This window comes from Desulforhopalus singaporensis, assembly GCF_900104445.1.
Classification (GTDB): domain Bacteria; phylum Desulfobacterota; class Desulfobulbia; order Desulfobulbales; family Desulfocapsaceae; genus Desulforhopalus_A; species Desulforhopalus_A singaporensis.
In genome coordinates, this window is the sequence record NZ_FNJI01000012.1 from 57,672 (window position 1) to 114,449 (window position 56,778).

General features: G+C 50.6%; 56 protein-coding genes (2 of these 56 running past the window's edge). 25 read left to right on the plus strand and 31 right to left on the minus strand.

From position 1 onward, the window contains the following. Positions 1-513, minus strand: partial view of a GTP 3',8-cyclase MoaA gene (moaA, locus tag BLQ17_RS09965; RefSeq protein WP_245695088.1) — the start only. Its footprint begins 543 nt before the window's first position; the window shows 513 of its 1,056 coding nt (coding positions 1-513); its start codon is at positions 511-513; the stop codon falls past the left edge of the window. Positions 514-645: 132 nt separating this feature from the next. On the opposite strand from moaA, the gene tsaD reads away from it, so the two are divergent. From tsaD to rsmA, 3 genes are read left to right on the plus strand one after another with little or no spacing between them, the layout of a single operon-like run. Further along, complete coding sequence (gene tsaD / locus BLQ17_RS09970; protein ID WP_092222391.1) at positions 646-1,647, plus strand: tRNA (adenosine(37)-N6)-threonylcarbamoyltransferase complex transferase subunit TsaD; 1,002 nt, start codon at positions 646-648, stop codon at positions 1,645-1,647. Positions 1,648-1,652: 5 nt separating this feature from the next. Further along, positions 1,653-2,162 carry a DUF2062 domain-containing protein gene (locus BLQ17_RS09975; protein WP_092222393.1) on the plus strand — a complete coding sequence of 170 codons (510 nt, stop codon included), beginning with the start codon at positions 1,653-1,655 and terminating at the stop codon, positions 2,160-2,162. A 33-nt stretch (positions 2,163-2,195) separates the two neighbouring features. Further along, complete coding sequence (gene rsmA, locus BLQ17_RS09980) at positions 2,196-3,089, plus strand: 16S rRNA (adenine(1518)-N(6)/adenine(1519)-N(6))-dimethyltransferase RsmA (RefSeq protein WP_092222395.1); 894 nt, start codon at positions 2,196-2,198, stop codon at positions 3,087-3,089. A 21-nt stretch (positions 3,090-3,110) separates the two neighbouring features. On the opposite strand, the gene BLQ17_RS09985 is transcribed toward rsmA, so the two are convergent. After that, positions 3,111-4,205 (minus strand): tRNA-queuosine alpha-mannosyltransferase domain-containing protein, encoded by a 1,095-nt coding sequence (locus BLQ17_RS09985; protein WP_092222396.1) that lies wholly within the window; start codon positions 4,203-4,205, stop codon positions 3,111-3,113. A 24-nt stretch (positions 4,206-4,229) separates the two neighbouring features. Here BLQ17_RS09985 and BLQ17_RS09990 point away from each other — a divergent pair, with 24 nt between their 5' ends. Both BLQ17_RS09990 and BLQ17_RS09995 read left to right on the plus strand, forming a co-directional pair. Further along, on the plus strand, positions 4,230-4,475 hold the full coding sequence (locus tag BLQ17_RS09990) for a hypothetical protein (protein ID WP_092222398.1): 246 nt from the start codon (positions 4,230-4,232) through the stop codon (positions 4,473-4,475). After that, positions 4,472-4,936 carry a YchJ family protein gene (locus BLQ17_RS09995; protein ID WP_092222400.1) on the plus strand — a complete coding sequence of 155 codons (465 nt, stop codon included), beginning with the start codon at positions 4,472-4,474 and terminating at the stop codon, positions 4,934-4,936. Before BLQ17_RS09990 ends, BLQ17_RS09995 begins: the two co-directional genes overlap by 4 nt. A 45-nt stretch (positions 4,937-4,981) precedes the next feature. Here BLQ17_RS09995 and coaBC read toward each other — a convergent pair whose 3' ends face one another. The 10 genes from coaBC to ileS all read right to left on the minus strand — a co-directional run bounded on the left by coaBC (position 4,982) and on the right by ileS (position 17,473). Then, complete coding sequence (coaBC, locus tag BLQ17_RS10000; RefSeq protein ID WP_092222402.1) at positions 4,982-6,187, minus strand: bifunctional phosphopantothenoylcysteine decarboxylase/phosphopantothenate--cysteine ligase CoaBC; 1,206 nt, start codon at positions 6,185-6,187, stop codon at positions 4,982-4,984. 33 nt (positions 6,188-6,220) lie between these two features. After that, the gene (locus BLQ17_RS10005; RefSeq protein ID WP_176761169.1) at positions 6,221-7,594 is read right to left on the minus strand and encodes a sugar transferase; all 1,374 of its coding nucleotides are present in this window, start codon (positions 7,592-7,594) and stop codon (positions 6,221-6,223) included. 99 nt (positions 7,595-7,693) lie between these two features. Further along, the gene (locus BLQ17_RS10010) at positions 7,694-8,662 is read right to left on the minus strand and encodes a glycosyltransferase family 2 protein (protein ID WP_092222406.1); all 969 of its coding nucleotides are present in this window, start codon (positions 8,660-8,662) and stop codon (positions 7,694-7,696) included. Between the two features lie 37 nt (positions 8,663-8,699). Continuing rightward, positions 8,700-9,539, minus strand: a complete 840-nt coding sequence (locus tag BLQ17_RS10015) for a glycosyltransferase family 2 protein (protein WP_092222408.1) — start codon at positions 9,537-9,539, stop codon at positions 8,700-8,702. A 44-nt stretch (positions 9,540-9,583) separates the two neighbouring features. After that, positions 9,584-10,624: a glycosyltransferase family 2 protein gene (locus tag BLQ17_RS10020; protein ID WP_092222410.1), complete on the minus strand. Its 1,041-nt coding sequence runs from the start codon at positions 10,622-10,624 to the stop codon at positions 9,584-9,586. Continuing rightward, complete coding sequence (locus tag BLQ17_RS10025) at positions 10,624-11,610, minus strand: glycosyltransferase family 2 protein (RefSeq protein WP_092222412.1); 987 nt, start codon at positions 11,608-11,610, stop codon at positions 10,624-10,626. Before BLQ17_RS10025 ends, BLQ17_RS10020 begins: the two co-directional genes overlap by 1 nt. A gap of 54 nt (positions 11,611-11,664) precedes the next feature. Next, positions 11,665-12,735: a lysylphosphatidylglycerol synthase transmembrane domain-containing protein gene (locus tag BLQ17_RS10030; protein ID WP_092222414.1), complete on the minus strand. Its 1,071-nt coding sequence runs from the start codon at positions 12,733-12,735 to the stop codon at positions 11,665-11,667. A 495-nt stretch (positions 12,736-13,230) separates the two neighbouring features. Continuing rightward, positions 13,231-14,175, minus strand: coding sequence for an ACP S-malonyltransferase (gene fabD, locus BLQ17_RS10035; RefSeq protein WP_092222416.1), 945 nt, complete (start codon positions 14,173-14,175; stop codon positions 13,231-13,233). Further along, on the minus strand, positions 14,172-14,657 hold the full coding sequence (gene lspA, locus BLQ17_RS10040; protein ID WP_245695089.1) for a signal peptidase II: 486 nt from the start codon (positions 14,655-14,657) through the stop codon (positions 14,172-14,174). The genes fabD and lspA overlap by 4 nt, the downstream gene beginning before the upstream one ends. Before the next feature lie 2 nt (positions 14,658-14,659). Further along, on the minus strand, positions 14,660-17,473 hold the full coding sequence (gene ileS, locus BLQ17_RS10045; protein WP_092222420.1) for an isoleucine--tRNA ligase: 2,814 nt from the start codon (positions 17,471-17,473) through the stop codon (positions 14,660-14,662). Between the two features lie 446 nt (positions 17,474-17,919). Between ileS and ftsE the strand changes: the two genes are divergently transcribed. The 4 genes from ftsE (at position 17,920) to BLQ17_RS10070 (ending at position 22,244) form a co-directional block, all read left to right on the plus strand. Then, a complete protein-coding gene (gene ftsE, locus BLQ17_RS10055; protein WP_245695090.1) occupies positions 17,920-18,630 on the plus strand; it encodes a cell division ATP-binding protein FtsE in 711 nt (236 codons plus the stop codon). After that, a complete protein-coding gene (gene ftsX, locus BLQ17_RS10060) occupies positions 18,627-19,514 on the plus strand; it encodes a permease-like cell division protein FtsX (RefSeq protein ID WP_092222424.1) in 888 nt (295 codons plus the stop codon). Before ftsE ends, ftsX begins: the two co-directional genes overlap by 4 nt. Positions 19,515-19,526: 12 nt before the next feature. After that, positions 19,527-20,783, plus strand: coding sequence for a murein hydrolase activator EnvC family protein (locus BLQ17_RS10065; RefSeq protein WP_092222427.1), 1,257 nt, complete (start codon positions 19,527-19,529; stop codon positions 20,781-20,783). Positions 20,784-20,933: 150 nt separating this feature from the next. Beyond that, positions 20,934-22,244, plus strand: coding sequence for a S41 family peptidase (locus tag BLQ17_RS10070; protein WP_092222429.1), 1,311 nt, complete (start codon positions 20,934-20,936; stop codon positions 22,242-22,244). Between the two features lie 142 nt (positions 22,245-22,386). Here the strand turns inward: BLQ17_RS10070 and era are convergent, their stop codons facing one another. Beyond that, complete coding sequence (era, locus tag BLQ17_RS10075) at positions 22,387-23,304, minus strand: GTPase Era (RefSeq protein WP_092222431.1); 918 nt, start codon at positions 23,302-23,304, stop codon at positions 22,387-22,389. A gap of 265 nt (positions 23,305-23,569) precedes the next feature. Between era and BLQ17_RS10080 the strand changes: the two genes are divergently transcribed. After that, positions 23,570-25,573 carry a ribonuclease catalytic domain-containing protein gene (locus BLQ17_RS10080; RefSeq protein ID WP_176761170.1) on the plus strand — a complete coding sequence of 668 codons (2,004 nt, stop codon included), beginning with the start codon at positions 23,570-23,572 and terminating at the stop codon, positions 25,571-25,573. Positions 25,574-25,579: 6 nt separating this feature from the next. Here BLQ17_RS10080 and BLQ17_RS10085 read toward each other — a convergent pair whose 3' ends face one another. After that, positions 25,580-25,777: a hypothetical protein gene (locus BLQ17_RS10085; RefSeq protein ID WP_092222433.1), complete on the minus strand. Its 198-nt coding sequence runs from the start codon at positions 25,775-25,777 to the stop codon at positions 25,580-25,582. 198 nt (positions 25,778-25,975) lie between these two features. Here BLQ17_RS10085 and BLQ17_RS10090 point away from each other — a divergent pair, with 198 nt between their 5' ends. From BLQ17_RS10090 to BLQ17_RS10105, 4 genes are all read left to right on the plus strand, one after another. Beyond that, entirely contained in the window at positions 25,976-26,938 is a 963-nt protein-coding gene (locus BLQ17_RS10090; protein WP_092222434.1) for a helix-turn-helix transcriptional regulator, read from the plus strand. A 36-nt stretch (positions 26,939-26,974) separates the two neighbouring features. After that, positions 26,975-27,415, plus strand: coding sequence for a hypothetical protein (locus BLQ17_RS10095; RefSeq protein ID WP_092222436.1), 441 nt, complete (start codon positions 26,975-26,977; stop codon positions 27,413-27,415). A gap of 254 nt (positions 27,416-27,669) precedes the next feature. Next, complete coding sequence (locus BLQ17_RS22570; protein ID WP_176761171.1) at positions 27,670-28,086, plus strand: glycine zipper family protein; 417 nt, start codon at positions 27,670-27,672, stop codon at positions 28,084-28,086. 126 nt (positions 28,087-28,212) lie between these two features. After that, positions 28,213-29,652, plus strand: a complete 1,440-nt coding sequence (locus BLQ17_RS10105) for a DNA integrity scanning protein DisA nucleotide-binding domain protein (protein WP_092222437.1) — start codon at positions 28,213-28,215, stop codon at positions 29,650-29,652. 56 nt (positions 29,653-29,708) lie between these two features. Here the strand turns inward: BLQ17_RS10105 and BLQ17_RS10110 are convergent, their stop codons facing one another. Both BLQ17_RS10110 and rpmB read right to left on the minus strand, forming a co-directional pair. After that, complete coding sequence (locus BLQ17_RS10110; RefSeq protein ID WP_092222439.1) at positions 29,709-29,963, minus strand: hypothetical protein; 255 nt, start codon at positions 29,961-29,963, stop codon at positions 29,709-29,711. 117 nt (positions 29,964-30,080) lie between these two features. Continuing rightward, positions 30,081-30,275: a 50S ribosomal protein L28 gene (gene rpmB / locus BLQ17_RS10115; protein WP_092222441.1), complete on the minus strand. Its 195-nt coding sequence runs from the start codon at positions 30,273-30,275 to the stop codon at positions 30,081-30,083. 450 nt (positions 30,276-30,725) lie between these two features. On the opposite strand from rpmB, the gene resB reads away from it, so the two are divergent. The 3 genes from resB to BLQ17_RS10130 all read left to right on the plus strand — a co-directional run bounded on the left by resB (position 30,726) and on the right by BLQ17_RS10130 (position 33,560). Continuing rightward, positions 30,726-32,057, plus strand: coding sequence for a cytochrome c biogenesis protein ResB (gene resB / locus BLQ17_RS10120; RefSeq protein ID WP_092222443.1), 1,332 nt, complete (start codon positions 30,726-30,728; stop codon positions 32,055-32,057). 82 nt (positions 32,058-32,139) lie between these two features. Beyond that, positions 32,140-32,982, plus strand: a complete 843-nt coding sequence (gene ccsB, locus BLQ17_RS10125) for a c-type cytochrome biogenesis protein CcsB (RefSeq protein ID WP_092222445.1) — start codon at positions 32,140-32,142, stop codon at positions 32,980-32,982. Positions 32,983-33,134: 152 nt separating this feature from the next. Next, a complete protein-coding gene (locus BLQ17_RS10130) occupies positions 33,135-33,560 on the plus strand; it encodes a cytochrome c3 family protein (RefSeq protein WP_092222447.1) in 426 nt (141 codons plus the stop codon). A gap of 105 nt (positions 33,561-33,665) precedes the next feature. Here the strand turns inward: BLQ17_RS10130 and glyS are convergent, their stop codons facing one another. The 9 genes from glyS to BLQ17_RS10175 all read right to left on the minus strand — a co-directional run bounded on the left by glyS (position 33,666) and on the right by BLQ17_RS10175 (position 41,724). Then, positions 33,666-35,738, minus strand: coding sequence for a glycine--tRNA ligase subunit beta (glyS, locus tag BLQ17_RS10135; RefSeq protein WP_092222449.1), 2,073 nt, complete (start codon positions 35,736-35,738; stop codon positions 33,666-33,668). Between the two features lie 68 nt (positions 35,739-35,806). Next, the gene (locus BLQ17_RS10140) at positions 35,807-36,532 is read right to left on the minus strand and encodes a GTP cyclohydrolase I FolE2 (RefSeq protein ID WP_092222451.1); all 726 of its coding nucleotides are present in this window, start codon (positions 36,530-36,532) and stop codon (positions 35,807-35,809) included. Positions 36,533-36,595: 63 nt separating this feature from the next. After that, positions 36,596-36,955, minus strand: a complete 360-nt coding sequence (locus tag BLQ17_RS10145; protein ID WP_092222453.1) for a response regulator — start codon at positions 36,953-36,955, stop codon at positions 36,596-36,598. A gap of 21 nt (positions 36,956-36,976) precedes the next feature. Continuing rightward, a complete protein-coding gene (gene galT, locus BLQ17_RS10150; RefSeq protein ID WP_092222455.1) occupies positions 36,977-37,975 on the minus strand; it encodes a galactose-1-phosphate uridylyltransferase in 999 nt (332 codons plus the stop codon). 5 nt (positions 37,976-37,980) lie between these two features. Further along, positions 37,981-38,343, minus strand: coding sequence for an RNA polymerase-binding protein DksA (gene dksA / locus BLQ17_RS10155; RefSeq protein WP_092222457.1), 363 nt, complete (start codon positions 38,341-38,343; stop codon positions 37,981-37,983). 55 nt (positions 38,344-38,398) lie between these two features. Then, on the minus strand, positions 38,399-38,899 hold the full coding sequence (gene moaC, locus BLQ17_RS10160; protein WP_092222529.1) for a cyclic pyranopterin monophosphate synthase MoaC: 501 nt from the start codon (positions 38,897-38,899) through the stop codon (positions 38,399-38,401). A gap of 29 nt (positions 38,900-38,928) precedes the next feature. Continuing rightward, a complete protein-coding gene (gene dnaJ, locus BLQ17_RS10165) occupies positions 38,929-40,056 on the minus strand; it encodes a molecular chaperone DnaJ (protein WP_092222459.1) in 1,128 nt (375 codons plus the stop codon). Between the two features lie 19 nt (positions 40,057-40,075). After that, on the minus strand, positions 40,076-40,345 hold the full coding sequence (gene rpoZ, locus BLQ17_RS10170; protein WP_092222461.1) for a DNA-directed RNA polymerase subunit omega: 270 nt from the start codon (positions 40,343-40,345) through the stop codon (positions 40,076-40,078). Positions 40,346-40,425: 80 nt separating this feature from the next. Then, entirely contained in the window at positions 40,426-41,724 is a 1,299-nt protein-coding gene (locus tag BLQ17_RS10175; RefSeq protein WP_092222463.1) for an adenylosuccinate synthase, read from the minus strand. 389 nt (positions 41,725-42,113) lie between these two features. Here BLQ17_RS10175 and BLQ17_RS10180 point away from each other — a divergent pair, with 389 nt between their 5' ends. Together BLQ17_RS10180 and tatC are read left to right on the plus strand one after the other, a co-directional pair. Next, positions 42,114-42,584 (plus strand): twin-arginine translocase TatA/TatE family subunit, encoded by a 471-nt coding sequence (locus BLQ17_RS10180; RefSeq protein ID WP_092222465.1) that lies wholly within the window; start codon positions 42,114-42,116, stop codon positions 42,582-42,584. After that, positions 42,581-43,339, plus strand: coding sequence for a twin-arginine translocase subunit TatC (tatC, locus tag BLQ17_RS10185; RefSeq protein WP_092222467.1), 759 nt, complete (start codon positions 42,581-42,583; stop codon positions 43,337-43,339). Before BLQ17_RS10180 ends, tatC begins: the two co-directional genes overlap by 4 nt. 9 nt (positions 43,340-43,348) lie before the next feature. Here the strand turns inward: tatC and BLQ17_RS10190 are convergent, their stop codons facing one another. Together BLQ17_RS10190 and BLQ17_RS10195 are read right to left on the minus strand one after the other, a co-directional pair. Next, positions 43,349-44,389, minus strand: a complete 1,041-nt coding sequence (locus BLQ17_RS10190) for a radical SAM protein (protein WP_092222469.1) — start codon at positions 44,387-44,389, stop codon at positions 43,349-43,351. 20 nt (positions 44,390-44,409) lie between these two features. Further along, positions 44,410-44,919: a nucleoside deaminase gene (locus tag BLQ17_RS10195; RefSeq protein WP_092222471.1), complete on the minus strand. Its 510-nt coding sequence runs from the start codon at positions 44,917-44,919 to the stop codon at positions 44,410-44,412. Between the two features lie 127 nt (positions 44,920-45,046). On the opposite strand from BLQ17_RS10195, the gene BLQ17_RS10200 reads away from it, so the two are divergent. Further along, positions 45,047-45,394, plus strand: a complete 348-nt coding sequence (locus BLQ17_RS10200; RefSeq protein WP_092222473.1) for a hypothetical protein — start codon at positions 45,047-45,049, stop codon at positions 45,392-45,394. Between the two features lie 9 nt (positions 45,395-45,403). Here BLQ17_RS10200 and BLQ17_RS10205 read toward each other — a convergent pair whose 3' ends face one another. From BLQ17_RS10205 to BLQ17_RS10220, 4 genes are all read right to left on the minus strand, one after another. Continuing rightward, entirely contained in the window at positions 45,404-45,895 is a 492-nt protein-coding gene (locus BLQ17_RS10205; RefSeq protein WP_092222475.1) for an FmdB family zinc ribbon protein, read from the minus strand. A gap of 51 nt (positions 45,896-45,946) precedes the next feature. Beyond that, a complete protein-coding gene (gene aroB / locus BLQ17_RS10210) occupies positions 45,947-47,020 on the minus strand; it encodes a 3-dehydroquinate synthase (protein WP_092222477.1) in 1,074 nt (357 codons plus the stop codon). A 174-nt stretch (positions 47,021-47,194) separates the two neighbouring features. Then, on the minus strand, positions 47,195-48,472 hold the full coding sequence (gene sat, locus BLQ17_RS10215) for a sulfate adenylyltransferase (RefSeq protein ID WP_092222479.1): 1,278 nt from the start codon (positions 48,470-48,472) through the stop codon (positions 47,195-47,197). A gap of 173 nt (positions 48,473-48,645) precedes the next feature. Further along, positions 48,646-49,113 (minus strand): GspH/FimT family pseudopilin, encoded by a 468-nt coding sequence (locus tag BLQ17_RS10220; protein ID WP_092222481.1) that lies wholly within the window; start codon positions 49,111-49,113, stop codon positions 48,646-48,648. 321 nt (positions 49,114-49,434) lie between these two features. Here BLQ17_RS10220 and BLQ17_RS10225 point away from each other — a divergent pair, with 321 nt between their 5' ends. The 5 genes in view from BLQ17_RS10225 to BLQ17_RS10245 are tightly spaced (at most 50 nt apart) and all read left to right on the plus strand, a layout consistent with a single transcriptional unit that may run on beyond the window. Beyond that, the gene (locus BLQ17_RS10225) at positions 49,435-49,992 is read left to right on the plus strand and encodes a GspH/FimT family pseudopilin (protein WP_092222483.1); all 558 of its coding nucleotides are present in this window, start codon (positions 49,435-49,437) and stop codon (positions 49,990-49,992) included. Between the two features lie 6 nt (positions 49,993-49,998). Next, positions 49,999-50,706, plus strand: coding sequence for a prepilin-type N-terminal cleavage/methylation domain-containing protein (locus BLQ17_RS10230; RefSeq protein ID WP_092222485.1), 708 nt, complete (start codon positions 49,999-50,001; stop codon positions 50,704-50,706). Next, positions 50,696-51,148 carry a prepilin-type N-terminal cleavage/methylation domain-containing protein gene (locus BLQ17_RS10235; RefSeq protein ID WP_092222487.1) on the plus strand — a complete coding sequence of 151 codons (453 nt, stop codon included), beginning with the start codon at positions 50,696-50,698 and terminating at the stop codon, positions 51,146-51,148. The genes BLQ17_RS10230 and BLQ17_RS10235 overlap by 11 nt, the downstream gene beginning before the upstream one ends. A gap of 19 nt (positions 51,149-51,167) precedes the next feature. Further along, positions 51,168-51,794 carry a PilX N-terminal domain-containing pilus assembly protein gene (locus BLQ17_RS10240; RefSeq protein WP_092222489.1) on the plus strand — a complete coding sequence of 209 codons (627 nt, stop codon included), beginning with the start codon at positions 51,168-51,170 and terminating at the stop codon, positions 51,792-51,794. A 50-nt stretch (positions 51,795-51,844) separates the two neighbouring features. Next, positions 51,845-56,778, plus strand: partial view of a pilus assembly protein gene (locus BLQ17_RS10245; RefSeq protein ID WP_092222491.1) — the 5' portion only. The gene runs 658 nt beyond the window's last position; 4,934 of the gene's 5,592 nt are visible here — the first part of the coding sequence; the start codon lies at positions 51,845-51,847; its stop codon lies off the right edge, out of view.

Here is a 56,778-nt window from a genome sequence, read left to right on the forward strand (position 1 = left end):
TTTAAAACCGAGATCAAGCGCTTTCTGCAGTCCTGCCCACACCTGGCGGAATCGATCGCGGCCAGTTATTTTCTTAAACTTATCCGGGTCGAGGGTATCAAGAGAGACGTTGATATACCTGACTCCGCTGCGATACAGGTCTTCGGCATACTCTTTTAAAAGGACGCCGTTGGTGGTCAGCCTTATCTGATCAAGCCCCTCGATCCTCGACAGTTCTTCGATAAATTGGACAACCCCCTTGCGGACAAGCGGTTCCCCGCCGGTAAGACGCAGTTTATTCATGCCAAGAGAGACGGTCAGCCGGACCACGCGCAGCAGCTCCTCGTAAGTCAACAGGTCGCTGTGTTGCAGAAAATCACCTGTTTTCACGTGCTTTTCCACATCCTGGTCTTCAGAGGGCATGCAGTACATGCAGCGCAGATTGCATCTGTCGGTCAGGGACAGGCGAAGATAGGATATGGTCCGGGAAAACTGGTCGACAATAGGCGAAATAGATTGTATTTTTTCTTTCACAGTAGGCTTTTTCAGTAAATGATTCATTGCAGATGAGTCCGATCCACGATACTCACCCGTTCTTCCGACTCGCAACAAGCCAGCACCACACTATTAACACAATAGTAATTTCACTCAACAAGAAAAGAGTTCATGTACATTTTAGGTATTGAAAGCTCCTGTGACGACACTGCGGCGGCAGTCCTCAAAAATGACACAGTGGTTGCCAATGTCCTCACCAGCCAGGATGCCGTTCATACAAAATTCGGGGGAGTCGTTCCCGAGCTTGCATCAAGAAAACATCTTGAATCGATACATCCCGTCGTGGAAAAGGCCCTTGAAAATGCACGGATAAAGCTGACCGACGTCGACCTGATCGCCGTCACCAGAGGGCCGGGGCTTCTCGGCTCGCTACTCGTCGGCTTTTCCTACGCGAAAGCCCTGGCCCACGTCACCCGGATCCCGCTTGTGGGGGTTGATCATATGGCAGGACACATCCTGTCGATATTTCTGAGCGCAAACCGTCCCCGTTTTCCCTACATTGCCCTTATCGTATCGGGGGGAACCTCGGCGATATATCTTGCCGAGAGTTTTACCTCCTTCACCTGTCTTGGAAGGACCAGGGACGACGCCGCAGGCGAAGCTTTTGACAAAGTGGCCAAACTGCTCGGACTACCCTATCCCGGTGGTCCTCATGTCTCGAAAAAGGCTGGCTCAGGAGATCCTTCGGCCATCAAATTTCCACGTTCATGGCTGGAAGACGACTCCCTTGACTTCAGTTTCAGCGGCCTGAAAACCGCAGTACTCAATTATGTCAACAAGGTCAAGCGACAGGGCCAGGACCTCAACCTGGAAAATATCTGCGCCTCATTCCAGGAGGCGGTGGTGGATGTGCTGGTGAGTAAAACAATTTTTGCAGCCAGACAGTATAACACCCCGCGTATCGTCATCGGCGGCGGGGTGTCAGCAAACGGCAGGCTGCGTGAGAGCTTCACCCACCGTTGTGACCTGGAGGATCTTGAATTTTTCGCACCGGATCTTAACTTTTGTACTGACAATGGTGCGATGATCGGCTTTGCCGGCCGACACGTTTATGAACAAAGCGGCAAAATGGAACTTGACCTGGACGCTTATTCACGATCACCGCTGGGATAACTGTAATGATGAGTGCGCGTAACAGCAGACTATACCGGACCCTGAAATATTTTTACCTGAAGTTTATTCGCTTAAAGGGAAGTCCTAAAGTTCTCGCCGGAGGCACCGCCATAGGTGTATTGGTGGGACTCTCACCTACGGTTCCCCTGCATACTCCGCTCATCCTCGTTTTGACCGTGCTGACGAAGACCTCCTCGGTCGCGGCCATCCTCGTCAGCCTGGTGGTTTTCAACCCGGTGACAATATTTCCCATATATTACTGCTCGATCGCCATAGGCAACCTTGTCACGCCATATAAAGTCAATTACGCCACGCTGGAGATTATTCGGACACTGCACAGCGAAGGGCTCGGCCTGACCGGTCTTCTGCACGAGCTTGCAAGTCTTGGTTTTGAGACCCTGGTGGTACTGGTCGTGGGAGGTTTTATTTTTTCTTTACCTTTTGCGGTTCTGAGCTATTATTGCTCCCTGTCCTATTTTCACAACAGTAAAGCCTTACCTAAAAAACGCGGATAGCCGCAATAAACCAGCCGCCTGCCGGGAATTATCATGTCAAGATACGGCCGTTTTGCCCACGATGCCCTGAAAAACAACCAGCTCACCCCCAAAAAAAGATTTGGGCAGAACTTTCTCGTTCACCGCGAGACAGCCGAGGCGATTGTGCGCGCAGGAAAAGTCACAGCCAGCGACACCATAGTGGAGGTGGGGGTGGGACTTGGCGCCCTGACGCTGCCGCTCGCAGCTGCCGCAAATCACGTATACGGCTATGAAATAGACAGCGGTATCGTCCGCTTCCACGAACAGCAAAAAGACCTGCCGGAAAATGTTACCCTGATCCACCAGGACATACTCAAGGCCGATTTCAACGAAATTGTTCAAAAGTGCGGAGCCGGACTAAAAATTCTCGCCAACCTCCCCTACTCTATCTCCAACCCCTTTATTTTCAAGCTGATCGACAACGCCCACCTCATTAAGTCGGCGACAATCATGCTGCAGAAGGAAGTCGCCGACCGGCTGAGCGCTGAGGTTAACACCAAAGATTATGGTGTTCCGACAATTCTTCTGGCAAGCGTAGCCACAGTCGACAGAAAACTCACCCTCAAGCCCGCGGAATTTCACCCCAGGCCGAAGGTCGATTCGGTGGTTATCACCATCGATTTCACCGGCGGCCCGAAACAGACCGGGCCTTATGATTATACGCTGTTCAAGCATATCGTCAGGTCGACGTTCAACCAGAGACGAAAGACGGTTATCAACACCCTGAGCCGGGCAAATCTTTTTGGAGTCACCCACAAGGAAGACAAGAAGACGAACAAGGAGCTGGCCCATCGCGCCCTGACAGATGCGGGAATCGCACCATCCGCCCGCCCCGAAACACTACTCTTCAGTGATTTTGTAAGACTTGCCGTCTGCGTTGAGAAGTTACAGAAAGAAGCGAAATAAAAAATAAACCGTCATTCAGGATCAGTCCACACCCATCCATGACCGGTAGTCTTTTCGCAGCGCGTTCCAGCCGAATTGTTCGGTCATTTCCCTCGATTCTTTCTGTGAAATGAGAAGGTTGTCGTTGAGGATTTTTTCAAGCTCGGACTCAAGCGTACCCTCCTTGTAGAGGAATTTGTTGTCAAACAGCTCCGGATAGGACAATCTCTGCGGCAACAACGGCCTGCACCCCGCCCGGACGGCCTCGATTACCGAAATTCCGTAAAATTCATGCAGGGAGGTTGAAACCACAACCGTTCCCCGGGATAGAAGTCCGACATATTCATCATAGGAAGGTACAAACCCGCAATGTATCAGCTCCCTGCAGAAAGTTTTTTTTGCCCCTGTAAAACATGGCGGCAGGGAGGTAAAAGACTGTCCAAGGAGGATCAGTTCAAACTTGACGTTTTTTAACTGCAGCCTTGTCAGTACGGAAAAAAACTCATCGGGGTTCTTGTCATGCTCCCAGCGATGGTTCCATACGACCACCGGAGTTGTGCGTTGGGCCTTGTGGTGTTTGGCACATCGGTCAAGTGCGTCAAGATCTATCCCGGGGTAGAGTACCACCGCTTTTCCTTTCAACCTGTCAAGAGTGTTGACCAACCGTATATCCGATACCTTCCTGATGATTTTTTCACATCCATGAAAAAAAGAATCCCGGTTGAAGGTGGAATTAAACGCGATCCGGTCCGCGGCAAGAGCGGAGTTGAAATTGATCGAGGCGAACTGGAAAAATGACGGATCCTCAACCTGCGCCGGATAAGCAAATTGATTTTCGTGAAAATAGAGCAACACGGTCGTATTCGGGTTCCATCCGGCAACTTTTGCGCAGAGAGCGTTGAAGACCGCGACATCCATGAAGGTTGAACAGAGTACAGTATCGAAATAACGGTCTTCCTGGTCAAGCTTTTCCAGCTGCTCGACAGCCCACTGCGCCCCGAGCTGCATTCTCATCTTCCATTTTCTTGCCGGCAGAGTAAAAAAACAATAATTGCCTGTTATATGATTGCTCAGTCCCTTGAGAAATTGTTTGTGCGAACCGCCGTAATAGGGTTCGATTACAAGTGTTCTTTTCATGAAATTTTCGGGTAATATGGTTTTATGACTGCAGCATCGGCCAACACCAGGCCTATTGTCATTTCAAGTCTTTTCTCCGACGAGTTGAACAATGTTTTTGCCATCGGCGCCATTGATCCTGTAAAAGTGTTTGATCACCATCTTGAGCATTTCGAAACAATTCCCGGCAGCCGGGCAACCAGACGTCCGGGGAGTTGGAGAAGCCAGGATAATTACCCCTGTTTCGCGGAAAATTTACCCGCCAAAAAAACCAGAAACAACCTGTCATGATAACAAAAAACTCCTGTCCCTGCGGCAGCACCAGAACATTTTCCGATTGTTGCGCACCGATCCTGCAGGACCCGGCCCTGGCGTCAACTGCGGAAATGCTCATGCGATCGCGCTATACCGCGTTCGTCCAAAAAAATACCACCCATATCCTCGCCACCTGGCACAGCCGACTCAGACCACCATCCGTCGACTTTGACCACAAGATAAAATGGACTGGCCTTGCCATTCACGAGGTAACCGGAGGAACCGCCAGCGACATCACGGGCGTGGTTGAATTTACCGCGACATACATTGAAGGCGATCACCTCTGCCGTCTTACCGAACGAAGCGACTTTGAGAAAAAAGACGGCTTGTGGTTCTACGCCGGGGGAAAAACAGAGCTGCATCGACAAAAGATTGCCCGCAACAGTTCCTGCCCCTGCGGATCAGGAAAAAAAGCCAAGAGATGCTGTCTGTGCTGACGGTAGTCGTTCACTGCTTTTAGGCCTCGTGCTGCACACCGCCTTTTATCGGTCTTTTAGCAGCGTGAGGATTCGGTCAAGAATAAGGTCGGCGGTATGCAGCTTGGTGGTGTGTGGAAGCTGGGTATACCCCTGATTATCGAGGAGTACCACCTGGTTTGTATCGACTTCAAACCCGGTCTGGGGTTTGCTGATATCGTTGATGGCGATAAGATCGAGGTTCTTGGCGATAAGCTTTTTCTTTCCCTCCTCGTGAAGATTCCGGCTTTCCGCGGCAAATCCGACCAGGACCTGGTCCGGGCTTTTCCGGGTGCCCAGGCTCTTCAGGATATCCGTGGTGGAAACCAGTCTTAAAGACGACTCGACACTACCCTTTTTCACCTTGTGCTCATAAACCTTTTCCGGTCTGTAATCGGCAACCGCCGCAGCCTTGATGATCACCTGGCTCTGTTGAGCCTGGGCCACGACCGCCTCGTACATTTCCTGGGCGCTCTGCACACTTATCTTTTTTACGCCCGGCGGAGTCTCAAGGGTTGTCGGACCGGAGACCAGAACCACCTCGGCACCTCTTCTGGCACCGCATCTGGCCAGGCAGTAACCCATTTTCCCCGATGACCGGTTGCTTAAAAACCTTGCCGGATCAATCGCTTCCCGGGTCGGACCTGCGGTGACCACCATACGGACACCACCAAAATCCTGCGGAGCAAGACTCTGGGCGAGGATTTCCCTGGCATAGTCCCACTCAACCAGACGGCCTTGCCCTTCCTCCTTGCAGGCCATCGTACCGCAGTCCGGCTCAATGACCCGGTAGCCCATCTCCCGCAATTTCGCTATGTTGTTGCGGGTCGCCGGATGAGCGTACATGCGGCTGTTCATTGCCGGAAAGACCACCACCGCGCAGCGTGCGGCAAGAACCGAGGTGGTCAGCAGGTTGTCGCAGATCCCTGCGGCCAGCTTGGCAATCGTGTTGGCGCTCGCCGGGGCTATGACCAACAGGTCGGCTTCCCGGCCAAGGGAAATATGGTGCATGCTCTCAGCACTCCCCTGGGCAAACATATCACAGTGCACATCAAGGCCTGACAGCGCGGAAAACGTGAGGGGAGTAATAAAACGCTTTGCCGCCTCCGTCATCACCACCGACACCTGCGCCTCTTCCTTTGCAAGATCGCTCACCCACCCTGCCACCTTGAAGGAGGCTATTGAGCCCGTAACCCCTATAACAATGTTTTTCCCGGCAAACAGTGATGCCATTGAAACCACCTCGCAACCTGCACAATTTATAAATTAATAAGCCCCGTTGCCCTTTACCATGCAATAGACCGTCTTGATTATTATCTTGATATCGGTCCACAGCGAATAGTTCAGAATATACCAGTCGTCCATCTGTACCCTCTCCCCGTAGTCTTCGACGTTGGACCTGCGTCCCACCTGCCAGGGACCGGTTATTCCCGGTTTCATCGAGCAGTATCTTCCGGCGCTCTCCTTGTAGTATCCGTTCAGTTCATTGTCGACAATGGGCCTTGCGCCGACGACACTCATGTCGCCGCGCAGGACATTGAGAAATTGCGGCAACTCGTCCAGGCTGGTCCTGCGCAGGATTTTGCCTATCCCAGTCACCCTCGGGTCGCTTTTCAGTTTATAGCTCTGTTGCCATTCCCGGCGCATCTCTTCATCGGTTGCCAGGATCTTCTGCAGCTCCCTGTCGGCACCGACACGCATGGTTCTGAACTTCAGGCAGTTAAATTTTTTTCCGGCGGCGGTTATTCTCTGGTGTTTGTAGAAAACGGGTCCGCCATCGCTTAGTTTCACCAGCAGGGCGATGACAAGGGTCACCGGCAGGGTTGCAACCAGCGCCATCAGTGAAAATACCACGTCGAAGCTTCTCTTCCATTCGGTATTGGGGTTGAAATTGAGGATCAGCATACTTCCCAGCGACTGGATTTCGGCGTGGTGCAGGCCGTAGAGATACAGATCCGGGATCAGGAAGATTCTGGCGCCAAGGGATCTGCACTCGCGAAGAATTTTAAAAATCTTCTTCTCAGCTCTCATCGGCAGTGCGATGTAGATATAATCTATCTCGTGAACCTTGAGATATTCATTGATCGAACCGATGTTACCGAGCAGCGGTTTTCCCTCTACTTCGGTGATGATATGCTCGTCCACCTTGTCATCGAAAAAACCCATCACCTTTATTCCGGCCCACGGCATGGTCTCGACTTCTCTGACCAGATTGACCCCAAGTTCCCCGGCACCGACCACGATCGCCCGGCGGACGTTCTTTCCTTTGCTCCGTAACAGCCGCAAAATCTTGCGGGCACCTATATGCAGCAAAAAGATGAGTATCGGGGTGGTGATCGACCAAACGAGGATGACCAGCCTGGAATAGGCAACCGATATTTTAAAGATGAAGAAATAAAAGAGCAGCAGTCCGATCACCGTCCCCCACGCCTTCAAGATGACGAGGAATTCGCGAAAGAACTTCCACCCCCTCCATGAACGATACAACTGAAAAGACTGAAAACTGACAAAGGTGAGTACGAAAGTGATAACCACAAGCCTGGTATAGTACTCATTCCATGGTACCCTGTACCATACCACAACGGTCCACAGATAGCCGATACAGAGAAAGCAGTCGAAAAGATGAAGCAGTCTTGCCATAAGAGAGCTCTGCTCTCTTAGATTCATCGATAACATAATATTCAGACACTGTCTTTTTTACAGTGATGCAAACCCAAAAATATATAGAAAAGAAGTATGCTACACCCTTCTGTTTCGTCCTTTTTCCCACCACGCCCTGTTCATGCTCAGCTGCGGCCGCAGCCATGGGGGAAGTCTCCGGTGGTGCCTGCCGAGCTTATAGCCCATCAACTTGGAGCAGTTGCGGCAAAGCCAGTCGCCCAGAAGCAGGTAGTGGTTGCCGCTGAAGATTTCAGCCAGAGCCGACCTGACATACCGGTCGCCCTCTTTTTCCGCCCGGCCGAATGTATCCGGCAGCCACTTCTGCTCGCTGTGCAGTACCCCTATGTCAAAAGATCTCCTGAACTCCTCGGCCAGACTGTAATTGTGACTGTGATACACTGCGGCATCAGCCCGATACGACACGCAATAGCCACTCAGCAGCAGTCTTCCAAGAGTACAGGTATCCTCGCCAAAAATCAAACCGTTCTTAAAATAGTCCACCTCCGCAAGACACTCTTTTTTGTAGGCGGCAAAAGAATTTGAGATAAAAGCGGTTTTCAACCCATAGCTTTTTCTGTCATCAAAGCACCGGACATAAGAGTTTTCGGGATAGTTGAACCTTCTGAGATGCGCCGCTGCAAAGGTTGCGTCTCTTGCAGGCAACTGTCTGCCGAAACAGCAGGCAATTTTGGGATCGTTCATCAAGGGGACAAGGATGTTGCGCAGCGAATCGTCGGTTGCCAGAATCGCATCCTGGGTGAGAAACACCACCATTTTGCCCTTTGCCCTTTTGACTAAAAAACTCCTGGTGCCGCCGTGGTCAAACTTTTCCCTGGCGATGGTGACAAAGGTCGCCTGGTGGTGTCTGCAGATCTTTTCAGTGTCGTCATCGGAGCTTGAGTCACACACCAGTATCTCCCGTGGCCGGACACTCTGCATTTTCAGAGCCTGAAAAAAATCTGGCAGTGTTTTTCCACCATTGAGTGTGGGGACCACCACGGTCACGTCCCATTGCCCATCGGTTGGCTGGCTGATCGAAGACGACACTTTTTCCCTGTTAAACCTGTTGTAAAAAAGAGACGGACTACAGTCTAAAGAAGCGGACCAGTCCGTATTTCACACCTGCCCATAATATATAGGGCGACAGATGTTTGCGGTAGAGCAGTATCTCATTTTTCGCCGACATAAGCCTTAGTGAAAAATTCACCTCTTTTCTCCTCTTCTGCCAGCCGCGACAGTGAAAAGCAATCAGTTCCGGGTTATAAAGAAGTTTCCAGCCGTTCTTTCTCAGCCTTATGCTCAGCTCGATATCTTCCTTATAGAGAAAAAAATCTTCATCAAAAAACTTTTCCCCCGTTTTTTTTATGCATGCCCCGCGACAGCAGAAAAGCGCTCCGCACACCGCAGGCACTGCTTCGCAGCCGTCGTATTGTCCCTGATCCTCCTCCCCCTGGCCCCGGTCGTACCACCTGCCGTACCATGCTCGAAATACACCGGTGGAGTCGATTTTGCCAGTACCCCGCCGCTCTTTGAAATCAAACCCGAGCAACTTGCCGGAAATGACCCCTACGCTAGCGTCACCACCACACTGGTCGACAACAAGCGACAGCCAGTTTTCACTGATAAAGGTATCCGGGTTCATGAACAGGACCAGATCGTCATCGGCCAACCCGCCAAGATCGAGTTCGGCCAGGCCGCGGTTGTTTCCGGCCCCAAAACCGATATTATCCGTTTTGATAACGCGAACGGGAAACCGGTATCGCATATCGGCGGCGACATCTACATACGCGGCGTCTTCCGACCCGCAGTCGACCACGATTACGTCGGTGACCGCGACCGCGGCCCCGTTGAGGTAACCAAGACAGGCGGGCAGCAGTTCACCCGAGTTGTGGGTTACGACGATGACATAAATCTTTTTTGTCATGGATACGACCAATAAATTCTTCCGGGCGACCTTTTTTCACACCGTTACAAAAAGATCCTGCTATACAGGTCAAGCAGCAGGTTTCCCTGTCCCTTGCTTTTTCTTCGCGACCTTATGGAATCGATCGCGTCCCGCTCCGCCCGGCGGATCTTACCGGCCATCTCCTTCATCCTGACACGCTTCAGCCCTCTGTTGGCTGCCCTGTTTTTTCGATATGAAGCCGGGAACATGCCAATTCCCTGGACCAGACCTTTTACGTAGGGGCCGATCATCCCCTTTTTCACACAGAAGAGCAGCCAGGCCACCTGGTACACCGCTATGGCCGGCAAAAATCTTGCCGCCAGGTATAGCGGATAATTTTTCACCAGGAGGATGATGTTGTTTCGCGTCGAAAGACGTATGGTCACGGAATTGATCTTCGATCCTGAGGTTGCACTGCCGATATGATAGACCTTCGCTTTGCTCAGGTACATGCATTTAAGTCCGAGCTTGCAGGCACGCAGGTTGAGGTCCACGTCTTCGAGGTATGCAAAAAAATCCTGATCGAACAGTCCTGTCCGTTCAAAGAAAGCGCTGCTGTACATTGCCGCACCGCCGCAGGCGCCGAACACCTCCCGATCCTGTTGATACCTGTCACAGTCCCGCTCAAGGGTTCCCAGACGATACCCTACGCCCGCTCGCAGGTATGCGTCCCCAGCCCCGTCAAGCAGCTCGCGGTGATGGAAGTTAATCATCTTCAGCGCGAAAAACTGATACTCGGGGTAACGCTTAATCCCTGCAACAAGGTTTTCAACACAATCCGGCTCAACCTCCATGTCGTTGTTCAGCAGCAGGATCCAGGGGGCATCGGTCTGCCGAATCCCCTTGTTAACGGCAACACTGAACCCGCTGTTGTAGGAAAAACGGATCAGCTTAACCCAGGGAAACTCTTTTGCAACCATGGCAACGGATCCATCCTCGGAACCGTTGTCGACCACGGTTACGGAAAAATCGGTAAAGCTCTGGCTGCCGAGCGAACGAAGACAGTGTTCCAGCATCTCAGCCCCGTTCCAGTTCGGGATTACAACCTCCAGCAACGTTGACATCAGCAGACTTCTTTCACGCTTTGGCTGCTGTTTTCGGCGTGTTCATTTTTCCGGTAGACTTTTTTGACGAAATAGACAGGTTTCTGCTGGGATTCATGGTAGGTCCTGGCCTGCAGCTCAGCAATCAGCCCAAGCGATACAAACTGGATACCGATAAACATTAGCAGTACCGCCAAAAACAGCAGCGGCCTGTCGGAAAGAGGGACCCCCATAAACTGACGCTGAAAGGTCATGATCAGGGCTATAAGAAACCCGAGGCCACCGGAAACAACGCCCATCAGTCCAAAAATCTGAATCGGCCTCGTTGCATAGCTGAGCAGGAACTTCACCGTGAGCAGGTCCAGGATAACGCGTATTGTTCTTGAAATCCCGTATTTCGAGGTGCCGAATCTGCGCGGTCGGTGATTCACCTTCACCTCGGTAAAATCAATCCCCATCCCGCTTGCTATGGCGGGAATAAACCGGTGCATTTCGCCATACAGCTTCACATTTTTTATGACCTCCTTGCGGAAGGCCTTGAGAGTGCAGCCGTAGTCGTGAAGACGTACCCCGGTCGTTTTGGAAATGATTTTATTGGCGATTATGGAAGGCAGCCGCCTGCTGACAAACTTGTCCTTCCGATCAAAACGCCACCCGGTCACCACGTCGTTTCCTTCATCGATCTTTTCAAGCAGCATTGGGATATCGTGCGGGTCGTTCTGCAGGTCGGCGTCCATGGTAATGATCACATCGCCGCTGGCGTAATCGAAACCGGCCGCCATGGCCGCGGTCTGGCCGAAATTTTTCCTGAAATTGACCACCACCACCTTCTCGTCCTTTTCCTGGATTTCACGCAGCAGCGCAAGGCTTTTATCACTACTTCCGTCGTCTATGAACAAAAGTTCATAGTCGTGATCCATGTCACCAAAAACTTCATCAAGCTCCCGGTAGAGAAGAGGAATATTATCTTCTTCATTGAGAAGCGGTATAACAACTGAGATTAACAAAATGGTCTCTCCGTATAATGGGTTATGTGTGCTGGATCCGCCAGAGAGAATCTGTCAGATTCCAAATGTTTTTTTCAGTTCCAGCCGGTTTTTTTGTTTATATACCAGATAGGTACCATAACCAGCAACTCCAACGGCAAGCATCTTCAATCTGAGCAGCAGCCCCATGGCGAAAGCCTCCGCTCCGCCCACCCCTACCAGGAAAAAATAGAAGACAAAAACTGATTCAAAATATCCGAGGTTGCCAAGCAGGGTGACCGGGATATGGGCGACCAGCATGATTGCCGGGACAATAGCGCATATTTTTATAAAATCAACGTGTACGCCAAACGCGAGAAAACAAACATATACGTTCACCCATGTCAACGCATAAAAAAGCAGGGTGAGGCCGATAAGCCGGTTCACAAACGATCTGTCAGTCTTGACCGCTTCAACCGCAATCTGCATCTCCTCCCTCAGTCTTTTCAGCCGCGCAATGACGACAGTGTAGATTTTTTCAAGGCCAAGGCCGATCCTTTCAACAACACCAAGGCCGGTCTTTCTGCCAATCCACTTACACAGGCCGAGAATATTTTCAACCACGAGGTTGGGCAGGTAGAAAGGTCTCTTGGCACGCCAGACCCAGATGGTGATGAAGGCAAACCCGACACTGCACAAGGCCGGCACAAAAATATAAGGATTTTTGTACAGGTACGGCTGGGCCAGGGGAGCTACCGTAACAAACATAAAGAGAAAGAAGATGCCGGAAAACCTTTCAACGAACACGCTAACTGCTGCATAGGACTGATTTTCGATGAGTTTTCCGGCGTAATAGGACCGGACCACGTCCCCGCCGACGGTCGACGGCAGTATATTGGAGAAAAAATAGCCGATCAGATAAATTTTAAAAAGCTGACAAAAACCTATATCGGGCTTTTTCAACGCAAGCACCAGTCGCCATTTGACACAACTGGCCGCCACCATTATCAGGGTCACCGCAAAGCTTACCACGAAAAAGAACCAGTCGACCTGTTGAAAAATTTCCACCAGTTCGTTTTTTTTTACAAACGAGAGAAGAACCGAGAAAAAAGCCAGGCTGAGCACGACTTTTATCAACATTTTAAAAGGCTTGGCAAATTTTCTCATAACAAGTTCCCTACCTGTTTCCGATCAACACCGATCGCTTTTTGCAGGTTGCGACCAGTGGTCCCTTCTGCTGCATCATTTTGCCAGCAACGATTGCAGAGACCACTTTTTTTCACTAAAAAAGGCGGCAACCGACCCGACAAGGCCGATTCATCCGCACAGATACCAGCTGTACTGCCCTTTGCCCAGTATAACTTCTCCCTCACCGGACAGAACCAGAGTCATTTTCCTTACAGGTTCCCACTCTCATCTGGTCGCAATCTCCATCAACGCGGCACCATCACTTCCAAACTTTGGCACCATGTTCATGTCTTTTACTATTCACAACAGGGCGGGTATTCCGCCACGGGGTGTACCAGGAGCCAGGGAGTGGGTTTTTCCTTGGGCTCTGTTTCTCCAGGCGGGGTGATATTGGAAAAATCGGAGCCAGACCACGGGCTGCGGCAAAAATTTCCCGCTGCAACAACTACGCCAGGTGCAGCGGGAACGGCTTATTTACCCAAGTGTTTCAATGCACTTGGTCAAGGTTTCCGGGGTGTCAAACTGCAGCGACGTCACATTGGCACCCTTTGGTGCTATTTTCCGCATCATTCCCTTCAGCACGGTTTTGGGGCCGATCTCTATAAAGGTGTCGACCCCACTCTCCATCATGGAGCTGATAATTTCGTACCAGCGGACCTTGGAAGCGATCTGCTTGGCCATACGCTCCTTCATCACTTCCGGTTCACTCTCCGTTTTGGCAGAAACATTGAAATAGACCGGAACAGAAGGTGCGGAGAAGGTGATATCGGCAAGAAACCGGGTAAAATCGGGTACCGCCTGCGCCACAAGCGGACTATGGTTCGCCACGCTTACGTTCAGGGGTATAACCTTGGCTCCGGCTTCTTCGGCAAGTTTGGTTACGCCGTCAAGCCCCTCCATGGTACCCGAGACCACAATCTGTTCCGGGGTGTTGTGGTTGGCAACGGTCACCACCCCTGGTCCGTCGTAAGCGGCGATAAGCTGGTCGACCTTTTCGATATTCAGGCCAAGCAGGGCTCTCATGCCACCGGGGTTTTTGTCACCCTCACGCTCCATCAGGGCACCCCTCTTGGCTACCAGCCTGATCGCATCTTCGGCACTGATCACCCCTGCGCCGTAAAGCGCTGAGTACTCGCCGAGGCTGTGACCGGCAAAGCAGCTCACGTCAAACCTGCCTGCGGTCTCCTGCAGAAACGCCTGCCAGCAGATCAGGTTGGCGACGGTTATTGCCGGCTGCAGAGTAGCAGCTCTGGTTAGCTTTTCCATGGGCCCTTCGTCGGAGATCTGTCCCAGATTGATGTCACAGACCTTCTCCGCCAATGTCATAAGAGCGTCACACTGACTGTATTGTTTTCTGAATTCCTGCCCCATGCCCAGGTATTGCGACCCCTGTCCGGGAAAAAGTACGGCTATCTTCATATTCGTCCACTTTGATTTTGTTTTTTTTCTTCAATAAAACTTAAAACTATAAAACTGCCTGCACCGATGCAGATAGCTGAGTCAGCAATATTAAACGCCGGCCAGTGATATCCGCCCAGATAAAAATCGAGAAAATCGATAACTTCACCATAAACCAGCCGATCGACGATATTGCCTGCGGCTCCTCCGGCAATGCAGCCCAGCGGCAGGACATATTGCGGGCTCTGTGACCGGATCCTGAAAACGGCAACGGTAATTCCAACTATTGCCGCCACCCCCACAGCAAGGAAAAAGTAGTGCTTGAAAGGTGATTGATAATCGGCCAGCAGACTGAATGCGGCTCCGGGGTTGGTCACGTAAACCAGGTTGAAAAAGCCCGGGATAACTTCCAGCGTTTCATACAGACTGAGCAGCCTGGTGACCAGCAGCTTGGTTATCTGGTCGACCAGGACTACTCCTGAAAAGATTGCAAAATAGTTCAATGCTACAGCCCCATCTCCGCAATAACCGATCCGCAGCGGTCGCAGATTTCCGGGTGCGCATCTATCCGCCCTACCGTTTCCGATCGGGTCCAGCACCGGGAGCATTTCTCTCCTGAAGCCCCCTTGACCTGAATCACAAACCCCTCCAGTTCCACACTTTCGTAGCGGATACCGTCCTGGGATTGTTGTTCGCCAAGTTCTTCCATCTCGGAAATTATGGAAATTTCCTTTACCGTTCGCCACTCCTGTTTCACAAACCGCTCCAGCTCTCCTTCTGCCCTGAGCAGCACCCTGGCCTCAAGAGAGTGACCGATTACTTTTTCTTTTCTTGCTATCTCAAGGGCTTTGGTAATTTCCGAACGAACCTTGATAAGTTTCTCCCACTTAGCCATCATGGCATCATCGCAGTCAATGTCCTTTGGTGACGGAAAATCCCTGAAAAAGATCGATTCCTCAAGAGAATCCTGGTCTTTGCGGCCATACAGCGAATCAAACGCTTCTGCCGAGGTGAAACAGAGTATCGGGCTCATCAGCAAAAGCAGGCCGTCGAGAATGTCGAACAGCACCGTCTGCGCCGCCCGCCGTGGTTCGGAGTCGGTCCCCGACGTATACAGCCTGTCCTTTAAGATATCGAGGTAGAACGAACTCATGGTCGTTCCGCAGAAATAGTTCAACGCCTGGTAGATTGCGTGAAACTCATATTTTCCGTAGGCGTCGGAAACCTTGTGCCTCAGCTGCTCGAATTTTGCAAGCGCCCATAGGTCCAGTTCCGGCATCCTGGATGTTTCCACCCGATGTTTCTGCGGGTCGAAGTCGTGGAGGTTGCCCAGAAAGTATCTTATGGTATTGCGGATTTTTCGATAGGAGTCAGATACCTGCTTGAGAATTTCATCGGACACCTTGATATCGTCACGATAGTCCTCGCTGGCAACCCATAAACGAAGAATTTCGGCACCGTATTTCTCTATCACCTCGGAGGGAACCACCACGTTGCCGACCGATTTCGACATCTTCTTGCCCTGTCCGTCAACCACATATCCGTGGGTAAGAACACCGTTAAAAGGCGCTCTTTCGCGAGTCCCGGTGGAGGCCAGCAATGAGCTCTGGAACCATCCCCGATGCTGGTCGCTCCCCTCAAGATAAAGATCGGCAGGGGAATCCAGTTCCTCTCGCACCTCACAGACCGCGGCATGGCTAACCCCGGAGTCGAACCATACATCCAGGATATCCTGTTCCTGGACGAAATTGGTACCGCCGCAGCTGGAACAGGACAGGTTTTCCGGCAGAAAATCCTCAACGCCATGGCTGTACCAGGCATCGGCACCTTCCTTGTTGAACAGTTCATCGATTCTGTCAACCAGGGCCTGGTCCCTGACAACCTCGCCACAATCCTTGCAGCTGACCACTGTCAGGGGAACACCCCAGCTTCTCTGCCGCGAAAGACACCAGTCAGGACGCGATTCGACCATCGAGTAGATGCGCTGCATTCCCCACCCCGGGGTCCAGGTTACATTTTTGATTTCAGCGAGGGCTTTTTCCCGCAGCCCGTTGTTCTGCATCGAGATAAACCACTGGGGAGTGGCGCGGTACATGACCGGTTTCTTACAGCGCCAGCAGTGGGGATAGCTGTGATTGATGGCCGATTCACTTACCAGTGCGCCCGATTCATCCATATCCCGGTTGATCTTTTTATTAACCTCCGGCACCTTCTCTCCTGCATACTTGCCGGCTTCAGCGGTATACATTCCCTCTCCATCCACCGGGGAGAGAATATCGAGACCGTACCTGAGCCCGGTCTGGTAGTCGTCGGCACCGTGTCCGGGAGCTGTATGAACGCATCCGGTACCGGCATCGGCGGTAACATAGTCAGCCAGCACCAGCAGAGACTGCCTCTGCATAAACGGATGCAGACATTTTCGCTTTTCAAATTTTTTGGCGCCAAACGTCGCCGCCACCTCATAGTCGGTACGGCCCGTTTCGGCCATCACCTTTTCAACCAGATCCTGGGCGATAATCCAGGTTTCGCCCCCGGTCTTGACAGCCGCGTAAGTAAATTCCGGATGCAGGGCCACGGCCAGGTTGGCCGGCAGCGTCCACGGTGTCGTGGTCCAGATTATGAAAGATACATCATCGCCCGCCAGAGCCGGGTCAATATCGGAAAAATCGCCGTCGGTCCTAAACTTTACATAGATCGATGGCGAGCTGTGGTCGTGATATTCAACTTCAGCCTCGGCCAGGGCCGTGGTACAGGTGGAGCACCAATACACCGGTTTCCTGTTTTTTACCACCGAACCGGAAAGCAGGAATTTATTGAACTCCCTGGCGATAGTCGCTTCGTACCCGTAGTTGATGGTCAGGTAGGGATTGTCCCAGTCGCCGAGCACCCCGAGTCTTTTAAACTGTTCTTTCTGGATCTTGATCCACTTATTGGCATATTTACGGCAGGCCGCCCTTTTTGAAAGGGTCGGGATAGTCCTTTTCTTCTCGCCGAGCTCCTTGTCCACATTGTGTTCTATCGGCAGTCCGTGACAGTCCCACCCGGGGATGTACGGGGCATTGAACCCGGCCATCCTTTTGGACCGGAGTATGATATCCTTGAGAATTTTATTGAACGCCGTTCCCAGATGAATATTTCCGTTGGCATACGGAGGCCCGTCATGAAGCACATAGAGCGGTTTTTCCGCAGATTTTTCCTGTATTTTTTTATATAAATCCGCCTTGTCCCATTGTTTGAGAACCATCGGCTCTTTCTGGGCAAGATTGGCTTTCATCTTAAACCCGGTTTGGGGCAGATTAAGGGTGTCCCTGTAATCCATGATCGTCTCCTTGGCTATTTGACCGGGTAAAGAGTGATGCGCGATAGACCAAACTACCCGAATTATCTGGAGTAACTTCCTTTGCAAGACCTATTAAAGTAAAACACAAAAGAATAACAACTGCGTGTCAAGTTGCAAGCCAATTTTGCAGTGCAACGACAATGTCCCATATTTAACTGCCTCAGCATAGCTGAGAAAGGTTCTGGCCGGCTGGTCCGCCTGGGCCTCGCTGCGCTATTTTCTTTGCGCTTTCCTGTCTGAGAATTTGCGTTTCGTTGTTGAATACTATATATTTTTTTATTCTGAGCATAAGCAGCAGCACAAAGGTGACCGCTCTTGGCGCAAAACCGCCCGGGATGCTGCTGCCCGACCACTGCGACGAGGATACCCATAACATTTACCGTAGACGTTTTTGTAATCAAGAGCTGCACCACAATGTAACGCGTATGAACAAAAAATCAGTCAGCAGACAGCAGGAGGCGATGATCGAAATGATCAAGGTTTCCAAATATTATCCGGTAAATGTCGTCGCTTTGCAGGATGTTTCCGTTTCTATTTCCACCGGGGAACTTTTCTTTATCATCGGCAAGAGCGGAGCGGGAAAAACCACGCTACTCAAGCTTGTCAGCTCCATGGAACTTCCTTCCAACGGGTTGATAGAAATCGCCGGAAAACCGACAAGCAAGCTCAAAGGTGTGAAACTTGCCAGGTTGAGGCAGAGAATCGGGGTGGCATATCAGGACTTCAAGCTGCTGGCCGACAGGACAGCCGCTGAAAACATCGCCATCTCCATGGAGGTTTCGTACAAGAAACCGCAGATTATCAGGAAAAGAGTCAGGGAACTCCTGGAGCAGCTCGATCTCACCGACAAGCACGGCACCATAACCGGGGAGCTGTCCCGCGGCGAACAACAGCGCGTTGCCCTGGCACGGGCCATTGCCAATTCACCGACAATGATTCTCGTCGATGAACCTACCGGCAACCTGGATGCTGCGACCACGGAAAGGGTTATGAATCTTCTGCATAAATGCAACAAATCCGGGGCTACCATAGTTATCGCCACCCACGATGAAACCATCTACAAAAACTCGCCACACCGGGTCATGGAACTCAAGCACGGAGCTGTCCACTCGCTCACGGGAGGGCTTTTAATATGAGCTTCTGGTTCACAGTGATACGACAGGTGGGACGCAACCTGCGCCAGACCTGGGGGTCCCAGCTCATGACGCTCTTTACCGTGACCCTGTCGGTGCTGATTTTTGCTTTTTTCTACCTGATCTACTCCAATATGCTTCATTTTGGCGACAAACTCGGCGACGATCTGCGCCTTATAGTCTATCTGGAAGAGGAACCGGGGCCTGAGCTGCAGCAACAGCTCAGAAAGAAAATCGAACAGTTCGACCAGGTCGAGTCCATACGTTTTGTCTCGCGAATCGACGCCTACGAACGATTTGCCGAACAACTGGGGGACAACAGGGGAGTACTCGATGATATGCCGAAAGATTTTCTGCCGCCGTCGATCGAGGTAATTCCCCTGAAAACCCTGAGCAGTCTCAACCAGGTGAAGCTGTTCTCGTCATATCTGAGAAAACTTGCCGGGGCAACCAAGGTACAGTACGGCCAGGAATGGGTGGAAAGATTCTACAATTTTACCAGGCTGATATCAATAATCGTGGCGCTCAGCGGAATTTTACTCATAATGACTACCATCTTCATGGTTGCCTACACCATCCGCCTCACTATTCTCGGCAGACAGGACGAGCTGGAACTTCTCAAGCTCGTCGGCGCCACCAACAATTACATCAGGACTCCTTTTTTCCTTGAAGGACTGCTTCAGGGAGTGCTGGGGTCGACCTTTGGTATCGCCTCACTCTACATTCTCTTTCAGTGGATACAGAATCATTTTTCCGGACCGGGATTTCTCAACATGTTTGAGTTTTCCTTTTTTTCTCCCAGTGTCAGCCTGGCAATCATTTGCGTCTCGGTACTCCTGTGCACCTTGGGAAGTTATTCGACCATGCATAAATTCCTCCGAATCTAGAGCTATCGGCCCATGACCCCCTTGAACCTGAAAGCTGCCGGCCCGCTCCCTGTCGCAGGTACCATTTCGCAAGATGGAGGCGGCGCCAGCCGCAGGATCCCCGTCCGCCTTAACCGGTTGCTGCTGGCTCTTCTTTTTGTGGCGGCAACCTGCCACTGGTCCGGTGCCGAACAGGACGAGGTGGCCAGGGTACGGTCCAATGTACAACGGCTGCAGGAAAGCATCAGCCGCCAGGAGCAAAAAATTTCTGAAAGCCGCCAGGAAGAACAGTCCATACTCGCTGAGCTCGAGCGACTCGAACAGCAGATTTCCGGCCAGCAGGAAAAACTCGACGCCATAAAGCTGAAAGTGCTGCGTCAGGAGCTGTTGATCGAGGATCAGCAGGGGAAGCTCTACATTATAAAGGCCCAGAAAGACACAGTGGAAAAACATCTCCAGAAGAGGATCACCGCCTATTACACAATGGGTGATATCGGGATTCTCAACGTGAGTTTTTCAACCAGAAGCCTCCCGGAGCTCCTCTCGTTTCGCGAAGCATTCGATCATCTTATCAACTACGACAGGGAAGTGCTGGTAAAATACAAGAAGACCATGGACCAGCAGCAGCGCGCCAAACAGGCCCTTGAGCTTGAAAAAGAGGTGCTGGAAGATTTTCTCAGCCAGGCCAGGCAGGAAAAGGACAACCTCGAACAGTCCAAGGTCCGCAAAAGCGACCTTCTGGTACGGGTCCGCACCCAGGAAAAACTCCACCAGCAGGCGGTTGATGAGCTCAACGAAGCGTCCAGGTCCCTGGTCGACTCCATCGTTGCCATCAAGAACCAGCATGAAATCCTGGAACAAGGATTTATCGCCAACAAGGGCAGCCTGTCACCCCCGGCAAACGGCGTCATCGTCACGATTTTCGGCCAGAAAATAGAGGATAAATTCGGAATAACAGGCACTTCTTCAGGGATAGAGATAAGGGTGCCGGACTCCACCCCGGTGGTTTCGGTCAGTGAAGGAGAGGTTATTTTTTCAGATTATTTAAGGGGGTATGGCAATACCGTAATCATCCATCACGGATACCAATATTATACGGTAACTTCACGTCTGGAAAAACTTGGTGTCAGCAAGGGCATAAAAGTAGCCGCCCATGAAAAAATCGGCATAGCCGGAGACACCGCGACCCTTTTTAACCGAGGGATCTATTTTGAGATACGCCATGGCCGACAATCCCTTGATCCGCTGTTGTGGCTTAACCCGGACAAGATGGTTCTGTCCCAACGATAGAATTGTCACCTGTTATTTTTGTCGCAAAGAACAGTGATGGGTGCCCATGGAAACCCCATTGACGACAGGCGCTGCCACCCGCAGCAGACGCAATTGCTCAACCATAGCCGTTAGGACAACAACTCAACCAATTCAACCCCATTGCCAGTCATGACATCAATAACCGTTTTTTCCCGCAGCTGCTGTGCTCTCCTGACATTTTTCCTGCTCCTCCAAGCTCCGGCTTACGCCGATACCGACCAGGAACAGCAGAGCACCACGTACAGGCAGCTCGAAATTTTCTCCAACGTTCTCAGCATTCTGCAACAGAACTACGTTGACGAGATAGACACCAAGGAAGCGCTCAACGGTGCCATAAAAGGGTTGCTGCTCTCTCTTGATCCGCACTCATCCTACCTGCCGCCGGAAGACTTCAGGGAACTCCAGGAAGAAACCAGCGGATCCTTTTCGGGCATCGGCATTGAAGTGACCATTAAAAACGAACTTCTCACCATTGTCAGTCCCATTGCCGACACCCCTGCAGACCGCGCCGGGCTGCAGGCCAATGATGTCATATTGGAAATAGACGGTGAAAAAACTAAAAATATGGGGTCTTTTGAAGCGATTAAAAAACTAAGGGGTCCGACAGGATCGAAAGTAACTCTTGCCGTACACCGGCAGGAATGGGAAGAGGCCAAGACGTTCACCTTGACCAGGGAGCTGATCTCCATTCAATCGGTTAAAAGTGAATTTCTCGCTCCGGGATTCGGCTATATCAGGATAACAAATTTTCAGAGCCACACCGCCGGAGACTTCAAGGTCAAGCTCAACGAACTTAACGATGAGCAAAAAGTCAAAGGACTGATAGTTGATCTCCGCAACAATCCCGGCGGGCTGCTCGACCAGGCGGTTGCCGTTGCCGACGTTTTTCTCTCGTCAGGGAATATCGTGTACACCAGGGGCAGGCGGGCCGACCAGGACAACACCTACACTGCCCACAGTCAGCCAAACGATGTCCGGATGCCGCTGGTTGTCCTGGTCAACGAAGGTTCGGCCAGCGCCTCTGAAATTGTCGCGGGAGCGGTCCAGGCCCAGAAACGCGGGATAATAGTCGGAATGAGAACGTTCGGCAAGGGGTCGGTTCAAACAGTCATACCTCTGCCCGACGGCGCAGGGTTGAGAATGACCACGGCAACCTACTTTACCCCCGATAATCGTTCCATCCAGGCAAGAGGAATTGTTCCCGATGTTGAAGTTCCCCTCGCACCCTGCATTGAGCAACCGGATCAGAATTCCCACAAAATATTGAAAGAAGCTGACCTGGACGGCCACCTCCCTGCCAACATATCTCCCACCGAGGGTGGAGACGAGACGCCCCCCCCTGCCCTTTCACCAAAACTTGCAGAGGACAATCAGCTTCGCACGGCATACAATATTTTAAAAAGTATCGACCTCTATGCAACCTTCGGCAAGAAACAGTAAAACAACCGGTTGGTGCTAACAAAAAACGCTGCACAGCGGGAGTCTCTACCCGCTGTGCAGCGTTTTTTATTTTGACATTACAATACCTGTTCCGGCCTGAGATCCCTTTTTGCCGCAGCCGCTAAAGGACCAGGCCGGGCTGTCACATTCCCAACTCCTTTAAAAAGCGCTCATCCTGCGACCAGTTTTTTTTCACCTTCACCCACAATTTCAATAACACTTTTGTGCCGATCAAGGCTTCAATGTCTTTTCTCGCGGCGATGCCGATCGATTTCAGTTTCTTCCCGCCCTTTCCTATCACGATTCCTTTCTGGGAATTTTTTTCCAGAACCACGGCTGCGTGGATGGTAACGAGTTTTTTATCAGTGTCCTCCTTGAACGACTCGATCAATACCGCTGTTGAATATGGTATCTCCTGGCCGGTAAGTAAGAACACTTTCTCACGGATTATTTCGCCGCACAAAAAGCGCTCTGAGGCATCGGTCGGGATATCCTCCGGGAAATAGCGCGGTCCCAGCGGAAGGCGGGTTACAATCTCGTCCAGCAGCACGTCGACCCCGTCTCCGGTCAGTGCCGAAATAGGGACCACCGCCTGAAAAGGGAAAAGTTTGGCGTAGGCATCGATAAACGGCAGCACTTTTTTTCTATCTATCTGGTCCACCTTATTCAGTACCATGATAGCCGGACTTTCAACCTTTTTGAGATACTCGGACACCTCTTCATTTCTTTTCTGCTGAATTTTTTCAGGAAGCGGCAGTGAGATATCGACCAGAAACAACACCAGATCGACTTCGGCAAGACTCTCCAGGGCTACCCGAACCATTTCAATGTTGAGCGGTTCCCTTGCCTTGTGAAGTCCCGGCGTATCGAGAAAAACAACCTGGTACTCAGAATCGTTGACGATGCCGACGATCCTGTTTCTGGTTGTTTGCGGTTTTGGGGAAACAATCGAGATTTTCTGTCCGAGCAGACAGTTGAGCAGGGTCGATTTGCCCGCATTAGGCGGCCCTACTATTGCGACTATACCGGATTTGACCGGTTTTCCAAAAAGATCATCCATGTGACAAGAATACGATGAGTTTTAAATAACAACAATTACCTTGGCAATTATCCCTGGTACACTATATTGTGACCCATTTGTCATTGACGATAGACAAACCGGAGAACATGGCACTATAATACGCTGCCGGGATATTGCTTCTATAATTTAACGCGATATCCGGTATACTTTGAATTGTAAATTCTATTCATTGAATATTTAAACAAAAAAGTGTAATTCTTCGCCACTTAAATATTAATGTAATCAAGACCCACCACACACTTCAATGATTGTTGCCGGAAAACTCATAGAATACCTCGACAACGGAAAATTTGTCTGTGCTCTGGTAACAGAGAGCCAACCGAGACGGGTGCGCATTCTCAATCAAAACGGCCGTGACGTGAACCTGCCGCTCTCCAGGGTCGTTCACTGCTCGAAGACCACCCACTCCACCGAGGGGAGCAGGGAGTCCCTGGCCAGATCTCTCCAGGAGGTTACCGAAAAGCGTTTTTCCCTGATGGAACTTGTCGATCTCGAGGAAATATGGGAATTGGCCACAGAGGCTGACTCTTCGGTATTCACCCCCTCGTTTCTTGCAGAACTGACCTTTGGCGAGGAAGCCAACGACGACAATGTTTCGGCTTTTCTGCGGTGTGTGTTCAGCGATAAACTCTTTTTTAAATACAAGGAAGGGAGGGTTCTTGCCAACAATCCTGAAAAGGTGGAACAGCTCAGAGTCCAGCAGGAAAAAGAGGAGAAAAGGGCCCAGTTGATACATGAGGGGGCAAAGGCGCTGGCCGCCCTCAATGACAATTCGTTCAATCCGGCCGACCTCACCCCGCTGCACCATGAAACACTGAACCTGATCAGGGATTTCTACCTCTGCGGCACCGACGCCGCCGAAGCTGAAGTCGCCCAGAAAGTGCTGAAGCAAGCCGGCCTCACCACCCCCCACAGCCCCTACTATCTCCTGGTGAAAGCCGGTATCTGGTCGCCAAACGAAAACCTGCCTCTGCTGCGTGCCGATCTGCCGGTCAATTTTTCCCTGGCCTCCAGACAGCAGGCGGAACTCGTCCTGCAACGGGGGCAGGCTGAGCTTTTTGACGACCCTGGCCGCCGGGATCTTACCCATCTTGGGCCGATCACAATTGACGGCCCCACCACTCTCGACTTTGACGACGCGCTGTCTGTTGAAGAACAGGACGGCAACTATCTTGTCGGAATACACATCTCCGATGTCGCCCACTACGTGAAGCCCGGAGATCCTCTTTTTTCCGAAGCAATGCGGCGCGGCACCTCGATCTATTTTCCTGAAGGACAGGTTCCCATGCTGCCCAGGCATCTCTCCCAGGGGATTTGCAGCCTTATCCAGGACGAAGTCCGGGCCGCTTTCAGCTTTATGATCCTGCTCTCTGCCGAAGCGGAAGTTCTCAATGTCAAGATAGTGCCGTCGATCATAAAGGTCAGGAGGAGGCTTACCTACGATGAAGTGGACAAGATGCTCGACAGCGACCCGGAGATCGCAATGCTTGACATGCTGCGCAAAAAACTTCGGCTGGCAAGACTTGAAAAAGGAGCGCTGCTGCTCCCATTTCCCGACGTTAATATCTTTGTCGAACATAACGGCAAAGTGCATGTCAACCTGGCAAAAAGCGACACTCCGGCACGTACCATCGTGTCCGAAATGATGATTTTGGCCAACAGGGAAGCGGCCAAATATATCGCCGACAGAATGGTGCCGGGGATTTTCCGGTCGCAGCCTGAGCTGCAGACTAGGGTCGTTCACGGCGAAGACGACGACCTGTTCCAGAATACGCTCCAGCGCAAACATATGCCAAGGGGAGAGCTTTCCACCATCGCCAAACCCCACTCAGGGCTTGGGGTCGCTCACTATACCACCATAACTTCCCCTATTCGCAGATTGCTTGACCTGGTCATGCAGCACCAGATTAACAGCATTGTCCGCCGCAGGGAACCCTGTTTTACAGAAGAGATGTGCAAGGATTTCACCTCCGTCCTCACCAGGACGGTCACCACCGCCAACAATGTTCGACACCAGCGTCAGCGCTACTGGCTGCTGAAATACCTCGAAGACCGTAAAGGGCAGTGTCTTGACGCCATCGTCATACAGGCAGGCCCCAAACGATGTAACCTGCTGCTTACGGATATCCTCATGGATATCGACCTGGCGACACCGGGGGGCAGAGGGATAAAACCCAACACTGTGGTCAAGGTCAAGGCGCTGAAAATTTCACCCCTTGAGAACATGGTCCGGTTCGACTGGTGCTGACGTGGTTTATTTTTTTCCGCGGTCCGTCTTTATCTTTATTTTCTGCCCCTCCTGAAAACCGTTTACGTTTTTTCCGCACTCTATCACCATCTTCGTCTTCGCTCTGGTCACCACCACACACCTGGCGCTGGCCGCATAACAGGAAGATGACAGCAACAGCAGGCAACCCAGGCCGACAACGGCTGCAGTCATTAATTTCTTCATAGCTCCTTCTCCTGCATATCTTTTGTTTTATCGACACAACTCTTAGTTTCAACTTCTACCTTAGAGCCGATAAAGCCGGTTTTGAAGGCGACATGGGGCAATGTCGGGACCTTACCGGTAAAGTTTTTTTTGCTTTGTCTGGGAAAATATTTTACTTTCTGAACCAAGACCAGCCTTTTACCTTTACCTTACAAGACTATGAGCGAAAACTCCTTTCCCGGCCCTATGACCATGGTCAGAATCGACGGGGCAAAAATCAAACGACTTCGGGAACAGCAGGGATTGACTCAGTTGTATGTGGCAACCGGGGTTGAGGTTACAACCGATACAATCTCAAGATGGGAGAATAAACGCTACCCGAGCATCAAGCGGGAAAACGGTCTGAAACTTGCGGAGACCCTTGGCGTCTGTCTTGAAGATCTTCTTGAGGACATAAGCGAACAGGAGGATGCCCCCCCTCCGAAAGACGATCCGCCGCCAGGTGAGGTGACTTCAGGCCGCACTGTTTCCCAGGCCGGGGAAACAGTGCGGGCGAAACGCCCCCTGAAGGCGCCCTGGTCGCTATCCCTGGCCCTGCTTATTTTGCTGGCCCTGCTATTCTTCTTTTGGTTCCGCTGGTACTCCCCATCAAAAACCGTGGTGTCAGCCGTCAGGATAGCTCCGGAACACTGTCTTCCTAACCGGCTGGTGCCGATCCTGATCGAGGTAACATCACCAGCAAAATCCCCAACTGCCCTGATCCTCAAGGAACAGCTGCCTGAAAATGCTGAACTTCTGTCTTTTTCCCCCGCCATTTCCGGAGACAAAACCGACAGCTCCACCATCCGTTGGCTCGGCAAGATAAACGGCAACACCACCTTTGCCTACAACGTAAAATTTTCCGGTTCCCCGGGAGACACCATCTCTTTTAGTGGGACCAGTTCGGTTTCGGACAAGGATGCGCAGGACCTTGCGGGAACTCTCCACTTGAAACTGTCCAGCTATCACTGGGCCGATGAAAACCTTGATAACGTTATAAACGACAAGGAAATACTGACCGTTTACGACCGTTACAGCGATATTGCCGGGTTAGAGGAGGAGATTGATCTTGTTGAAGAGATCTGGCTCGGTTCCGGCTACCGCTGGCATAGTGATACCGGACGGATCGAAATCCTCGACTAAACGTTTTTTACAATTGGTAGAACGCAAGAGAACATTATGATAAATACCTCCCCGCCTTCAACTCATCCTGCTGCCGGAACCTGTTTTCACCGCAATATCCTGTCTGTTATCCTGTTCTGCTGCCTGGTCGCTGCACCGGGTGCGAAGGCGCAGGCAGCAAACGGTGTTTCAGCAGGCTTTATTTCATCAGACGACAAGAATATCGTACTGAGTATCCGGATTTCCCATCCTTCCCCCGCCACGCTCATCGTCGAACAGTATCTCTCACCCGGTAACGCCATTGTCAGGACCAGTCCGCCGGCAAAGAAAATCAACCGCAGAAACGGCGTAGTCAAGTGGCTTTTCACCAACGTCAAAACCGGAACACTAAACCTTGTCACGACCCTCGATCGTCCGCTATCTGGTACAATAAAGGCTTCCATCCGGTTCCGCGATCCACGGACCGGAAAGTATACCGAGTTCCAGGTTCACCCGTAAAAACATTTACCGGGCAACTTTTTCCCTTCCTCCTTCTTCCTCGCCGTTGGCCTGCGCAGCCAGCCGACCCGTGGTGCCGGCTCACTCCGTTCTCTCTTCGGTCCACCCAAACACCCCGCAACAAGCGCATGTCTACCCTATGTCGGGTCCACATCGTGGCGATATCTCCTTATGTACTCTTCTTTTATCTCCTTTGAGCACTTACAAAGAAAGAAAAAGCAGAAGACAAACCACGACCAAGAGGAGGAAGCACCATGAAAACAGCAATCAGTTTTTTCGCAGCATTTATCATCGCCCTGGTTCTCACCTGCCAGGCCCAGGCAAGAAACAACACGGCCAACGGTCTTATAATAGGCGGCGGAACCGGAGCGCTGGTCGGACAGGCCATTGGTGGAAACACGGAGTCGACGCTTATCGGCGCAACATTAGGATCAGTTGTCGGGGTCATTGTCGCAAACAACCATGATCGCCGCCATCGTCCGCCAATCGTTCACCACCCCCAGAGACCGGTTCCCAGGTATTACCAGAAGCGTTATGTCCCCCATTACCGCATTCATCAGCATTGCATTACTCGCAAGCCGGTACGGTACTACCACGACAGCGGGCACGATCGGTCTTTCCATCGGTACGGGTATGACCAGCGGTATCGAAAAAACCATAACCGCTGGTAACAGACCTGCGGCGAACAGCAACAAATTGTAATTTCCCGTGAAAAATCGGTGAGAGAGCGATGATTTATGGTATGATGAAGAGCAGGGAGAGTCGAATTCTTTGTTCTTCATCAAGGACCGTAGCCTGTGACTAATTTCAAATTCATCAACAGATGCATCAGTGACACCCTGACCGGTTTGCGCGACGGGCTGTCACTGTTTTCCGGCCCCAGCCGCTCGGCAATAATTTTCAGCATCAAAAAAAACGAAGAACTTTATATCTGCGACCCGCAGAACCTGCTGCGTGGATACGAACCAAAGCTGAAAGCGATCTACCTCAACAGCGACAACTGGTGCAGCCAGTTTGATCCGGACAGCAGCAACATATCCTACAACCGCATCGAACCCCAGGACAACCTGCAGCTCGACGGTCTGATCTCCAATGGCGGGAGCTCCTATCCCGTATATTACCAGATGTGGTTTACCGATCATCACCCGAATCTCTGCTCACTCTGCCCGACCGAATGCTGGCTCGAACATGCGGTATTACGACTTTCCCACGACATCGCCAACGAGAGCAATCTCTATACCGGAATTTCCGGCAGTTTTCTCCGCGAATATGCAACCCACGCAGTCCATGACTGCCTTGTGGACATGTCCGGCATGTTCCTGGGCCTTGACGTGCAGATACAAATTTACCCGATGCTTGAGGCGATCCTCGGCATATCCAAGACCAATGAAGAAGGTGCCCGGCCTTTCGGGACGCTCTGCTACGTCGAACCCAGGCTCCTTGACCGTATAGATTTTCTGACAAAATTCAGGGGGACTGACAAACCCCTTCTGACCAATTTCAAACACGTGAGAAAACTCCTCCAGGCCGTGGAGCACTCCCATCGCAGCCTTATTGCCGACGGCAAAAATATTGTCGGTATTGCTGGAAAAAAACCGGACTTTTTCCATATCGCAGCAGATTTTCAAGGGAAACTTGGGTTCATTTCGGCAAACGAGGAGACCATCTGCAGTTTCCAGGACGGCAGCTACAGTTCCAATACCCACCGGGCGAAGCTTTTTGAGGTAGAAGAAGCACTGCTCGACTTCAATATCGACCCGGAGGTCAGAAACGACATATTCAAGATCGTAGCGTCCCTGGTGCACAATGCAGAGGATAGGATGTTCGGCTGCTCCATCGTAATCGACCTCTCTCCCGAGCCAATCGACATATCCGGGCAGGCTCTCGCCCCGTCAATCGATCTCAGGGACCTTGACAAACTGCAGCTTGCCGGAGCGCTTGCAAAGGTTGATGGGGGGCTGCACATCAGGGCGGATCTCCATCTTCACAGTTTCGCCTGTCTTCTTGATGGATTTCGGGTAAAAAACGAGAACCGGGCACGGGGGGCCAGGTACAATTCGGCGCTACGCTTTACCGCGCAGCATCCGGAGACTATTGTCGTCGTGGTATCTTCCGACAGACCGGTATCGGTATTTCAGCAGGGGCACGAAGTTGTCTCTGGGTACAGTGAGGACGGTTACCTGCAGTGTAACCTTTATCCGCTGCCACTCAAAGACTGGCTCCAGGAAGCGGATTAGCGGTTTTTTCGGCAATCTTGTGGTGGACCCACCGTGCACGGCACAAAAAATTAGGACTATAATTCCCTGACCCAGGTGGGGATGCGATTGAGAATATAATTCTGGACAGCTTCCTTTCGCTCGCCAGCCTCGACTTCGCCCACGTCTTTTATGACCTCTTCATAATCGAACCAGCACAGCTCCTTGTCTTCGATGCTGTACACGGTGAAGATCCTTTTGTTGGGACGATCTATATCCTCTTCTTCCTGGATAGCCCCGACAAGAGCAATCGCGTCCTCGTAACTGATGAATTCAATCTTTTCTTCGCTCATTATATTGCCCCGATAAAGATAACCTGGCCTGCAACGCTCCAGGCCATTTTTCCCGACTAAATAGAAAAGGCGAGAGAATCCCGATCCTCCCGCCCAAACTCCTGAATAATCAGCAACTTATGCTGTCTTGACGACGGCTCCGGAACGAATGCAGCGAGTGCATACTTTCATCTTTTTGGTATTGCCGCCGGAGGTGGCCATACGCACCATTTTCAAGTTGGGCAACCAGCGTCTTCTCGTCTTGTTATGGGCATGGGAGACGTTATTTCCTGTTACCGGCCCTTTACCACAGATTTCACATACTTTAGCCATAGCATTCTCCTTATATGCGGCATCCCGTCTACGTTGAGGTAGGGGAAACTTTGAATTGTGCATTAGTTATTAAAAATCGCAATTTTCCTTTTTACCTTCTTTTTTTTTGTAAGGCAAGTTTTTTCAATCTTTTTGCAATTATTAATATCCTTGCCCCACCCTAATGCCACGCATGAGAACCATGGCCTGCACCTTCAAAATGCATACGGTATCAGCTCGGCAAAAATCTGTTTTTCCAGACACGCCGGGAGCGGTAGTCTCGTCCGGGCCGATGGAAAATATCAGATGACGATTTAAGTTACAATCTTGGCAAGGTGTGGTATGGTATTGCTTCTCATTGTCGGGAGAATTAAATCAAATTGACTTTAATCAAACCCTTCTGAATCCAATCGAATAAGATTTTTTCAGTCCACCTAAACTATCAACCACTACCTGAAACTCGACTGTTCCATGAATGTGCTTAATCAAATTTGGGATTTTTTCGCCTCTGTCAAGCTGGCTATCTTCACCCTCTGCACCCTCGCGGTAACGTCCATTATCGGTACCGTTGTTCCCCAGGGTGAGCCGGCTGCGTATTATGTGCAGAATTACGGCATCAAGCTTGCCAGATTCATTGATGTTCTCGATTTTTCCAAGATGTACTATTCCTGGTGGTTTCTCGGCCTGCTTGGACTGCTCAGCGCAAACCTTATTATCTGCAGCATTGAACGGCTGCCGAGAGTGTGGCGCCTGATAACCGCCGATAACGGTGATGTCGCTGCGGAGAACCTTAAGAAAATGACGCTCAGCCGCACCTGGACAACCACAGCCGACCAACCGCCCTTATCCGGCGACCAGTGCCGGAAACTGCTTGAGGAAGCTGGCTGGAAACCTGCGGCCAGAAAAGACCGCCAGGGCAACCTGCTTTTTTTCAGCCAGAAAGGGAGATGGAGCCGCCTCGGCGTTTACTTCGTCCACCTCTCCATACTCGTGATTTTCCTCGGAGCTATCGTCGGCCATTTCACGGGATTCAAGGGCAGCATAATGATTCCCGAGCTGAACCTGGCCGAGAAAATATTTTCATCAAAAAACCAGTCCACCATCGATCTGGGGTTTGCCATCCGGTGCAACAGCTTTGCTATCGATTTCTATAAAAACGGCATGCCCAAGGAATACCAGTCCAGTCTTACGGTGATAGAAGACGGCAAGGAAGTTTTTACCAAGACCATTGAAGTCAACAGTCCATTGCAGTACAGAGGAATAACCTTTTATCAATCCAGTTACCAGGGCTACAAGGACTTTATTTTCACCATAACTGATGAATCCGACGGTGATGCCAAGACATTTTCGGTCCCGTTCCAAAAACAGTTCACCTGGCAGGACAAGCAGGTTCGTTTCGGTGTCGTCAATGCCGAAGCTCTCGGCCAGAGGGTTACGCGGTCGAAAATCTGGTTCAAGTACGGCGATAGTCCCGCAGTCTCCAAATGGCTTGATGACAACACCACTGAGGTCTTTGACGTGGGAACCGGACGATTCGCCGTATCGGTAAAGCAGATGTACGCCACCGGCCTGCAAGTGGCAAAAGACCCCGGGGTATGGATTGTATACCTGGGGTGCCTGTTGATGCTGCTCGGTCTCTATATGGCTTTTTTCATGTCCCACAAGAAAATCTGGCTCCATTTTTCAGAAAAAAATCACTCCTCGGAACTGATACTTGCGGGAAGTGTGAACAAGAACAGGTTCTCCTTTACCAGCCAGTTTGAAAAAATCGAAGAACATATCGACAAAAACGTTACCACTTGATATGTTTAACAAAAACATAGCATAACAAACAAATGACTCGTAATTAACTCGATCAGGTCGAAGAAAACACGGAGCATCACCTATGGAAAGTTCTCAATTGCTCGGCATAACTACCCTAACCTACCTGCTCGCGACCTTGCTCTACGTAGCGCTTCTGGTATTCAAGGCCCCGCAACTCGGGAAGTTCGCAACCGTTTTCACCTTTATTGCCTGGCTGGTCCAGACCGTCGGCATCGGGCTGCGCTGGGTAGAGTCGTATCAACTGGGTATCGGCCATGCCCCTCTTACCAATATGTACGAATCCGTGGTATTTTTTGCCTGGACCATCGCCATAGTCTATCTGATTATTGAATGGAAAGTGAAAACAAAGGTTATAGGCGCTTTTGCCATGCCTTTTGCCTTCCTGGCGATGGCTTATGCATCCTTTTCCACCGATATCAGCAAAACCATCAGTCCACTGGTTCCCGCGCTTCAGTCCAACTGGCTTATCGCCCATGTAGTTACATGTTTCGTCGGGTATGCCGCTTTTGCCATTGCGGCGGGACTAGGCGTCATGTACCTGCTCAAAAAGGACGACGGCGAGAAAACTTCCTTTCTCGCCACACGATTTCCGGAAAAGCGGGTCCTCGACGATATCACCCACAAGACAATGGTGTTCGGCTTCATCTGGCTGAGTGCCGGAATTATTACCGGGGCAGTATGGGCCAACTCCGCATGGGGCACCTACTGGAGTTGGGACCCTAAAGAGACATGGTCGCTGATCACCTGGTTCTTTTATGCACTCACCCTGCACGCGAGATATACGAGAGGCTGGGCCGGAAAACCTATCGCCCTGCTGTCGATCTTCGGTTTCATCTCGGTTCTCTTTACCTACTACGGGGTAAATTTTCTGTTGTCGGGGCTACACAGCTACGGTTCGGGCTGACCCCCCCCAGGTGCCACAACGTGGCATTGTCATTTTATTTCAACAGGTTATGGTATTTGACAAGGTTAAGGAAAAACTGTATATAATTAGACTTGAGAGTTTAGAACACAAGACATGTTCAAGAGATAATTTTACCTAGACGAGGAGTCATCATGCTGAAAAAAATTCTTGCCTGTAGCGCGATAGCAATGCTGGTTCTCACCGGATCTGCGGTACTTTCCATGGGAAGCGACACCGGGCCTGAAGAGATAACCATGGTTGGTTCAAAAAGCGCTAAACCCAAGCCCGCGGTCTTTCCGCACAAGATGCATCAGGAAAAATTCGAGTGCGCAGAATGCCATCACGGCATGGCGGACGGAAAGCAGGTTCCGTACGCAGAGGGCATGGAAATCCAGAAATGTGAGACCTGTCACAACGAAGAAGTTCTTGCCGGAAAAACCGCAGATAAGCTCAAACTCGACACCATCAAAGGCGCAGGACACGGCAATTGCCTGGCCTGTCATAAGGAAATGGTTAAAAAGGATGCCGAGCTGAAGGCGAAAAAAATCAACAGCTGCAAGACCTGTCACCAGAAGTAATCCAGATATTGCTTCCGGGTAGACCGGACTGAATAAAAAAAAGGGCTGTCCCGCGCTTACCGGGACAGCCCTTTTTTATTTTTTTTCTCAGGCGTTCGCTGCAGATCAATCCTGGAACCTGGAGATATCTCCCACCATCAGGAACAGCTCACCAAGGGCTGTCAACAGGTTGAGCCGATTCTGCCTTACCGCCTCATCATCAGCCATGACCATGACCTTGTCAAAAAACGTATCTACAGGCTCCTTCATTTTCAGCATTGCCTGAAGCGCGCCAAAGTACTTTTGTTTTGCCACCAGCGCACCCATTTCCAGGTTGACCTCCCTGGTCAGTTCATGGAGTTGGGTTTCAGCTTCACTTTCAAACAGGTCGGCGTCAATTTCAGTGGATTTGTTGTCCTTGATAATGTTCTTCACTCGTTTATATGCGGCGGACAGCACCTCAAATCCTGCATCCTTGCGGATTTGTGATATCGCATCTGTCCTTTTGATGCAATCATTGACATCATTGAATGCCACCGATACCGCGGCTTCCACCGCGGCCGCCTCAGCGCCGCCGGCGACACTGTCATTGACAAAACGGTCCCGGATGAATTTCATTATCGCATCGACAGTGTCAGCCGATCCGTTAACCTTGCTGCCGTAAAGCGCCAGAGCCTTGGAGCAGATCTCTTCAAGTAGAAGGGAGTAGTTCTTTTCTTCTATGATATGCAGTATCGCAAGGGTAATCCGTCTCAAGCCGAACGGGTCAGCCTTGCCGGTGGGAATCTGGCCGATCCCGAAACATCCGGCGAGAGTATCGAACCGGTCGGCAAGCCCCAATATCGCCCCGACATCCGATGTCGGGACCTCAGCCCCAGCGCGTTTGGGCATGTAGTGTTCCTTGATTCCCAGGGCAACCGCTTCCTTTTCACCGTCGTTAAGCGCATAGGCGCTTCCCATTGTTCCCTGCAGGGAAGGAAACTCGCCGACCATCTCGGAAATCAGGTCTGCCTTGCACAGTTCGGCGGCCCGACAGCAATCCTCGGTCAACGAACCGTCAACCTTTTCCGCCAGAATCCTTGCCAGCTTGGCCAGCCGGTCCTTCTTTTCACGCATCGTCCCGAGTTTGGCCTGGAAAATAATACCATCCAGTTTATTAACCCGTGACTCGAGTGAAACCTCCTTGTCACTGTTGAAAAAAAACAGCGCGTCTTCCAGGCGGGCTTTCAAAACTCTCTGATGCCCCATTCTGGTAATTTGCGGATCGTTGACCGTGGTGTTGTTGACCGCAACGAATCCGGGCATCAGGTTGCCTCTGTCATCCACCACCGGAAAATATTTCTGGTGCTCTTTCATGGAGGTGATCAGCACTTCGGGTACCAGTTCCAGGAATTTTTTTTCAAAAGTTCCACATACCCCAACCGGGTTCTCGACCAGATTGTTGACGGTGTCGACCAGATCTTGATCGATGAAGACCCTGCCCCCGGCCAGCTCCTCTGTTCTGGCAACGGCCGCCTCGATCTCTTCAATAACTTTTTGCCGCCGAACTTCATGATCCACCATTACCTGGTTTGCCAACAATTTTTCCCGGTAACTCTGGGGATTGTCAATCTCAATCCACTGGTTGGCATGGAAACGATGGCCCCGGCTCTTGGTTGACGATTGCACTCCGGCAAATTCAAGGGAGACGACATCTTCGCCAAACAGCGCCACCAGCCATTGTACCGGCCGCGCAAAGGTAACATTGAGGCTTCCCCATCGCATCGATTTTGGAAATGAAAGATCGTTGAGCAGGGCCAGCAGGAGCTCGGGTAGAAGATCGCCGGTCGGCTTTCCTGTTACTTCCCTGATAAGCATCATATACTCCCCTTTGGGAGTATCCACCACCTTGAGCTCATGCACATCCGCTCCCTTGGAGCGGGCGAAACCTTCCGCCGCCTTGGTCAGGTTGCCCTCATTGTCATATGCCGCTTTTTTTGAGGGACCGAGCAGTTCCTGCCTCATATCTTCCTGCTTTTCACTCACATCCTTGACCATCAGGGCAAGTCTTCTCGGCGTTCCCGTTACGTTGATGGAACCGTGACCGATTTTAAGTTCAGCAGCCCTGCTGCTGAAGCCCTTTGCAAGTTGATCGTATGCAATGTTCATAAAACCTGCAGGAATTTCTTCAGTACCTATTTCAAAAAGTAGATCACGCATAATCCAAATTAGTAGTTTTTTATTTATTGTTTCTCGTCAGATGCGGATACGAGGTCTTGTACGTAACGTCACCGGGACTCCATGGTGGCAAACATGGAACACTCCTCCCCGAAATTGTGTACGGTCAGGGAAAACCATTTTATGGCTTCGACTTTTTCAAGATGTTCGCCGACAGTCTTGGCCAGAGTCTCAACGGACAGTGTAGCTTTAGCATTTTCCAGCATCTTGTTCAACTCGAGTTCTATCGCGTTTTCGATCAGCACGATGATATCTTCTATCCAGAAGAACTGGTTGAATCGAACACTCACCTCAACTTTTCCCCAGCTGCCCATGGACCCCGGCAACCTCCGTGTCTTGCTCTCGCTTATCGGCAGGCTTATGGGGACGTCCACACTGAGGATGAGATCGTCATCTTTTTCAAGAGAACCGTGCATAGCACACTGGTAGTTGCCGAGTCTGCCTGCTCCGGACTGGTTCTTTTTCTTTAAGAAATAAGGGAATTCAAGCTCCAGGTGACTCGCTTCAGCGTCAAGCCTGTCCTTCATTTTCCCAAGAATGGCGGCAAAGCTTTTAATGTCTATTTCCCCATGAAACTCGTTGAGGATCTCGACAAACCTGCTCATATGAGTTCCCTTGAACTTGTGGGGCAGGTTCACATACATATTGGCCTTGGCGATTGTGTGCTGTTTTTTCTGCGCCTTATCCCGAACGGTTATGGGATAGGAGACGGTTTTTACGCCAACTTTTTTTATATTGATCCTGCGGCTGTCAAACTGGCTTTGAATATCTTTCATAAAACGATCTGTTTCCCTGTTGCTTACTCTCTTGAACCTGGTGATAACTTTCGTCGGTCAAGTCTACTTCTTTTCCGACAACAGACGTCTCACGCTGGCCTTGAGGTCGTCGAGATTTCCGGATTTAACGATATACTCTTCGGATGCCCAGCTTCCCAGGTCGCGTTTATACTCCTGGTAGGCGCTGGAGAGTATCACGGGTACGTCGGCCTTGAGTTTTTTCATCTGGCGCAAAACCTCAATGCCGGTCTTGCCTGGCATGTGAATATCAAGGATCACGAGATCGACGGCTTCATTACTGAATTTTTCCAGCCCTTCATCCCCGTCAAAAGCCGATATGACTTCATACCCCTCGTCTTCGAACTCCGCTGTGTATACCGTATGGATAGACTGTTCGTCATCAACCAGCAATATTTTTTTCATCGCCAGCCCCCCTTTACCGGTCTAGTTCTCAACCTGCCGCAGGTATGCGGCAGCCTCTTCCGGAGGAAGCGGGTTGATGTAGAACCCGGAACCCCATTCGAACCCGGCAATTGAAGTTAATTTAGGAACAATTTCAAAATGCCAGTGATAGTACTCAAGATTCCCGGACCTGAGCGGTCCGGTATGAAGGACAAAATTATAAGGAACGTTTTTAATGCACCCGCACAGCCGCTGCAGGGTCTCCCTGAAAAGTTCAGAGAGCGCCTCCAGCTCCCTTTCGTTCATCTCGTAGTATGATGATCTGTGGGTTTTCGGCAGGATCCACATTTCAAAAGGGGTCCTCGGCGCAAAGGGAGTGATGGTGATAAACAGTTCGTTCTGGCATACGACCCGTTCTTCCTGCTGAATTTCCTGGCGGATGATGTCGCAGAAGATACAGCGCTCCTTATAGTTGAAATGGGACTTTGCACCTTCCAGTTCGGAAACGATCATCCGGGGCAATATGGGCAGGGCGATCAGCTGGGAATGCGAATGCTCTAGTGAAGCTCCCGCTGCCTGGCCATGGTTTTTGAAAACCATGACGTACTGGAATCTGTGATCTTTTTCAAGATCGAGGATACGTTCTTTGTAAGCCTGGAAAACCCGGGCCATTTTCTCGGGACTGAGGTCGGAGAAACGCTCATCGTGATCGGGACACTCTATGACCACCTCATGGGCCCCGATTCCGCTCATTTTATCAAACTGGCCGACCCCTTCCTTGGCCAGTTCCCCCTCTATGACCAGAGCAGGGTACTTGTTCGGTACCACCCGGACATCCCACCCGGGACTGTCTGCGGGGCTGTTGCCGGGACGTGCCGCATATACCTCAGGGGGAGTAAACGACTCATTGCCGGGACACAGTGGACAGAATCCACCGCTGCCTCTGCTGACTTCCACAGGAAAATCCGTGGGCCGCTTCTGTCGTTCCTTGGAAATGATGATCCATCTTCCCAGGACGGGATCTTTGCGGAGCTCAGGCATCTCGCCTATAATCCTTTAGATTTTTCCTGCTTTTCCTGGTTTGTCTTGCAATCGATACAAAGGGTGGTCACCGGCCGCGCCTCAAGGCGCTTAAGACCAATAGGCTCATCACACTCCTCGCAGATACCGTAGGTGCCTTCATCAATACGCACCAGGGCTTCTTCTATCTTGGTAAGCAGCCTCCGTTCACGTTCACGAATTCGCAGTTCAAAGCTTCTTCCGGACTCCAGCGTAGCGCGGTCATTGGGGTCGGGGACATTGCTTGTCTGATCTGTCATTTCAGACATTGTTTTCCCGGCTTCTGCCCAGATTTCCTCTTTCTTGCCCTGAAGTTGATGACGAAAAAATTCGAGTTGTTCCTTATCCATTCACTTTCTCCTCAGTCGACCAGTAAATCATCGAACCCTGCACACGCTACCGTCGTTACGACCGGATATACGTGCCACTTTTACCACCGGTTTTCTTGATCAGGCGGATATCGCCGATAACCATTGACTTGTCAACCGCTTTACACATGTCATAGATGGTCAGGGCCGCCACCGAGACCGCGGTGAGCGCCTCCATTTCCACCCCTGTCTTACCGCTAATACCTACAGTTGCAAATATTTCTATCGTATAGTCCTCGTCCCTGAATGAAAAGTCGAGGCTTACCTTGTTTATAAGAAGAGGATGACAAAGAGGAATCAGGGAGTCCACCTTTTTGGCCGCCATTATTCCGGCAACCCTGGCAATGCCAAGCACATCGCCTTTTGCCACGGTACCGCTTTTGGCTTTTTCAAAGGCTTGCGGCGACATCCTTATCCAGCCTGCCGCATCGGCAACCCTGACGCTATCTTTCTTGCCCCCGACATCGACCATAATCGCATTGCCCTGCGAGTCAAAATGGGTCAATTCCCCCTGATCTGTCTTCTCTTCGCTGCTCATCATTGTTTTATCCGGGCTCAAAACAACTTTTAGTTTCTGCCCATCACCTCATTAAACAACTTCTTGAAAAACCCTTCTTCGTCTTTATGCTGACCGTGCTGTTCGCAAAGAGTATCGAACTCTTTCAACACTTTCTTCTGTTCCTCGCACAGATTGGTCGGGGTGAGGACCTGGAGTTCCACGACCATGTCACCCTTTCCGTGCCCCCTGAGGTTGGTTACCCCTTCTCCCCTGATGGTGAAAAGGGTTCCTGATTGGCTTCCGGCGGGTACCTTGAGACTCTTCTTGCCGTAAATCGTCGGCACCTCCACCGTAGCTCCCAGCGCCGCCTTGACCATTGGTATCGGAAACTTGCAGTATATCGTATCTCCGTCCCGCTTGAAGAACTCATGTTCAACGACATGAATCACCACATAGAGATCCCCGGAGGAGCCGCCGCGGCGACCGCCTTCCCCTTCCCCCCGGAGACGCATCCTCGCCCCGGTATCTACCCCGGCCGGGATTTTCAACGCCACTTTCTTGGTTTTTTCAACCAGTCCCATACCGTGACAGTCGTTGCAGGGATCGGTAATGATGGTGCCCTCTCCGTGACACTGCGGACACGTGGAACTCATCTGGAAGAATCCCTGCGAGCGGACCACCTGACCCCTGCCGTTACAGCTGGGGCATGTCTGTCTCTGGCTTCCGGGCCTGTTGCCGGTTCCCTCGCAGGTCCAGCAGGTATCCTTGCGGGTCAGCTGCACCTCTTTGGAGGTACCGTGAACGGCGTCCATAAAAGAGATTTCCACGTCGTAACGCAGATCGTTACCGGGGATTGGTCCGTCTCTTCTGGCCCTCGCCCGGCCCCCGCCGCCAAATCCGAACAGGTCTCCGAAAATATCGCCGAAACTTGAGAATATATCCTCAGCCGACCCGGGTCCGCTGTAGCCACTGTTTTTTAATCCATCGTGACCGTAAGTGTCATAGATCTCTTTTTTTCGCTGATCGCTGAGCACCTCATAGGCTTCCGTGCACGCCTTGAAATTGTCCTCGGCTTTTTTGTCGTCAGGATTCCGGTCGGGATGATATTTCATTGCAAGCTTGCGATACGCTTTTTTTATCTCGCTTGCACTGGCACTCCTGTCGACCCCCAGGACTTCGTAATAATCAATACTCATGGGCTGCTTTTTTCTTTCGTTAAGATATGGCTGTGGTTTTCTCGCTGAGATCCTCGTCAGTCTTATCGGGCGTATCGTACTGATCCGGCAACTTGTCAACGTTGGTGAAGTTGACTTTACCCGCTGCGATCTCTCTTAGGGTCATCACAATTTCCTTATTCTTGCCATCGGCAAGAAAAGGTTCTCCCTGGCGGTGCTGCTTGATTCTTTTCACCGCCAGATGAATCAGGTTGAACCGGTTCTGATTGCCCACCTTATCCAAACAGTCTTCACAAGTAATTCTTGCCATAATTCAACATACCTCTTTTATTTTTCTGCGTCCGTAACACTCTTGACAATGAGGCTGCAAGGCCTTCTGCCTGAAAGTATTTATTTGTCAAAAGGGTTCTGTAAAAGCAGGGTTTCCTTTCTGTCCGGCCCAACCGACACGATGTTTGCCGGGGCACCGGTCAGATCTTCAACCTTGCTGATATAATCCCTGGCCTGCTGTGGCAGGTCGTCGTAGTTCCGGACATTTTCGATATCCTCTTTCCAGCCTTCAAGATCCTCATAGACCGGGGTAACCGCGGCAGCTTCCTTGATATTGGAAGGCATCGCCCGGACGGTCTCGCCCTCAAGTTCGTAAGATTTGGCGATTCTGATTTTCTCCTGGCCGCTCAACACGTCGAGCTTGGTGATTGCAAGCCCGGTAAGGCCGTTGAGCCGTACCGCATCTGACACCACCACCCCGTCGAGCCAGCCGCATCTGCGCCGTCTTCCTGTTGTGGCCCCGAACTCATGCCCTTTTTGCTGCAGCTGATCGCCCACCTCGTCAAAAAGCTCCGTTGGAAACGGTCCCGCGCCAACCCTTGTGGTGTACGCTTTCATAATGCCTACCACAGCATCTATATATACGGGGCCGAACCCTGATCCGTTGCATGCGTTGCCGGCAATGGTATTGGACGAAGTCACATAGGGGTAGGTCCCGTGATCGATATCCAGATGGGTTCCCTGGGCGCCCTCAAACAGAATGTTCTTGTTGTCTTTTCTTGCGTCATCAAGTTCAACCGAGACGTTGCCGTAAAACGGTATCAGTTTTTCCGCATACTCCTGAAACTGACCATAGATGACGTCGTAGTCAACCGGGGCGGCGTTGAATTTTTTTGTGAGAAGGAAATTCTTCTCATCGACGGCCGCCTTCAGCTTCTCTTTGAACAGTTCTTCATCTTTCAGGTCACCCGCCTTAATACCGACTCGCCCGACTTTATCTATATAGCAGGGTCCGATACCTCTCCCGGTGGTTCCGATCTTCTTGCCGTCGGCAAGAGCCGCCTCCCTGGCCTGGTCGAGACTGGCGTGATACGGCATAATCAGGTGCGCCCGCTCACTGATCATCATCCTCTTGGGAGTCACGGTAAGCCCTTTGTCCTTCAGCTGGTCCATCTCCCTTATCAGAACGCCGGGATCGATAATGACACCGTTGCCTATCATGCACTTCTTGTCTTCGTACAGGATACCAGACGGAATAATGTGAAAGATATATTGCTTCCCTTCGACCACGAGGGTGTGGCCCGCATTGTTGCCCCCCTGGAACCGAACGACATAGTCGGCGTATTGAGTGAGCAGATCTACAATTTTCCCTTTACCCTCGTCTCCCCATTGTGTACCAACAACCACTACACTGGACATCTACTTTCTCCTCTTATGAGGTTTTATTCAAAATGAGCAGTGCCTTCACGGTCCCCCAAAAGACACATCGACACAAGACAAACGGGTTACTATAGTCAAGGGACCTGCGGATGTCAATCAAACAAATACGGTTTCGGCCAGGATCGCCTGAAGAACACTGGAAATTTCAACTCCATGGAGTAAGGTGCAGCCTTTTAAATCAAGGTTTGTCTTTCGTTGACACCATTTCGTAAATACCGTACAGTTTAGCCGGACACCCAACGGCAGGATCCCCCCTGGTACTGATTTATCAGCCGATACTGTCACATATTAAGTACAGAATGATTGTTGTTCTACGAAATATTATCATATCCTCAGGCTGAATGAGTAAAACTATAAGGTAAATCATCATGTTTGGAATCGGCTTGCCCGAAATGATCCTTATCATGGCGCTTGCCCTGATTGTCGTCGGACCGGACAAACTGCCGGACCTGGCCAGGTCACTTGCCAAGACCATCATGGATCTGAAAAAAACCGCAGAAGGCCTGAAGGAAAGCCTTACAGCTGAAGAGAACCCGCTGGATGAAATCAAGCCGGATCTCGAAGAGGCGGCAAAATCGCTCAGGGAAAACCTGCTGAATGCTCCGGAGAACGTTACCGACGAGATAGTCGGCAAGGACGGTGTCAACAGTCCTTTGGAAAATGCGCAGGAGTCATATCAGGATCTGCTGGAGCAGACCGGCAAGGTGTCGGACTCGGGCGAACTCGTAAGCGAGGACAACACCACGGACGCCAACGAGGCTCCTGAGCAGGACGCAGGAATGCAACGGGACGACACTGTAAAACAGGACGATAACGGAGATACCCCGCGAAAGCCATGAGCAATTTCGATCTCCAGAAAACCATTCCGATTATTGAGCGCAGCCTTGATTTTTTCCGTCCGCACCACCTGGAACTCAGGCAGCGGGTCATCAAGATATTTATCGCGATCCTGTGCTGCAGTGCCGTCGCCTACATCTTTGCCGAGCGGATCGCCCAGCTGTTTATCGCCCCGCTGTTCAGTGCCAGCCCGCTGGTATACAAACTGGTCTACACCAACCTTCCCGAGGCGTTTCTGGCCTATATAAAGCTGGCTCTCCTGGTGGGGATCATTTTCGCCATGCCGGTGGTGCTCTACCAGATGTGGATGTTTGTGGCGCCGGGCCTGAAGAAAAACGAAAAAAAGTTCATTGCCATCGTGGTGTTCTGGGCGACCCTGCTTTTTATCGGCGGCACCTGCTTCTCCTTTTTCGTCGTCTTGCCGAAGATTCTCGCGTACTTCATGAGCTACACGAGCGAAGGTCTCGAGCCCCTGCCCAAGCTCGGCAAATACCTCACCTTTGTGGCAAGAAGCCTGATCACCTTCGGTGTCGCCTTCCAGATACCGTTTCTGGTGGTGATGGCGGCAAAACTGGACTTTGTCTCACCGGCCTACTTCCGCCAGAAGCGAGCCTACTTTTACGGCGCCATCATCGTGCTGTCCTTTCTTCTCACCGCCGGCGACTTCATGGCAACCGCCCTGCTGGCCATCCCGCTGTTTGCGCTCTATGAAACAGGAGTCTTTTTAAGCCGGTTGTTCAACAGAAAAAAAGGCTAAGGCAATCTCTCACCCCTTGATCTCCTGCTTCAACAGGCAGCAACTGATACGATATACGGGGTTGTGATCGTCGTCATATTCGATGGTATCCGGCTGCAGGAGCTTGTTCATCACGCACCCCTCGGCAATTTCAAGCTGAAAAAACGAACTCTCGGTCAAGCCGTTTAGTGCCGTCAGCCTGTTATCGCATATTTCATAGCTGTGGATGGGATGATCCTCACAGAGCGGGCATTTATAGACCCTCCCGTTCGGAAAGATAAAATAGTTCTCGGCGACATTTCCGGCACACTCAAAGACTTCTCCCTCTTCGAGAAACACTTTGGGAAATGTCACATGGATTCCGGCGGCGGCGGCTTCTTCGGCAACCCGCGGCACCACCGCCAGCCACTCCTCCCGTGCCACCTGGCTCACCTCTTCACCTTCAGATATGGCGGAATTTCCCCGTAATCCGAGCACCTGGATAAAAAACTTGTTCACTTCAAGCTCTGTCAACAGTTCGGTCATCCGGTGCAGGTGGTTGATGTTCTTTCGGCTCACCGTGTAGATCACACTGACATTAAAGCCGTTTTTCACCGCTTTTTTGATGTTCGCAACGCAGGTGTCAAACACCCCCTCCCCACGGATATCGTCGTTTACTTGCGGGTCGGGCCCATCCAGGCTGAAACTGAGAAAATCAAGTTCTGAGGGCGTCACTTTTTCCAGAAGATCGTGAAACAGGTAGCCGTTGGAATCTACGGTAACGTCGTATCCCAGCTTTTTGGCACTGCGTATGGCCCGTGAAAGATCGGGATGCAGGGTCGGCTCGCCGCCTAGAATAATCAGGTTGGTTTTTTTTCCAGGGGCAACAAAAATCTTAAGCCACTCCTCGATCTCGTCAATCCCCAGCTGTCCCGTACCGTGCTGCTCTCTGTTTATGTAGCAGTGTTTGCAGGCGAGGTTGCAGCCGGTGAGAATATGAAAAAAAACATTTCTCTCCCCCGACCTGAAGGCAACGGTTCTGGCCTGGCTCTTTGCTTTTTTTGGTGATACATGCAGCTCTTTGTTTTTCATAGCACCTTACAGATATTTTCTTATTCCACCAGCTGGTCAAGGGTGTATTCGGCCAGCAACGTGCCGCGCAGATAATCATTGCCTGGAGTTGCAAAAAAAATCCGAAACAGCTCAAGGCTCTGGCTGCGCATCACCCCTCCCGTCACCACGACGTCCATCTCCTGATAAAGGGGCGTAAGGCGAGCCAGGTCAAGTGCGGTCCCGCCGCCCATCGCGTCTTCATAACTGTACACGATGTTTCGTATACCGTTGACCAGAAGAGTTGAAAAACACATCAGGCACGGCTCCAGGGTACAATACACTGTAACCCGGCCCATATCGACCGTTTCGTCAGTATCGAGCAACTGCCTCAGCGCAATCATCTCGGCATGATCCAGTTCATTGGGTCTGCCGGAAGAGTTGCGCCGCTTTCCCGTGGCTACCACCCTGCCCTGATACTCCATGACGCAGCCGACGGGAAACTCTCCTTGTTCCAGTGTTTCCCTGGCCTGGTCCAGCGCCTGTTGCATATATATCTCATGCCGCTTCATATTTTACCGTGTATATCATAATTCTTAAACGCTGCAAACCTCTGCGATATTGCTTATAATTTAAGTCGGTTTATAGTATATACAAACAACCGGCTTGCAGAAATTTCACACTTTGAAGGATACCCCTATGGAACACAAAGATCTCTGGGATCTTGAAAGCGCAATGAAAGTTCTTTCGCACCCCACGGTGGACAGCAAACTCTGGGCAGAAGCGGTCGAGTGGCTCATCGTCAACGGACCGCCCGAGATCAAGAAAATGCTGCTCAAGGCGTCCGCTGCTGCTACCGCCAGCTCCTTTCCGGATTTAAAACCCGTGGACTTCACCCCAGACGGAGAGCCCGTCTACGATATCAAGGCGCTTGCCAGAGAACTGAACATATCTGAAGAAGAGGTGCAGAAGATCCTTGCTGAAAAAAAAGCCATGCTCGATATCAACGAGTTCTTCGACAACACCGACAACGGCACCACCCATTAGGGCCAGCTTTTACTCTAGTTTGTACAGCTTCTCATCATGCAGGGGGGCTGTCCGTTTTTTCCCTGGACTCTTCTGCATGGTTGCAATATAAAAGTCTTCGTCGCCCAGCCGGTTCTCCATCTCCTTTTCCACCCGGTCCGGGTCTTCACCCGACTCCATGCGTGAAATAGCCTCCTCCATTGAATCACCAAGACGCAGTCCGGTCTCAGAGGTGAATTTTCGCATGAGCGAGGCCATCTGTCTGGGGTCATCCTCTTTCATATGCTCCGCTTCGCTCATCAAAGATTCGAACGCCCGCTCCATCCTGGTTTCGTCAAGTTCTGGCGCAATTCCCCGCCCCTCTTTCTCCGCCCCGGTAATGGCAGCAAATGTTGACAGCTGCCTTGTCATCTTCTGCTGTCCGCACCTTGGGCAACTGGGAATCTTGCTGGTATTGACCCGTAAGGAGAGAAAATTAAAAACCGTGTTGCACGGCTCGCAGTAAAATTCGTAAATGGGCATGACAATATGTTGGATACGACTAATCCTGAGAGTTGATTTTCACCCGCGCCGTCAACCAAGGACGATGTCGATCTGCTGTTCGGTTACATCGGCGCTGATAACGGTGTCGCCGATTGCTGTCGGCAGAACGTAATGAACCTTGCCCCCGACCACTTTCTTGTCGGTGAGCAGGTATTTCTTGATCAGGCTCCTGTCAAGTTCGGCAGGAACCGAGGTCGGCAAGCCGTAATCGTCAAGCGCCCTGACTATTCTGTCCCGGTCGCCTTCCGGAAGAACTCCTTTAAGGCAAGCTAGTCTCGCCGCAGCAGCCATGCCGATGGAAACCGCCAGGCCGTGGATAATAGTGTAATTGGATGCGCCCTCCACCGCGTGGCCGATGGTGTGGCCGTAATTCAAAATACGCCGAACGTCGCCTTCTCTCTCATCTTCCGCCACAACATCAGCCTTTATGAGGCAACAGGTGGCGATGGTCTTTTCCATCACAGCCGGATCGAGCTGCAGGATTCGCTCCCTGTTATGCACAAGAAAGTCAAAGAACTCCCGGTCACGGATGACACCGTACTTGATCACCTCGGCAAGCCCGCCGAGCAGCTCTTGTTCCGGCAGCGTTTTCAGGACCAAACTGTCAATGAATACCCCTTTGGGCTGGTAGAAGGCTCCGACCAGATTTTTCCCTTCGGGGATATCGACACCGGTCTTGCCTCCCACGGAACTGTCGACCTGGGCCAGCAGGGTTGTCGGCACCTGGACAAATTCAACACCTCTCATATAGGAAGAGGCGACAAATCCGGCAATATCACCGGCAACACCGCCGCCAAAGCCTATTATGCCGTCCTTTCGGTCAAAACCTTTGCTGGCAAGGGCGCTTGCCAGCGCTCCGACGGTTGCAAGATTCTTGTTTGCTTCGCCGTGGGCAAAGGTGATCAGCTCACTGTCAAGACCTTCCCTGTCCAGGGAGTCCATGAGGGTTTTACCGAACAGCTGAGCGACCCTGTCGTCTGAAATGACAGCATATCTTTTGGCAATTTTCCGCTTTTTCAGCTCCGCGCCGATATTCTCCAGTATCCCTGAACGGATAATGATGGGGTAACTCCTTGCGCCAAGACCGACCGTTATTTCCGACATTTTCTCTCCCGTCTTTCAGGCTGTCCAGGATCCGTCATCCTGTAATATGTAAGGTTCAGTAAAACAGCCAGACCAATATAGCCCAATGTAAGGTTTTGCCCAAAGGAAATTCAAAAAAAAAGGAGACATCACCCAGAGGTGATGTCTCCCGATACAGTACTAAAAAGTGCGTTATTACATGGCGTCGCCGGATGCGGCACCCTGCATTTTCACTTCAACTTTTTCCTTCAGGCTGCCATAGTACACCTTGAGGTGATCGAGAACTTCGTTACGTCCGAAGTGATCAACGATTTCAGCGCCGTCGGAAAGAGCTTTACGCAGTTTGGTTCCGGAAAGAATTACGCGGCTTTCCTTGTTGTGCGGACAGGTACGAAGAGATGCCATACCGTCACACTCGTGGCAGTAGAAAGTCCAGTCGATCTTCATCGGCTTGCACTGGAGATCTTTTCCTTCGTCACCGGTGCTCGGGATACGATCAAAGATTTCCTGAGCTTCGAACAGGCCGTAGAAGTCACCAACGCCAGCGTGGTCACGGCCGATCAGCATATTGTTGACACCGTAGTTCTGACGGAAGGTTGCATGGAGGAGACCTTCACGGGGTCCTGCATAACGCATATCAAGCGGATATCCGGCGTTGATTACGTGCTCTTTTACGAAGTAGTTCTCGATGAGAATATCGATTGCCTGGATACGGGTCTCTGCAGGAATGTCACCAGGCTTGAGGTTACCGATAAGAGAATGGATCAGCACGCCGTCACATACTTCCACTGCGATCTTGGCGAGGAACTCATGGGAACGGTGCATCGGGTTACGCAGCTGCAGAGCGGCAACGTTGGCCCATCCGCGCTCTTCAAACATTGCACGGGTTTCAGCAGGCTTGAGGTAAACACCGGGGTATTCCTTGGGGTATTCGCCTTCGGAGAGAACCTTAACCGGTCCGGCCAGGTTGAACTCTTTCTGGTTCATTACCATGATAACGCCTGGATGATCTTCTTCAGCGATTTCCCAGAATTTTCCGTCTACCGAGTCTTCACCTTCGCCCATGAACACTTTTTCACATTCCCACTTCTTGTCGGCGTCGGTCATTTCGTATTTCTCTTCCACCAGCATGGTGGCGAAAACCTGGCCTTTTCTTACAAGCGCGATCTCGGAACCTTCAGCGATCTCTGCAGCATCGGCCGCGGATACGTCAAGGGTGATCGGAACAGGCCAGAAAGTGCCGTCCGCCATCTGGAAGTTTTCACAAACACCTTTCCAGTCAGCTTTTTTCATGAACCCGGTCAGCGGAGAGAAACCACCTATTCCAAGCATAATCAAATCGCCTTTTGCGCGATCGGAGATTTCAATCTGCTTGAGATCAGCTGCTTTTGCCTTTTCTGCTTCCAGCTCAGCACCTTCAAGTAAAGCACATACCAGACCTTTTCCACCATGGGGAGCAACTAATTTAGACATGTAAGCCCTCTTTGTTAAATTTATACAAATAAAACTAAAAGCCAAACCACAACAAACAACTATGGCTGGCATACTGAACGAGCATTCATTACAGGGGTATATTTATATGGATAATTGGACAAAAGTCAAGGGAAAAGCTTACCGAACAACCAGAGATATTTTGTTTTGACATTTTACTTTGCGATACGAATTCTACCGATCGGACTCAATATAACTCTGGCGTAGACCTGATCCTTATTCCACACGCAAATCGTACCTCCACTCCCCCAGGTACTCCCCTTAAATCTAACCCTGTTATTTGCAAAATTTGTAGTAAGGCGCATACCAGACTCCACATGATTTTCGCCGACTATAGTTTCACCCGGTTGCCTCGTCCAGTCCCCCCGCCCCTGTCCATTTACTCCACCGTCCTCAAAAGCGACAAAATTATCAGGTTCAAACTGAACGACAACAGGTCTGTTGCGTTTAGCAGCTTCTCTTTTTGCCAGATGCAGCACAGAGTAAATTTTTCTTACCTCTGCGTTCAGGTACTCCCTTCTCAAGGTGTTCTTCAGATAAGGAACCGACAAGACTCCAATGACTGCGATCACAACGAGACAAGTTACCAGTTCTACGAGCGACATACCTTTTTGACGGGACATTATTCCATTTGTCTGAGCTGAATTTTATGAGAAGCAATATTAAGTCTATCAGCTGCTTGAAACAAAAACCTTACCCGTGCTATCCTGTCCTTAAACAAAAAGCTTTTTTGTTAATTTTTTTTACATCACCGCCCTTTATTGTTAATTTTTTTTATAAAAAAGCACCGTCCACATCCCTCTAAAACAAACATGCTCTTTGCACAATTCACCTGTTTTCAATGCGATAGCAGCACAATATTACTGCAGAAAACTGGTACTTATATTGCTAGGCTCTAGTATTATAAGCTGCAATTTCAACATCTTCATTAAATCGACACCATTATGAAAAAAGACCAAATAACAACCACTGGATTTACCCTGATTGAAATAATGGTTGCTATGGCGATTATTGCCCTTTTTGCAATCTTTGCCGCGCCGGCAATGGTAAAACTGGGACCGAACATGAAGCTGAGACAAGCTGCCATGGATCTCCACAGCAATCTACAGAAAATGAAACTTGAGGCGGTAAAACGAAACCGGAAAACCCAGCTAAACATAACAATGTTTGACTGTTCCTCTTTTCCTTCTTCTTCAGTTCCTTCTCCAGGCGGTCTTTACACCATAAGTGTCGATGAGGACGGGAATGCGACGACGATCGATGAATACCTGGAATTGAGCGATGACAGCGGCGATTCCGCTCCGGACACCGATTATGATATGACCCCGGGAACAGCTCTGTGTAAAAACTATTCCACACCTAACGGTGTTAGCGTCTTTTTTTTCACGCCTGACGGTCTGTGGTCTGAGGATGCGGCATTCGAACTACACAACAATAAGGGTTCCGGCTACAAGATCTCAGTTTCCAAAGCCGGTGCAATTACAACACATAAATTGCCATAACCAGCTATGAACACACATAACAACAGAGGATTCACATTCGTCGAGTTGATGCTCTCACTAGCCATGTCGGGCATTATAGTTGCTGCAGTCTACTCCGCGTTATCACTCCAGCAGAAAAACAGCATTGCCCAGGAACAGGTTCTGGAAATGCAGCAGAACATCAGGGTGGCGCTTCTTACCTTATCTAAAGAGTTGAGAATGGCCGGTTATGGCATAGATCCGACTGACACTCAGATTTCAAGCGCGACCAGATCGCAACTGGTTTTCCTGACCGACGAGGATAAAGACGGCAATGTTACCTCAATCAGTTACGGGTTTTCACCGGCAGATGACGTCGATGGGGATGGTGTTGTCGATGGCGGCGGGACAGCAAGCTTCAGGAGAAAAGTTGGCGCGGGAGGCTGGCAACCCGTAGCGGACCACATCGAGGCTATAGAATTTTTTTACTCAGGAGAATCTGTAAACACTACATCACCTGCGGCAGCAGATTTGCCCAAAATTCGCTCGGTAACGGTTTCAATCCTGTCCAAGGCAGACAATTTCGACAAGAACTATATTAACGACGGCAAAATCTATACGTCGTTTTCAGGAACCACCTGGGATCTCAACGGCAATGCCACCGACACCGGCCAGCCAACCACGGACCACTTCAGAAGAAGACTGCTGATAACCAGCGTTGATCTACGAAATATGGGGATAGAAAGTGAACATTAAAGAACAGGATGGATTTACACTCATCGAGGTCGTAGTTGCCCTGGGGGTTCTCGCCTTCGGCATTCTCGGCATGATCGTCATGCAGTATTCCGGAACCAAGGGAAACATGACTGCCGATACTATAACGACCGCTGCCATGCTCGCAAGCGACCAGATCGAGCAGATTTTTCGTCTGGATTACGATGACGCCATCATTACCGACACTTCAGGAGGCAATGTCACGGTAGCACTGGCCGGCCTGGATGACACCGACTCGCCAGCCGCAGATTACTCCACCACCACAACGGTTGCCGGGGGAACATACAATCTCTATGTAAATACAGCTGAAAACTACCCGATGCCCGATACCAAGACGATCCGGGTTATCGTTTCGCGGCTTGAGCGGGGAACCATAAGAAATGTGACCTACAACTACATTAAGGCCAAGCGAATTGAAAATTAATATCCAAATGGACTTTACTATGAAAGCAATAAAGACTGATAACGGATATGTCCTCGTACTCTGCATGCTGATACTTCTGATTCTCAGTATAATCGGCATAGCCGCGGTCAGAAACACCAGTGTCGAACTGCAGATCGCCGGTAACGACAATCTGTCGAAAAAGACTTTTTACAACGCAGAAGCGGCAGCAGTGCTTGCAACAGAAATCCTGGAGCAAAACCTCAACTGCCCAGCCGGTTTCAGTGGCTCCGGCGGAAGCGTCACCCTCAATGGCCCGGACGTTACAGTTTATGCTGACGCTTTTGGCGATTTCGCCTTCTATTACAACAACTACCCATGGACTACAAGTGAGTGCAATCTGACCAGTCCCGGATCACCAACCATAACTTATCCGGATTCAAATACTATTGACGAGGGGCTGGGGTACAGCAAAATGTATGTTGGCGGGATAGTTTCCATGCTTCCGGGCGGCTCCATCCAGATGGCTGCAGGTTATGAAGGCAAAGGAAAGACGTCTGCGGGAGGAGGCAGCGCACGGCTTTATGATATCGTCTCCGTCAATAATGATACGAGAAACTCGGAGTCCACTGTAGTCTTCGGATGGCGTCATGTGGTCGGCGATGAAGATCCTGATTGCAAATATTAATTACACCTGAGACAACTTGACGGATTTTTTTCAGATACCGGGAGAGTGATATGAAGTCAAAAAAATATATTTACAAATATCTTGCCGTAGCCGTTGCGTTAGGAAGCACCCTTCTTTGTTTTACCCCTTCCCTGTTCGGCTACAATATCCTGACCAAAGGAACGGCAACCCCACCGTTTCTTACACTGGACGATGAAAAGCCGAACTTGCTGGTCATGATAGACAACTCGGGAAGCATGCTCGACCTTGCCTACAAAGACGACCCCAACAAATGTACCGACAACACCTTCGATCCAACTAAACATTATGCGGGTCTTTTTGATACCGGCTGGGTCGTAACGGCAGAAAACGATCCCACAACCGATACTGATGACCAGTATGGGTATGCACCTAAAAAATGGTATCGTTGGGACAGCACCAATAATTATTTTGTCGAGGTCCCTTTTACTCTCATAGACAACAACTTGGATGGTCAATGGAACCCTGCTGACACTTTTGTCGATGCAAATAATAACGGTAGTTGGGATTCAGATCCGGCTACCAATATAGAAGAAATCTTAATAACCGACTTCAATCAAAACGGCGAGTGGGATGGCGCGGAAACTTTTGATTTACAAGACACCGACAACAACGGCGTTTGGGACAATATAACCAATTCACTCTCCTCTTCCAACAACTTGTACATCTCGTATTCGGACGAAACACATACCGAAGCCAATGTGGTAGTAAATTTCACCACAGACAGCAGCGGAGCTTTTACCGGTGTGACAGATTTTGTCGCCACAGGCGAATTTCTCAACTGGCTGTCAGCCTCAAAATTTGATATCCAGAAAGAGGTCCTTACCGGCGGAAAGTATGACAGTGAGACAGAGCTGCTTATAAGCGAAGGTAGAGGTTGTGCGGCAAAGCCCTTTGTCAAGGAGACAGGTACCACAGGCCCGGCTGGAAACAAAGTAATAACCTTTTCCATTCGAGGCTTTGATGCAACCGAGACAATCGACAACCTGACCAGGATCGCCATAATTGGAGTAAGCGACGGAGGCTACATAGGCAGTACGAACAATGTTGGCTGCGAACTTGCACTTGCAGAATATTCCAGTGAAAGTGCCAGACTGGGACAATTGCAGCAATATATCGCCGACTGCCTTTACTATGACGGAACCAACAATGTTCTTGCCGAATCAAATTCTGCCTATAACCAGGGCGTCCAGGAATGTTGGTTCATCAGCAAACATCCTGAACTGTTCCCCAATCAGTGGCTGGATCTCGGACAGGTGAGTGAAGTAGAAAATTCGTGCTATAATATATATCAGAACGGCGTATTTCCTGCGGGTATATCTCCTTACGACAGCGGCTATCTTTGCTATGGTGTACAGGCAGACAACGTTAGTGAACCAACGGTTCCCTATCAAGGCTATGTGGGGCGCTGCTGGTTTCCCGGCAATATAAGCGGAGGCTGCAGCCGCACAGCTTGTCCCGAAGATCCATACGATTACAGCATCAATCATGAAATCTGCCTCAACGACGGCTATCTCTATGAATGCAACTACAACTACGAAGAAAAGCCAAACGGTGAGATTAACTGTAAAAACGGACCAAACAAATCAGCCTGGGAGCCAGTATTAACTCCATTGATTGCCGGAACCGATTGCTCAGGAGTTACCTTTGACTCACCCGGATGGCTTCCGGACCCACCTGAGGACAAACAGGAGTGTATCCAACACGCCTTGTGGGATTACTGCAACGATCTTGAAGTTGCAGAAGTTATCGATACATCCGATCTTGCGCTTGGAACTGAAGAGCCGGAACGAACCTGGGGAATTGTAGGGGCACTTACCGATGCGTCAATCTATTCTTTTTTCGGTAATGATGAACCCCTATTCACCATGAAGGTTAATATATCGACAACTTCCCCTCCCAAAGGACTGCTCGACAGCGAAGCAGCAAAAGATCTCCGCATCGGAGCGATGGCTTTTATTGACAACGGCTCAGAGACGGAATGCGGACTTGATGACGGCAGCAATACCATTGTTAAGTACTGCCCCGACACCAATGGAGATGGAACATATATAGTCACAAACATTGAAGACGGTGGCAACATCGATCATATCAACAGTTTAAAAAATGCCATCAACCTTACAGAAGCCAATGCCTGGACCCCGCTCGCCGAGGGAGTTTATAACGCATTAGGTTATTTTGCGCAGGACAGCAGTCGCTGGATTTCAAGCCCCAACAACCCTTGGGAACCGTTGTCTGAAGAGCAGAAAGCACATTTTCTTGATCCCTGCCGAGACAAGTACCTGCTTCTCATAACCGAAGGGGCATCAACCGCGGACATAAGTCCGACGGTAGCTACTTTTATAAACTCGCTCGATGCAGCCGATAACGATGGAGATACCGACCAGCAATGCTCCGGTGATCTCCAGGGTTCCACCTATCTTGATGATCTCACATTTTACGGCAATCAGAAGCAAAACATCTTCACCTATATAGTCACAACAGGTACCCTTCGCGATGACCTCACCGGCAGCGAGTGTAACCCGTACACCATAATGAACGAAGCTGCGAACAACGGTGGAACATCCCTTATTGCCGGAGAAAATCCTGAGGACCTTGAGACAAATCTTTACCGTATATTCAACGAGCTGAGACAGAGAAGTTCGTCAGGCGCGGCCGCATCCGTTGTTTCATCATCCAGAAGCGGTGAAGGAGCCGTCTATCAGGCTATCTTCTGGCCAGAGTTAACCAAAACCCAAGCCATAGACAACACGGAGACAAGGTACACTGTAGAATGGGCAGGTGATGTACGGGCCCTTTTTATCAACGACGATGGTTTCCTCTTCGAGGACAGCGATAACAACAGGGTACTCGATGAAGAGACCGACAAAAGAGTCATCCTCTATTTTGACACCGAGACAGGCGAAACAAAAGCATGTTATAACACCTCGATCTACGATACTGGCATATGTGACGAGAGCACCAGCCTTGATAATGTCCAGTTCCTCTGGAGTGCCGGGGAGTGGCTGGCCGACGAATATTTTGACTACGGATCGTCAGAGCCCGAGTTTCAGAAAAACAACAGATCTGATCATATCTCATCAGAAATAAGGAGACAGATTTTCACCTGGAACGATGTTGATGATGACGGTATAGTAGACTCTTCCGAGTTTATTCCCTTTACCGCGAATTCACTACTTTCCCTTGCAAATAACGTCGACAGCTCCAGATCTTCCCTGTATACCGATTTCGATGTAGAATACCGCACTATCAATGGCACTCGCCAGGAGAGAACCGCTGACGAAAAAGAGTCAAAACTCGCTGACATAGTCAACTGGATTCGCGGTATTGACAGGCTCAATCCTCTGGATATGGACGGCAATGTCACTATGGTTGATGAGCCTTCGCTAAGAAGCAGACAAATACCTAATAAAAATGGTGCGTTGGTCACCTGGAAAATGGGTGATGTCATTAATTCAACCCCGATGGCTGTAACAGCCCCTGCAGAAGCGTACAACCTGCTCTATAACGATAAGAGTTACGCCAAATTCCTCGCGAAGTACAAGAACAGAAGACATATGGTTTACTTTGGCGCAAACGATGGAATGTTCCACGCCGCCAATGGCGGATTCTGGATAGACAAAGATAAAAAATTCTGTCTGACTGAACCGGAAAACCGCATTTGCGACGAATCAGACCCATCTTCTTCGTTTCCCCAGCTTGGCGCAGAAATGTGGGCGTACGTTCCCTACAACCTATTGCCCCATCTGCAGAGTTTGACCAGTCCCGACTACGAGCACAAATATTTCGTCGACTTGCGGCCCCGCATTTTTGACGCGCAGATCTTCTCGGCAGAAGCCGCATGTGCAAGTGATCCAACGAGTGATACCTATAAAGACTATTGTATTCATCCGGAGGGTTGGGGAACCATCATTGTTGGCGGGATGAGACTTGGCGGTTACCCGATAAACGCCAGTGATATTGACGGATCCAATGTAAACGATCTCAGGCAATTTACATCCTCATACTTTGTTTTTGACATAACCAACCCGGAACAGCAGCCCGTGCTCCTCGGCGAAGTAACCCGGCACCGTGACGACGAACCGTTCAAGGACGAAAACGGTAACGGGATTTGGGATAGTGGAGAGCCATTCACATGGGATGCTTCATGGAATAGTGAGCGTACGATTACGTCCCCTGATTACAAGCATGTCGATCTCGGTTACTCAACTACTATTTCGACCATGATCATCATGAAGGAATCTGAAGCTACAAGCGGAACAACTACCAACTCCTGGCACCTGGTAATTGGTTCGGGCCCTCACGGTGCCGAGGCCATGAGGGGGGTAAGCGATCAGGAACCAAAACTGGTCGTCATCCCTTTAAATACTTTTGACACCGTCAGTACCAATGCACTGACCTCGATGCGCATCCCTGCTCTTAGTCCTGCCGATGCAGAATCTCAGCTCAGTTATTCTGGTGGAACATTTACCCTACCGAACAGTTACGGTGGAGGTTTTGTCTCGGATCCAATAACAGTGGATATGGATATTAATCCGAGCCGGGTCGATTATATGTCCGATGTCGTTTACTTCGGTACCGTGGAAGGTTCCTTTTCCTCCGATTACAGTTTTTGGGATGGAGGAGGCTCTCTTTACAGACTCGTAACCAGAAACCCTGATTACGGCAGCACCTACAGATACCACAAATATCTTGTTGACCAGACAGTTACCACCCCTGCCGATTGGCAGATCAAGCCGATGATATCACTTAACCGTCCAATCTCTGCGGCAGCTTCAGTCGGTTTTGACGGGAAAAATTTCTGGGTTTACACCGGCACCGGCCGTTTCTGGGATAATTTTGACAAGCCGGACGACTCTCAACAGGCTTTCCTTGGCATGAAAGAACCAATGAAGCCTGATTCTATAGACAACAGGTTGTTTGAGTTAACCTTTGGTGAAATTCCCGCGCCTGATTTTGATAATGA

What these genes read in the sequence shown, in the direction of transcription:
- aroB (WP_092222477.1), bottom strand. Translation starts at nt 47,020, where the DNA reads ATGTCGGAAATAACGGTCGGTCTTGGCGCAAGGAGTTACCCCATCATT.
- galT (WP_092222455.1), bottom strand. Translation starts at nt 37,975, where the DNA reads ATGCCTGAGCTCCGCAAAGATCCCGTCCTGGGAAGATGGATCATCATT.
- ileS (WP_092222420.1), bottom strand. Translation starts at nt 17,473, where the DNA reads ATGGATTACAGGGACACCCTTAATCTGCCCCAAACCGGGTTTAAGATG.
- BLQ17_RS10195 (WP_092222471.1), bottom strand. Translation starts at nt 44,919, where the DNA reads ATGAAGCGGCATGAGATATATATGCAACAGGCGCTGGACCAGGCCAGG.
- BLQ17_RS10200 (WP_092222473.1), top strand. Translation starts at nt 45,047, where the DNA reads ATGGAACACAAAGATCTCTGGGATCTTGAAAGCGCAATGAAAGTTCTT.
- BLQ17_RS10205 (WP_092222475.1), bottom strand. Translation starts at nt 45,895, where the DNA reads ATGCCCATTTACGAATTTTACTGCGAGCCGTGCAACACGGTTTTTAAT.
- BLQ17_RS09975 (WP_092222393.1), top strand. Translation starts at nt 1,653, where the DNA reads ATGATGAGTGCGCGTAACAGCAGACTATACCGGACCCTGAAATATTTT.
- BLQ17_RS10145 (WP_092222453.1), bottom strand. Translation starts at nt 36,955, where the DNA reads ATGAAAAAAATATTGCTGGTTGATGACGAACAGTCTATCCATACGGTA.
- rpoZ (WP_092222461.1), bottom strand. Translation starts at nt 40,345, where the DNA reads ATGGCAAGAATTACTTGTGAAGACTGTTTGGATAAGGTGGGCAATCAG.
- era (WP_092222431.1), bottom strand. Translation starts at nt 23,304, where the DNA reads ATGGATGATCTTTTTGGAAAACCGGTCAAATCCGGTATAGTCGCAATA.
- BLQ17_RS10130 (WP_092222447.1), top strand. Translation starts at nt 33,135, where the DNA reads ATGCTGAAAAAAATTCTTGCCTGTAGCGCGATAGCAATGCTGGTTCTC.
- rsmA (WP_092222395.1), top strand. Translation starts at nt 2,196, where the DNA reads ATGTCAAGATACGGCCGTTTTGCCCACGATGCCCTGAAAAACAACCAG.
- BLQ17_RS09985 (WP_092222396.1), bottom strand. Translation starts at nt 4,205, where the DNA reads ATGAAAAGAACACTTGTAATCGAACCCTATTACGGCGGTTCGCACAAA.
- rpmB (WP_092222441.1), bottom strand. Translation starts at nt 30,275, where the DNA reads ATGGCTAAAGTATGTGAAATCTGTGGTAAAGGGCCGGTAACAGGAAAT.
- BLQ17_RS10015 (WP_092222408.1), bottom strand. Translation starts at nt 9,539, where the DNA reads ATGACAAAAAAGATTTATGTCATCGTCGTAACCCACAACTCGGGTGAA.
- BLQ17_RS10220 (WP_092222481.1), bottom strand. Translation starts at nt 49,113, where the DNA reads ATGTCCCGTCAAAAAGGTATGTCGCTCGTAGAACTGGTAACTTGTCTC.
- coaBC (WP_092222402.1), bottom strand. Translation starts at nt 6,187, where the DNA reads ATGGCATCACTGTTTGCCGGGAAAAACATTGTTATAGGGGTTACGGGC.
- resB (WP_092222443.1), top strand. Translation starts at nt 30,726, where the DNA reads ATGAATGTGCTTAATCAAATTTGGGATTTTTTCGCCTCTGTCAAGCTG.
- dksA (WP_092222457.1), bottom strand. Translation starts at nt 38,343, where the DNA reads ATGGATAAGGAACAACTCGAATTTTTTCGTCATCAACTTCAGGGCAAG.
- ccsB (WP_092222445.1), top strand. Translation starts at nt 32,140, where the DNA reads ATGGAAAGTTCTCAATTGCTCGGCATAACTACCCTAACCTACCTGCTC.
- BLQ17_RS10230 (WP_092222485.1), top strand. Translation starts at nt 49,999, where the DNA reads ATGAACACACATAACAACAGAGGATTCACATTCGTCGAGTTGATGCTC.
- BLQ17_RS10190 (WP_092222469.1), bottom strand. Translation starts at nt 44,389, where the DNA reads ATGAAAAACAAAGAGCTGCATGTATCACCAAAAAAAGCAAAGAGCCAG.
- BLQ17_RS10095 (WP_092222436.1), top strand. Translation starts at nt 26,975, where the DNA reads ATGATAAATACCTCCCCGCCTTCAACTCATCCTGCTGCCGGAACCTGT.
- fabD (WP_092222416.1), bottom strand. Translation starts at nt 14,175, where the DNA reads ATGAAGATAGCCGTACTTTTTCCCGGACAGGGGTCGCAATACCTGGGC.
- ftsX (WP_092222424.1), top strand. Translation starts at nt 18,627, where the DNA reads ATGAGCTTCTGGTTCACAGTGATACGACAGGTGGGACGCAACCTGCGC.
- BLQ17_RS10020 (WP_092222410.1), bottom strand. Translation starts at nt 10,624, where the DNA reads ATGTCAACGTTGCTGGAGGTTGTAATCCCGAACTGGAACGGGGCTGAG.
- BLQ17_RS10180 (WP_092222465.1), top strand. Translation starts at nt 42,114, where the DNA reads ATGTTTGGAATCGGCTTGCCCGAAATGATCCTTATCATGGCGCTTGCC.
- glyS (WP_092222449.1), bottom strand. Translation starts at nt 35,738, where the DNA reads ATGCGTGATCTACTTTTTGAAATAGGTACTGAAGAAATTCCTGCAGGT.
- BLQ17_RS22570 (WP_176761171.1), top strand. Translation starts at nt 27,670, where the DNA reads ATGAAAACAGCAATCAGTTTTTTCGCAGCATTTATCATCGCCCTGGTT.
- BLQ17_RS09995 (WP_092222400.1), top strand. Translation starts at nt 4,472, where the DNA reads ATGATAACAAAAAACTCCTGTCCCTGCGGCAGCACCAGAACATTTTCC.
- BLQ17_RS10005 (WP_176761169.1), bottom strand. Translation starts at nt 7,594, where the DNA reads ATGGCAAGACTGCTTCATCTTTTCGACTGCTTTCTCTGTATCGGCTAT.
- BLQ17_RS10080 (WP_176761170.1), top strand. Translation starts at nt 23,570, where the DNA reads ATGATTGTTGCCGGAAAACTCATAGAATACCTCGACAACGGAAAATTT.
- BLQ17_RS10065 (WP_092222427.1), top strand. Translation starts at nt 19,527, where the DNA reads ATGACCCCCTTGAACCTGAAAGCTGCCGGCCCGCTCCCTGTCGCAGGT.
- BLQ17_RS10085 (WP_092222433.1), bottom strand. Translation starts at nt 25,777, where the DNA reads ATGAAGAAATTAATGACTGCAGCCGTTGTCGGCCTGGGTTGCCTGCTG.
- BLQ17_RS10175 (WP_092222463.1), bottom strand. Translation starts at nt 41,724, where the DNA reads ATGTCCAGTGTAGTGGTTGTTGGTACACAATGGGGAGACGAGGGTAAA.
- sat (WP_092222479.1), bottom strand. Translation starts at nt 48,472, where the DNA reads ATGTCTAAATTAGTTGCTCCCCATGGTGGAAAAGGTCTGGTATGTGCT.
- BLQ17_RS10240 (WP_092222489.1), top strand. Translation starts at nt 51,168, where the DNA reads ATGAAAGCAATAAAGACTGATAACGGATATGTCCTCGTACTCTGCATG.
- moaC (WP_092222529.1), bottom strand. Translation starts at nt 38,899, where the DNA reads ATGAGCAGCGAAGAGAAGACAGATCAGGGGGAATTGACCCATTTTGAC.
- ftsE (WP_245695090.1), top strand. Translation starts at nt 17,920, where the DNA reads ATGAACAAAAAATCAGTCAGCAGACAGCAGGAGGCGATGATCGAAATG.
- BLQ17_RS10140 (WP_092222451.1), bottom strand. Translation starts at nt 36,532, where the DNA reads ATGAAAGATATTCAAAGCCAGTTTGACAGCCGCAGGATCAATATAAAA.
- BLQ17_RS10225 (WP_092222483.1), top strand. Translation starts at nt 49,435, where the DNA reads ATGAAAAAAGACCAAATAACAACCACTGGATTTACCCTGATTGAAATA.
- BLQ17_RS09990 (WP_092222398.1), top strand. Translation starts at nt 4,230, where the DNA reads ATGACTGCAGCATCGGCCAACACCAGGCCTATTGTCATTTCAAGTCTT.
- BLQ17_RS10030 (WP_092222414.1), bottom strand. Translation starts at nt 12,735, where the DNA reads ATGAGAAAATTTGCCAAGCCTTTTAAAATGTTGATAAAAGTCGTGCTC.
- BLQ17_RS10070 (WP_092222429.1), top strand. Translation starts at nt 20,934, where the DNA reads ATGACATCAATAACCGTTTTTTCCCGCAGCTGCTGTGCTCTCCTGACA.
- dnaJ (WP_092222459.1), bottom strand. Translation starts at nt 40,056, where the DNA reads ATGAGTATTGATTATTACGAAGTCCTGGGGGTCGACAGGAGTGCCAGT.
- BLQ17_RS10090 (WP_092222434.1), top strand. Translation starts at nt 25,976, where the DNA reads ATGAGCGAAAACTCCTTTCCCGGCCCTATGACCATGGTCAGAATCGAC.
- tatC (WP_092222467.1), top strand. Translation starts at nt 42,581, where the DNA reads ATGAGCAATTTCGATCTCCAGAAAACCATTCCGATTATTGAGCGCAGC.
- tsaD (WP_092222391.1), top strand. Translation starts at nt 646, where the DNA reads ATGTACATTTTAGGTATTGAAAGCTCCTGTGACGACACTGCGGCGGCA.
- BLQ17_RS10110 (WP_092222439.1), bottom strand. Translation starts at nt 29,963, where the DNA reads ATGAGCGAAGAAAAGATTGAATTCATCAGTTACGAGGACGCGATTGCT.